The following is a 57671-nucleotide window of genomic DNA, read 5'->3' as shown; positions in this document are numbered from 1 at the left end:
CCCGGGTTCACCCGAACGGCGGCGCACCCGGCGTCGATCGCCGCATAGACGTAATTGGGTTGGAAGTGAATGTCCGCGATAACCGGGATCTGGCTCTTCTTCGCGATGATCGCCAGTGCTTCGGCGTCGTCGCGGGTGGGCACGGCAACACGCACGATGTCGCATCCGCTGGCCGTGAGCTCGGCGATCTGCTGCAGAGTGCCGTTGATGTTCGTCGTCTGCGTGGTCGTCATGGATTGCACGCTCACGCGAGCGTCACCACCGACAAGAACCTTGCCGACCTTGATCTGGCGAGACTTACGTCTCGGAGCGAGTATCTCGGGTGTTTTGGGCATTCCCAAATTGATTGCAGCCACGCGGTCAGCATACGCGATTGTGCCGGTGAGCAGCTGTGCGGCACCGTCGCAGGAACGTCAGTGCACCCAGAAACTCGGGTTTGAGCTGGCCACGATTTTATCGATGGTTCCGGACGGCGTATTCGAGCTCAGGGTGACCGCCATGGCGTTGGGGTAGCTGGAGTTCTCCCCCGGCGCCGAGGATAGCTCGGGCCCCACTTCGAAGTAAATCAGGTGGTCCATTGAGGCAAACGTCTCGTCCACGACGACGCCGCGTTCCGAAGCCTCGGCACGGATGTCGTCGCCGATCCGCGTACCCGCCGGGGTGACGAACGACACGTCGCCCTGTGACGAAACGGTGACACCCACCATGTAATTGGAGATGTCCGGAAAGAATCCAGGCTTGGGCTGCGCGTCCTGCAACCCAAACCCCGGCCACTCGTACTGGATATAGTCCGGGCTCTCCAGCCCGCCGTCCCCGGGCGTCACCGTGGGCTCCGAACCGAGCACGACCGTCAGGGCAGCCACAACACCGTCCACGGCGTCGTCGTAGGACAGCGCCATGACCGTCGTGCCGTCGGGGGCCACCAGGTCGAGAGATTCCGGTCCCACCTCAACGACGGTGACCGTCTCAAGCGGGTCGACGTCTGTTGCGGCCGGCGTCTCGGCCGGAGCGCTGGTCGATGAGGACGTCGGTGATGGTTCTGGTGCGGCGCTCCCCTGCCCCGTCGATTGGCAGCCCGTCAGGACGGCGACCAGAATGACGACGACGCTGCCGGCCCCCGAGAATCGTAACTGTGTCATGTGTTCTCCCCCATAGAGTGAGACCGACGTGGTCCCGAACACCAGCATGGCAGCCTGGGTAACGGAATACGCGATTCGGAGCGACGGCGATACAGTCGACTGGCAGGTGTCGATCACGTGCCCCGAGATAGTCCACCAGCTGATTGCACGGCTGTGTAACACATCGCCGTGTAGACGAAGGAGTCCTGATGACCACAGTTGACGTCGTTATTCTTGCCGGATCGCGCACCCCGCAGGGCCGCGTGAACGGCCAGCTTTCCTCTCTCACCGCCGTTGATCTGGGGGCGGCCGCCATCGCCGGGGCCATTGAGCGTGCGGGCGTGGCCGCCGATCAGGTGGACGTCGTTCTGATGGGCCAGGTGTTGCAGGCCGGCTGCGGCCAGAACCCGGCCCGCCAGAGCGCCATCGCTGCCGGCATCCCCTGGAATGTTCCCGCGATGACCGTCAACAAGGTGTGCTTGTCCGGACTAGCCGCCATTATTGACGCGGCCCGACTGATCCGTCTCGGTGAAGCGGATGTCGTGATCGCCGGCGGCCAGGAATCCATGTCGCGGGCACCGCATCTGCTTCCCGGATCGCGCCAGGGCTGGGCCTACGGCACGGTCTCGGCACTCGACCACGCGGCCCACGACGGGCTGACGGATGCCTTCGACGGCCTGTCCATGGGGCTCTCGACCGAGCTGGCCAACGAGAAGCTCGGCCTGAACCGCCTCCAGCAGGACGACGTCGCTGCCAAGTCTCACCAGCGCACGGCCGCCGCTGCCGCAGCCGGCGTCTTCGATGGTGAGATCACGCCCCTGAGCGTGGCGCAGCGTAAGGGCGAGCCGCTCATTCTGACCACGGACGAGGGCGTGCGTGCGGAGAGCACCACCGACACGCTCGGTAAGCTGCGCCCGGCCTTCACCGAGGACGGCACCATCACCGCGGGCAACGCGGCCCCCCTGAGCGACGGCGCGAGCGCCATCGTCGTGACGAGCCGCGCGTGGGCCGAGGAGCACGGGCTGAGCTGGCTCTGCGTGATCGAGGCATCCGGTCAGGTGGCCGGCCCCGACAACTCCCTGCACTCGCAGCCGGCCAACGCCATCACGAGCGCGCTGACGAAGCAGGGCTGGACCGCCGCGGACCTCGACGTGATCGAGATCAATGAGGCATTCGCATCCGTCGTCGTGCAGTCGTCGAAGGTACTGGGTGTCTCCGAAGACAAGGTCAACATCCACGGTGGCGGCATCGCCATCGGCCACCCGATCGGTGCCTCGGGTGCCCGGGTGGCCCTGCACGCGGCCCTTGAGCTGTCCCGCCTGGGCGGCGGCAAGGCCGCCGTGGCGCTCTGCGGCGGCGGCGGCCAGGGCGAGGCGCTGCTGCTCTCCCGCTAACGGCGCTCGACGACCGGAGAGTCCGCCGCGGTCCTCGCCGCCATGGCGGCGAGGACCGCGGCGCTGTCGATCTGCTCCGTGACCCACCGCCCGTCGCCGTCCGGCATCGGGATGTCGATCAGCACGACATCCGGATCACTCCGGGCCGCCGCTTGGGATATGCGCCTCGACGAGCATGCCACCCTGTTCGAGGCGCTGCACCCGCAATGTTCCGCCGAGCAACTCGGCGCGTTCCCGCATGCCGAGCAGCCCGCCGTTCGGCAGGATCGGTTCGGTCGGTGGCACGGTGTGCCCGTCGTCGCGAACGGTGAGCACGTAGCCGAACTCGTCGCGACCGAGGTAGACGGATGCGGCGCCGGCCCGCGCATGCCGCAACACGTTGGTCAGCGCCTCCTGACAGATCCGGTACAGGGCAAGCTGCCGGGCGGCCGCCGGCGGATCGGTGGCCAACTCCGCCTCCAGCTCATTCGTGACCTCAACGGTCAGCCCCTGGGCGCGAAACGACTCAACGAGATTCGGCAGCCCGGCGAGATCCGGTTCGGGGGCGAGCGGCGCGGCCCCCTCCTCGCCGCCCGAGCGCAGGATGCCGAGCACCATGCGCACCTCGTCGAGGGCGTTCTTGCTCGTGATCTTGATGCTGGCGAGGGCTTGAGCCGCCTTCTCCGGCTGCGCGTCGATGAGATGCAGGGCGACGCCGGCCTGAACGTTGATCTGCGACAGGGAGTGGGCGAGAACGTCGTGCAACTCGCGGGCAATGCGCACCCGCTCGCGCTGTTCGGCGTCCACGCGCCGGGCGGCGTTGGTCAACCGCAGCTGAGCGACGTGCTCCCGGCGCGACCGAATCACCTCGCCGGCCCCCATGAGCATCGCGAAGCCGAGGGTGCTGGCTGCCACGCGCAGCGGATGCAGCGAGACGCCCGCAACATTGGCGAGGGCGATCGTCGCGACCCAGCTCACGGCTACCGAGGTGTACACCCAGACGCGAGCGCCCCGCACGATTCCGAGCATGATCGCGAAGGCCAGAGCCACGGGGGGCACGCCGAGATCGGGCCGCACCAGCACCAGGGCACCGGCCGCGGCGGCCGTCACAGCCACCACGGGCCCAGGAAATCGGCGAGCGAAGACCAGGGCGACCGGACCGGCCGTCGCGAGCCCGACGGCGACCACCCAGCCACCGAGCGAAAGCCCCGGGTACCCGACGTCGACACCAAGCTCGGCTTCGTCGTGCATGCCACGCAGAAGGGCGCGTGCGGGCCACGCCAGCAGTGCAACGGCCGGAACCTGCACGACGAAGGACACGATCACCGGCAGCCAGAGCCGCAGAGCCGGCGGTGGCCCGCTCCGTTCGCTGGCCTGACCCCGCGACGCGTCGTACCACGCCGCGTCGGAATCCCAGTGTGGTGGCATGAATCGATGGTACGTCGGGAACTCGTGCGCGACATCCGCCCCTGGGACTACGTGCCCTCCCTCGCTGGCTACCCAGGAGGCTGACGTCCGAGCCGGCCGACTAGCCGAAGAGGTTGACGGGCTTCACGATGTCAGCGTAGATCAGCAGCAGGCTCATGCCGCCGAGGAGCACCACCACGGCGAGCGTGAGCGGCATCAGCTTGGCCATGTCGACCGGACCTGGTTCGGGTCGTTTGAACAGTTTCGCGAAGGCCCGACGGATGCCCTCCCACAGCGCCCCCGCGATGTGACCTCCGTCGAGGGGCAGGAGAGGCACGAGGTTGAACACGAAAAGCGCAATGTTGACCGAGCCGAGGATGCCGAGCAGGCTCGCGATCTTGGACTGCACCGGGATGGTGTCGATGCTTGCGATCTCGCCGGCGACGCGGCCGACACCGACCATGCTCAGCGGTCCGTTCGGGTCGCGCTCCCCCGGGCCGAATGCCGCGTTGGCGACATCGACGAGGCGCTGGGGAAGATGAACGATGATGCCCGCGGTCGCGGCGATGGTCTCGCCCACGGCCGGCATCACCGCGGTGATCGGCTGACGCACGAGCTCGCTGGCGGCGCCGATTCCGACGAAGCCCACCCTCTCGACCTGGCTGGTCACCTTGCCGTCGGACCCGATGACGAATCGTTCGGTGAGCTTCGGCGTGAGGGTCAGTGTCTGCATCGTGCCGTCGCGATCGACGACAACCTGCAGGGCCTGGCCCGGGGCCTCGCGGATCACCTGAGTGGACTGGGCCCAGCTCGTGATCGCCGTGCCGCCGATGCTGACGAGGCGGTCGCCGGGCTGGAGACCCGCTGCGGCACCCGGCGCGGCTTCGTCGCCGGGCTGGCAGGTTTGCCGGTCGCTCGTCGCCGGGAGCGCGCAGGCCGAGACACTGCCGACCGTGGTGCTGGTCTGCGTCGTACCGAAACCCATCAGCAGGATGGAGAACATCACGATGGCGATGAGCAGGTTCATGGTCGGGCCGCCGAGCATGATGATGATGCGCTTGTAGACGGGGAGCTTATAGAACGCGCGGTGGTCTTCGCCCTCTCCGATGGTGTCGGCGCTCGCCTGGCGGGCGTCGTCGACCATCGCGGACATCGCGCCCGGCCGTTTCTCCTCCGCACGAGTGTCGGGGGCGCCCTCCTGCACAAGGGTGTCGAAGAAACCGGTGCTCGCGGTGCGCACCGCACCGTCTTTCTTGGGCGGGAACATCCCGATCATGGAGATGTAACCGCCGAGGGGAAGAGCCTTGAATCCGTACTCGGTTTCGCCCTTCTTCTTCGACCAGAGGGTCGGTCCAAAGCCGATCATGTACTGCGTGACCTTGACGCCGAAGAGCTTGGCGGGCAGCAGATGGCCGATCTCGTGCAGGCCGATGGACAGTGCCAGGCCCACGAAGATGACGGCCACACCGAGTATGAAGAGCAGTACAGGTTCCACTGTCGTAGAGTAACTGTCCCAAGCTGCAAAGCGGCTGGTCGTTTACTGCGCGTCTCGCCGCACCGACCTTCGTATGGTTTGCTTAATGGCACCCACTGGAGGTTCATCTGTCTACGCAACACACCGTCGATCCGCTCGGAACACTGCTCGCCGACCGATTCCGGCTCGACCGCCTCGTTGGCACCGGAGGTATGGCTTCGGTGTACCAGGCCACCGACACCTCCCTCGGGCGCACCGTCGCCGTCAAGCTGTTCCGCTCAGACAGCATGGACGATGCCGGCCCCGAACGGCAGAGTGGCGAGATAGCCCTGCTCGCGAGCCTGAACCATTTCGGCCTGGTCACTCTCTTCGACGCCGGAACCGCCCAGATCAACGGCCTTCGGCGCACGTTCATTGTGATGGAGTTCGTCGACGGAGCCGACCTGCGCAGCCGCCTCGCCGACGGTCCGATCGATGCGGGTGACCTCGCCGACATGGGTGCAGACCTCGCGGAGGCGCTGCACTACGTGCATGCGCGGGGCATCATCCACCGCGACATCAAGCCGGCGAATGTGCTGCTGTCGCCCTCGGGCTTCCCCGGCCGGGCGATGCACGCCAAGCTCGCCGACTTCGGTATCGCGCGGCTGCTCGACGAAACGCGGCTCACCGCCACCGGCGCTACCCTCGGTACGGCGAGCTATCTGAGTCCCGAGCAGGCCCTCGGTACGGCGCTCGGGCCACCGACGGATGTCTATTCCCTCGGGCTGGTGCTGCTCGAATGCCTCACCGGCGAGCGTGCCTACCCCGGAACCGCGATCGAATCCGCGATGGCTCGCCTGCAGCGCCAGCCCGAAATCCCCTCGTCCGTCAGCGAGGGTTGGTCGGATCTGCTGACCGCCATGACCAGTCGCGAGGCAACCGACCGCCCCACCGCTTCGGCGGTGGCCGTCGTGCTGCGCGCCCTGGTGGCGGAGACCACCGGTGAGACCGTGCCGACCGCCGTGCTGATCGACGACCTCGCCGCCGAAACTGCCCTCGCCACCGCCCTGCAGACGATACAGACGGATGGCGCCACCCGTCTGATGCCCGCCGCACCACCGGCAGCGCCCCCAGCATCCTCCTCGAGCACCACGGTCCGGAACGATACGCCCTCGGACGACGTGGCCTCCGACGAGACGGCCGACGACGCCGCCACCTCCCTTCTCCCCCTCGGCGGATCGGAGCACCGTGTGGCCCCCGCACGCACGCCGCTCGCGCCGCGCACCAGAAAGGCTGTGCTGGCATCCGTTGTCGTCGCCGTCTCTCTCCTCGTGCTCGTGGTTGTTCTGGTCAACCGACCAAGCGTGCCCGAGGCGGTGCCGCCCACCTACCCCGCGGTCGACGGGCCCCTCGGCGAACACCTCCAGCAGCTTCAGGAAAGCGTAAACCCATGACCCGCATCCGCGCCCGGTTCGCTCTGGCTCTGGCCACCCTGAGCCTCACCGCGATCGCTCTCACGGCCTGCGCGGGGACCCCGGTGCAGTTGGAACAGTCGGCCGCGGAGCAGCTGCAGGCCGGGATCGCCGAGGTGACCACCTCGGCCGCGTCGGGCGACCTGAACAGCGCCCAGACCCAGCTCGACACGGTTCAGGACCAGCTGCGCACTCTGGCCGCCTCCGGGCAGATGACCGCGGAACGGGCCAGCGACATCCAGTCCGCGATCAGCCTCGTCTCCGGCGATTTGACGGAGGCCATCGACGCGGCCAACGCTGCCGCCGACGCTGCTGCGGCAGCCGACGCCCGAGCGGCCGCTGCCGCGCAGGCGAAAGCGGACGCACGCGCCGCCGCCGAGGCCGCCGCCGAGGCCGCGAAGAGGGATCAGGGTAAGGATTGCAAGGGGAAAGACTGCAACGACTAGCGCGAACAGCGCAGACCGGGCACACTGAGGCAGCCCCTTGCCCGCGTGTTCATGAAAGGATCCAGTGACCCAGCACCTCGTGGTCGGAGCCGGCTATATCGGCCGTCCCCTTGCAGAACGTCTTGCCCAGCGCGGCGACACCGTCACGATCGCCACCCGCTCGGGTTCGCCGGCCGCCGGGGCCAGCTCCCTCGTGCTCAATGCGAGCGACCCTGAGTCCTTCGCCCGGGCGGCAACCGGCGCCGACACGATCTTCCTGTGCACGAACCCGCCGTACACGGACTGGGCCGTTCAGTGGCCGCCGGTCTTCGATGCGGCCGTTCACGCGGCATCGGTGTCCGGCGCCGGACTCGTGGTGATGGGCAATCTGTATTCCTACGGTTCGCCGACCGGGCCGATGACGGAGCACTCCGCGGAGTTGACGACCGAGAAGAAGGGGCTGATTCGCCGCGACGGCTGGGCGACGGTCCGAGCAGCGAATGATCGCGGAGGGATCCGGGCCGTGGAGGTGCGCGCGAGCGACTACTTCGGGCCGAACGTGTCCGGGGCCGGTCACCTGGGCGAAACCTTCTTCCATGCCGTTCTCCGCTCGAAATCCGCCCACGTGGTCGGCAAACCGGGAGTGATCCACAGCTGGAGCTACCTGCCGGACATCGTTTCAGCGCTGATCCTCGCGGCCGACTACCCCGGAGACTGGGGCCGCGTGTGGCACGTGCCGAGCGCGTCGTTCAGTCGCGACCAGATCGTTGCACAGCTCAACGGACACTACGGCACCCACGGAACGATCGCCGCGTATCCGCAGTGGATGCTGCGCGGGGTCGGCGCCCTCAACCCGATGATGCGCGAGGTGCATGCGTCGAGTTATCAGTTCAGGGTGCCGTTCGTCATCGACTCCGCCGAAACAGAACGCCTGCTCGGAGCGGCGGCCACCCCGTGGGACGAGGCGCTGGTCACGACCGCAGACAGTTACCGCGACTGACTCCCGTGCTACCCGCCGATGAGTGCATCGGCGGCGGCCCGGGCCCAGGCCTCGGCTCCCGCGAGTGACTCACGGGTCAAGGGACCGTCCTGCTCATGGGCCTCCACAACGCGCAGCACGGTGTCGACGATGGCGAGGAAACTGATCGTGCCGGCGTGGAAGGCCGCGACGGCCTGTTCGTTCGCCGCGTTGAAGACGGCCGGATAGCTGCCCCCGGCCCGGCCCACACGCTTGGCGAGTTCGACAGCGGGGAATGCGGCGTCGTCGAGAGGCTCGAACGTCCAGGTGTGCGGCGTTGTCCAGTCGATCGGGGCGCCGACGGCGGCCACCCGGTTCGGCCAGTCGAGGCCGAGCGAGATGGGCAGGCGCATGTCCGGCGGCGAGGCCTGGGCGATGGTCGACCCGTCGATGAACTCCACCATCGAGTGCACGATCGACTGCGGATGTACGACCACGTCAATGCGGTCATACGGCACATCGAAGAGAAGGTGAGCTTCGATGATCTCGAGGCCCTTGTTCACGAGGGTTGCCGAATTGGTCGTGACCACGACTCCCATGTCCCAGGTGGGGTGGTTGAGCGCTTCCCGGGGAGTCACGGTCGTCAGCTGTTCGCGGGTCCGACCGCGGAACGGACCGCCGGATGCCGTGAGCACCAGGCGACGGACCTCGTCCGCAGTGCCGGCCCGGAGGGCCTGGGCGATCGCGGAGTGCTCCGAATCGACGGGCACGATCTGTCCCGGAGCCGCCAGGTTCTTCACGAGGTCGCCGCCCACGATGAGCGACTCCTTGTTGGCGAGGGCGAGGGTGCGTCCGGCCTTGAGCGCCGCCAGCGTCGGGCCGAGGCCGACCGAACCGGTGATGCCGTTGAGCACGACGTCGGCCTCGACGTCGCGCACGAGCTGCTCGGCCTCGTCAGCGCCGAGAGCGGTGTCGTCAACATGGAAGTCGGCGGCCTGTCGGTCAAGCAGTTCACGGTTGCGGCCGGCAGCCAGGCCGGCCACCTCAAACCTGGTCGGGTTGGCTTTAATCACGTCGAGGGCCTGCGTACCGATGGAACCGGTGGACCCGAGGATAATTACTCTGCGCACGCCTCCATGCTAGGTGCAGGCGCCGGGCAGAGTAAGGTCATCCAGTGACCGGTGCCGATGAAGAACCCCAGAACGACGCTGACGTCGTCTCCCCCCAACGAACCAAGCGTCCCGGATTCGTGTATTTCCTCGGCTACGGAATCATGGTTCCCATCGCCCGAATCGTGTTTCGTCCCACCATCACCGGGCGGGAGAACGTGCCCAAGACCGGCCCGGTCATCTACGCCAGCAACCACCTGTCGTTCATCGACAGCATCGTCATTCCGCTGATGTCGCCGCGTCGCGTGCAGTTTCTCGCCAAGTCCACGTATTTCACGGGCACCGGCTTCAAGGGCTGGGTCTCACGATCCTTCTTCACCTCGATCGGCGCCGTGGGTGTGGAACGCGGGGCCGGGCAGGCCGCACAGGTTGCCCTGGATGCCGGCCGCGGCATCCTTGAGGCCAACAGCGCTTTCGCGATCTATCCGGAAGGAACCCGGTCCTTGGACGGGCGCCTGTACCGGGGACGCACGGGCGTGGCCTGGCTGGCGCTCACCACCGGCGCCGTCGTCGTGCCGGTGGGCCTGATCGGCACCCAGGAAATCATGCCCGTGGGGTCGAAACGCCCCCGAATTCGCAAGATCACGGTGGCGTTCGGTGAACCGATCGACCTGAGCCCCCACGGTTCGGCGGACTCCGGCAAGGCCCGCCGGCAGGCCACCGACGAGATCATGGCGGCCATCCACGGTTTGTCCGGTCAGGAGCTGGCCAAGGCCTACAACGAATCGCCCCCCGCGGGAACGCTGCACCGGCTCGCCGACAAGGTCTTTCCGCGCGAGCGGATCTAGGCCCTTTCGAGGCTGTGCGCCGCGCTTCGGTCCTCGCACTCAGCCGAGCGTCCTAGGCTGGCTGGATGACTGCCTCCTATTCGGTCCCCCAGCACCGCAAACTCGTCACAGCACTCCCCGGCCCCAAGTCGGTCGAGCTGCAGAAGCGGCGAGAAGCAACCGTCGCCCGCGGCGCCGGCACCCTCGCCAATATTTACATGGACCACGGCGCCGGCGCGATTCTCGTCGACGTCGACGGCAACCAGATCATCGACCTGGGCTGCGGCATCGGTGTCACGACGATCGGCCACGCCCACCCGGATGTCGCTGAAGCAGCATCCGCCCAGGCGGCCAAGCTCACGCACACGCTGTTCACGGTGACGCCCTACGAGAACTACGTTCGCGTCGCGGAGAAGCTCGCCGAGATCACCCCCGGTGACTTCGAGAAGCGCTCGATCCTCGTGAACACCGGCGCGGAGGCGGTGGAGAACGCGGTGAAGATCGCTCGCAAGTTCACCGGCCGCCGCGCCATCGTGGCCCTGGACCACGCCTTCCACGGCCGCACCAACCTCACCATGGCCATGACCTACCGGCCCTGGCCGGAACGCGCCGGCATGGGACCGTTCCCGGGCGAGATCTACAGCGTGCCCACGAGCTACCCCTTCCGCGACGGACTCAGCGGCCTCGAGGCCGCCGAGAAGACCATCGACTACATCCAGACGCACATCGGCGCCACCGAGATCGCCGCGTTCTTCGTAGAGCCCATCCAGGGCGACGGCGGCATCGTCATTCCCGCGCCCGGCTACTTCGCGCGGATCCGCGAGTTCTGCACCGAGAACGGCATCGTGTTCGTTGCCGATGAGATCCAGGCCGGAATCGGCCGCACCGGGGTCTGGTACTCCATCGAACACCACGACGTGGTGCCCGACCTCGTGACCACAGCCAAGGGCATCGCCGGCGGCTTCCCGCTCGCCGCCGTGACCGGCCGCGCCGACATCATGGATTCCGTGCAGCCCGGCGGAGTGGGCGGAACCTTCGGCGGCAACCCGGTCTCGACCGCGGCGGCCCTCGCCGTGTTCAACCTCATCGAGCGCGACGACCTGCTCGGTGAAGCCAAGCGCGTGGAGAAGACCCTGCAGGCGCGAATCGGCGGCTGGGCGGAGAAGTTCTCCGTGGTCGGCGACGTGCGCGGCAAGGGAGCCATGTTCGGTGTGGAGCTCGTGCACCCCGGAACGAAGAAGCCCTACCCCGAGGCGCTCACGGCCGTGATCAAGCACGCCACCACGAACGGTGTCATCGTGCTCGACGCCGGGAGCTGGGACTCCGTGCTGCGCATCATGCCGTCGGTCGTCATCTCCGACGAGCTGATCGATGACGCCGCCACCGTGATCGAAGAGGCCCTGACCGCACTCGTGGCCGCCTACCCGGCCGTGCAGTAGGCGCCAAGCCCCGCCTCGGGTCGCCCAGCCGGGCGAATCGAGGCGGGGCTCTTTCGTGCAGATCTGCACGGGCCCCTGGCACGACCCAGGAGTAGAACAGCACCATGAAGAAGCTGCACTTCACCGTAGGCGTCGACGCGCCTGCCCGCCACCTGTGGGCCACGATGCTCGACGAGACCACGTATCGCGAGTGGACAGGAGCGTTCAATTCCAATTCCAACTCAGATTCGCACTTTGAGGGCACGTGGGAGGTGGGCGACACGATCCGCTTCGTCGGTCTCGACAGCAAGGGTTCCGTCGGTGGCATGATCGCCACGGTTGTCGACAACCGCCCCGGTGAATTCGTTTCGCTGGAGTACGTCGGCCAGGTGCTCGACGGCGTCGACGACACCACGAGCGAGTTTGCCCGGGCCATTACCGGAACGCACGAACTTTACTCGTTCACGGCGATCGAAGCCCTAGGGGGCGCGCTGGTCACGAGACGGGTCGAGCATCCCAACTCCCCGGGCTGGATCCAGGTCGGGTTACAGGCGGCGAACTCCACAGCACCGTCGGCACCGCGCACGCCCACGATGCACTGGCGCTCGCCCGGAACCCCGACGACCGCCAGGGAATCGTCACCCACGACATCCGTAGACCGCCGGCGCGAGCCGCTTTCGGGCGCCCGACCCGTCCCCCGTCATCCACGCCCCGCGAGCCAATCCTCGGACCGCGGGAGAGAGAATCAACTTCGAATGACTTATCCACAAGCGTGAGTATTTCTCGAATATGTCTGTGGTGCGTGGGAGAATTCTTCTATGGAGAACAACGATGATGTTCCTCCGCTGGAGGATGCCGCGGGTAGCAACCCGCCCGAACCAGTCGACCAGACCCTCGCCCTCTTGGCGGAGGAAAAGGCCGTCGCCGATGACACCCAAACCCTGCTCCTCGACGCCGTCCTCAGCTTCGACCGGATGGTCTGCTTCGCCCAAGCCGCCCGAGCCGAAGTCATCGACAAGCTCAGGCAATGGACCGACACCGCCGCCGAGGCCGGCCTCCCGGCCATTGCCAGGGCTCGACGTGACATCGCGTGGTCGCCGCAGAAAGCGGCCCACGAAGGCCTCGTCGCTGAGCTGGCCGCTCTGCTGAAACTGCCGGGCGGTGTCGCCCGCGACCTGATGTTCGAAAGCGACCTCCTCCAACACCGGCTCCCCGCCACCCGCGAGGCCCTGCGACGAGGAGACATCAGCTACCGCCACGCCCAGATCATCATCGAGAACGCTGTGTCTCTTCCTCCGGAGGCCTGGAAAGTTTTCGAAGACGAGGCCCTGCGAAACAGTGAAACGCTGACCGTTCCGCAACTGCGGAAGAAGGCCATCAAGGTCCGCGAACTCACTCACCCCGAGTCCATCGCTATCCGGCACCAGAAAGCCCTCGCCGACCGGAACTTCTGGGTCAGTCCCGGTCGCGACGGGATGGGATACCTGGAGATGACGCTCAGCAACGAAGACGCCACCGCCATCGCAAACCGCGTCGAAGCCCTCGCAAAGAATCTCAAGGTGAACGACGAGACTCGAACTCTCGCGCAGCTCCGCACCGATTGCGTCACCGATCTCCTGCTCCACGGAGTGACCGACACCGGGCTGGGTGCCGGAATACGCGCGAACGTGTTCGTCACCGTCCCGGTCCTCACCCTGATGGGCACGAGCGAGGAGCCGGGAACGCTGGAAGGGTTCGGGCCGATCGACCCGGAGACCGCCCGGCGCCTCGCCGGAACGGCCACCAGCTTCACCCGCATCCTCGTGCACCCCGAGACCGGAGCTGTCCTGTCCTTCGGACGCACGAAGTACAAGGTTCCGGAAGACCTCAGGAACTGGCTGCGACTACGCGACGGAACCTGCCGCGCCGTCGGATGCAACCGCCGAGCCACCGACTGCGACATTGATCACACGATCGCGTGGGAACACGGCGGAGAGACGGTCTTCTCAAACCTCTCGTCTCTCTGCCGCCCCAGCCACCGGGTGAAGCACGAAACAGGTTGGTCAGTGGTCCAGGGCGAAGACGGAACCCTCAACTGGACCAGCCCGGCTGGCAGACACTATGCCACTCACCCCGAAACCCGCATCCGACCGACCATCCCCCAGATGGAACTCGCGCTGACAAAGAAGCCACGGACCTACGTCGATCCGTGGACCCTGCCCGTCACCGAATCCAACGAATGCCCGCTCTAACGACCGGGAACTTGTGGGTGGCGCGCCCTCTCAACGCGAGGAGTCGTGCCCGACCTCGTGACCACGGCCAAGGGCATTGCCGGCGGTTTCCCGCTCGCCGCCGTCACGGGCCGTGCCGACATCATGGATTCCGTGCAGCCCGGCGGCGTCGGCGGCACCTTCGGCGGCAACCCCGTGTCGACCGCCGCGGCCCTCGCCGTCTTCAACCTCATCGAGCGCGATGACCTGCTCGGCGAGGCCAAACGCGTGGGAGAAGACCCTTCAGGCTCGCATCGGCGGCTGGGCGGAGAAGTTCTCCGTGGTCGGCGACGTGCGCGGAAAGGGCGCCATGTTCGGTGTGGAGCTCGTGCACCCCGGCACGAAGAAGCCCTATCCCGAGGCGCTCACTGCGGTCGTCAGCTACCCGCAGCGACCCAGTCGGTGATGTCGACGGACTGGGTCGGCGGAAGTTCGATGGCCGAGGGGCTGATGGTTTCCCGCACATCGGTGCCCGGGCGCATCATGGTCCGGACACCGGTGCAGGGGATTCCGTGGGCTCCGGCGTGACCGTCGGCGAGGACGGTGTGGGCGCGGGCGACGGTGTCGGCTCCCCCACCTCGGGCACCGCCACGAGCGGCTGCACCTGGGAGAACGGAAACGGTGCCGGTGCGGCATCCGCCTGGCGTGCCTGTCCGAGATAGTCGTAGGTGTAGTCGATGTCCTCTGACGCCACCAGACGCAATGGGAAGACATTCCAGCCGCTTCCGCCCGGCACCATCAGGCTCGGCACGACCATGTCCCGGTCGCCGTTCGCATCAGGCTGGGGCAGGTAGGGCGTGTTAGCCGGGTCGTTGACCACGTTGAGCGCGCGCCCGTCCTGATCGAACAACTGCACGTCCCTGAGCGGCTGACCGTCGGCGTCGTAGGCGAATACATTGGTCACGTCCTGGCCGTCCTGCATGAGCCCCGCCGAACGTGGCGGGACAGACCCGGAGTACTCGATGCTGTGCGCACCCGCCTGATTCGCCGTGAGGGCGAGCACGAGCGGCAGCGTGATGATCGTGCACACGCTGACCACGGTGCGAAACCCGGGCAGCCAGCGCCAGGGCAGCCACCGACCCCGCCCCCACTGCACGCTCAGGACGACGAAGGCCGCGAGTACGAGCCAGCGCACCGGGCCGGTGGGCACTGTGCTGATCGCACCGCCCACAAAGATCTCCGCGACCGCATAAACAACCCAGCCCCGCAGCACCCACCACAGCGGGCGCAACACGAGCAGAAAGTCCAGCAGCGCCGCACCGGTGGGGCTCGAGCGGATGCGTCGGGCAGCGTTCGCTCGCGCCCCGCCGACCCGGGAGCACAGCCCGCGCAGGGCCGACTGCCGAACCGTGGGCGCTGGTCCACGCACGGGGAACCCGGCGGCAGCGCGCAGCTCGTCGGCGTAAGCGACCGGATCACCGAACTCGTAGCCGGGCGCGCTGTCACCTGCCTGCAGATCGGAGGCCTGCGCGGTCAGGTCGGCCTCGAGCCCGTCGGCGAGGTCGTCGACATCATCGGCCGGCAGATCGCTGAGGGCCGCACGCACGGCCAGGGCGAACTCGCGAATGGATTGGGGGGTGATGGCGGTATCGCTCATGAGTTGTCACCGATCGTAGGTAGGTGGACGGTGGTTTGGGGTGTCACCTGAGGCTGCGGTTTCTGCAGCAGCTTCGTCAGGGTCTCGGCGAAGTCGGTCCAGTTCGATCGTTGTTCGGCGAGCATCGCGCGGCCGTGCGGGTTTATCCCGTAGTACTTTCGGTTCGGCCCGCCGTCCGACGGCACGACGTAGCTCGAGAGCGCACCCGCGCTGTAGAGGCGCCGCAGCGTGCCGTAGACGGAGGCGTCCCCGACCTCGTCGAGTCCGGCCGCCCGCAACCGACGCACGATGTCATAGCCGTAGCCGTCGTCATCAACGATCACGGCCAGCACGGCCATATCGAGCACCCCCTTGAGCAGCTGGGTCGTATCCATCGGCATCCCTTTCTTCGGCGCTGATCGTCGAGCGCGGTTCCTACGCACCCCACACTACTACGCAAACCGCACTACTGCGCGATGCATAATTTGTGCTGTACGCGCCGGGCACTGGCCGCACGCGCAATCAAGGAGTAGAACAGCAGCATGAAAAAGCTGCACTTCACCGTGGACATCGATGCGTCGCCCCACACGGTCTGGTCGACCATGCTCGGCGCGGCCACCTACCGGGAGTGGACGCGCGCGTTCAACTCCGATTCGCACGTCGAGGGTACCTGGGAGGTGGGCAGCACCATGCGGTTTCTCGGTCTGGACAGCAACGGTTCTGTCGGCGGAATGGTGGCCACGGTCATCGACAACCGGCCGGGCGAATTCGTCTCCCTGGAGTATGTGGGCCAGATCACCGACGACGCAGATGACACCACGAGCGACTTCGCGGTGTCGATAGCGGGAACGCACGAGGTCTACTCGTTCACCGCCACCGAATCCGGCACTCGGCTCACGGTTAACGCGGACAGCCTCGACGAGTTCGCCCCAATGTTCACGGAGCAGTGGCCGTTGGCACTCAACCAGCTGAAGCAGATAGCGGAGCGCACGGTTTAGTCGCTCCGGATCGGCTCGCGAGGTCTCGATCGCTCCTTCGTCGCGCCTCGACCAGCGAGACAGCCCGAACACCCCGAGCACCCCGAACGCTCCTCCGGCAAGCGGAAGTTCAGGCGACGGTGACCGGCTCGTGACCCACCGGGAAGTTGACGGACGCCGCGATGAAGCATTCGCGGGCGCCTCGGCGTGCAGCGACTGGGCGAACTCGACCTGAGCGGGGTCCGCGATGGTCACCCGCGGGCGCAGCGTGACGGACGTGAAGTGGCCACCACCCCCGGTGACCTGTTTCATCGTGCCGATCGGCGCATCCGTGTAGGCCGTCACGGTGACGCCGTTGCGCGCCGCCACGTGCAGGTACGACAGCAGATGACACTGGCTGAGCGCCGCGAGCAGCAACTCCTCAGGATTCCACCGATCGTTGTCGCCGTGGAATGTCGGGTCCGAGGAGCCGTTGATCGGCGTCTTGTCCGCGGATGCGCGACCCGCCGGCGAAATCACATGGTCACGCCCGTATGACTTGTAATGGCTTGTTCCCGTGCCGCGGTTGCCGGTCCACTCGACCCGCACCGCATAATCGTGCACCCCGTTCATGGTTCTCCCTTGCCTCTACAAGATTCTTGCAGCCGAACTCAGCTGCGGCCCACAATCGGTCGGTAAAGTGGAAACATCATGACTGACATCCTCACGCCTGCCTCCGTCTCTTCCGCCGCCCCGACCGCGTACACCGTTCCCCAGGAACGCAAGATCGTCACCGCGATCCCCGGTCCGAAGTCCGCCGAGCTGCACGCGCGACGCCAGGCCGTCGTGTCCAGCGGCGTGAACTCCATGCTCCCCGTGTACATCCAGAAGGCCAACGGCGCGATCGTCGTCGACGTGGACGGCAACCAGTTCATCGACCTCGGAGCCGGCATCGGCGTGACCACGATCGGCCACACCCAGTCGAGCGTCGTGGCCGCCGCTGTGGCACAGACCGAGGAATTCATCCACACCCTCTTCACCGTGACCCCGTACGAGGAGTACGTGCGCGTCGCGGAACTTCTTGCCGAGCACACCCCCGGTGACTTCCCGAAGAAGTCGGTGCTCATCAACTCCGGCGCCGAGGCCGTGGAGAACGGCGTGAAAATCGCCCGCAAGTACACCGGCCGTCGCGCCGTCGCCGTACTCGACCACGCATACCACGGACGCACCGTGCTCACCATGGCCATGAACTACAAGGCCGCCCCCTACGCCACCGGCTACGGTCCCCTCGCCAGCGACGTCTACCACGCACCGAGCTCCTACCCCTATCACGACGGCCTCAGCGGAGCGGATGCCGCAGCCCGCACCATCGCCTACCTCGAAAAGGTCATCGGCGCCTCCGATCTGGCCTGCCTCGTGGTGGAGCCCATCCAGGGCGAGGGCGGCTTCATGGTTCCGGCCGACGGCTTCCTGCCGGCACTCCAGGCCTGGTGCACCGCGAACGGCGTCGTCATGATCGCCGACGAGATCCAGAGCGGCATGGGCCGCACCGGGAAGTACTTCGCGAGCGAGCACTTTGGCTGGGTCCCCGACCTGGTGCTCTCGGCCAAGGGCATCGCCGGCGGCTTCCCGCTCGCCGCCGTCACCGGCCGCGCCGAGATTCTGGATGCTTCCCAGCCCGGTGGCCTCGGCGGCACCTTCGGCGGCAACCCTGTCTCCTGTGCCGCGGCCGTCGCCGTGTTCGAGGCCATCGAAGCGAACAACCTGCTCGCCGAGGGCGCACGCATCGGCGACACACTCATCGCCGGCCTCACCGTGTTGAAGAACAAGTACAACATTATCGGTGAAATCCGCGGCCGCGGTGCGATGATCGCCATCGAGCTCGTTCAGGCGGGAACCGGCGACACCACAAAGGCACCGAATGCCGCCGCCGTCTCCGCGATCTCGGCCTATGCCGCCGCCCACGGCGTGCTTCTGCTGACCGCCGGTACATACGGGAACGTGCTGCGCTTCCTGCCGAGCCTCGCGCTGACCGACGCGCTCATCGCCGACGCCCTCTCGGTGATCGACGACGCCATGGCGACGCTGTAGTTCTCGGCCCACCCGCCGCACAACCGCAGTCTGCCGCGAACGCACGTCACCCGCAGCAGTTCGCACCACGCAGTTCGCACCACGCAGTTCGCACCACTACGTACAGGGAGCACGACCGTGTCAGAGACCTTCACCACCACCGATGCGGTCGAGCTCGCTGTCGTTGAGCGCAGCGGATTCATTGAGTCCCGCCACGCCGGATCCGCCGTCGTGCTGGGTGCCAACGGCGAGGTGCTCCGTGCCCTGGGGGACATTGAAACCCCGATCTTCCCGCGCTCAGCCATGAAGCCCTTTCAGGCCATTGCCGTGATGTCCAGCGGCGTGACCCTGCGCGGCGAAGACGCGGCGATCGCCACGGCGAGCCACAGCGGCACCGAGAAGCACACCGACCTCGTGCGCGGACTGCTCGCGCGGGCCGGTATCACCGAGTCCGCCCTGGGCTGCCCGACCGCCTGGCCCATCGACTCCGCGTCGCGCGATGCGCTCGTGCGCCTCGGTGCCGGCAAATCCCAGGTGAACATGGAGTGCTCCGGCAAGCACGCCGCCATGTTGGTGGCGTGTGTGCAGAACGGCTGGGCACTGGACGGGTATCTCAACCCCGAACATCCGTTGCAGAAGCGCATTCTCGACGTCGTCGAACGCTTCACCGGTGAGCGCCCCACCGCCTCGGGCATCGACGGTTGCGGCGCCCCGGTTCACGCGCTGTCGCTGACCGGACTGGCCCGTGGCATCGCCCGCATCGCCACGTCCAAGTCGACCTCACCGTTCGCCATCTATCGCGAGGCCGGCTTCCTCGCCGAGGCCGTGCGGGAGAACGGCTGGGTCGTCGCCGGGCCCGGGCTCTCGGACAGCATCGTGATCGACCGGCTCGGCCTCTTCATGAAGGGCGGCGCCGAGGGCATCATGGTGGCCTCGGCCGACAACGGCATGACCGTGGCATTGAAGATCCTCGACGGCAACCTGCGTGCAGCCGCCGTCGTGGCACTCAGCCTTCTGGCGGATGCCGGTGCGATCGCTCGATCTGATCTCGACGCGCTGCTCCCCGAGCTCGGTCTCGTCGTCACCGGTGGCGGCCTGCCCGTGGGCTCGATCCGCCCGAGCTACACCTAGAGAACACCCCGGCCGCCCGGTCAGGTCAGGTCAGGTCAGGTCAGGTCAGGTCAGGTCAGGCGATCACGTTCAGTGCGCCCGGCAGCACCCGAACCGTCACGGGCAGCGCACCGATCCGATCGCCGTCGGCGTAGGCGGCGAGCGCGCCGACAGACGTGATCGTGACCTCTCGGGCGGTGGCCACGGTCACTTCCTTGAGCGTGACGTGGGACCCGCCATAGGCCATACGCAGAGCCTTCAGCAGGCGCAACCGCCCTGCCTCTCCGATGATCACAACGTTGAGCAGGCCGTCGTCGACGAGCGCTCCCGGTGCAACGTGCATGCCGGAACCGTAATATCCGGAGTTGGCGACGACGACCGTGTGAGCCCTGACGGTCTGTTCGGCGCCGTCGAGAGAGATCGTGTACGACGTCGAGCGATGCGTCGCGATGGCACGAATGGCAGCAAACGGGTACTGAAACCTGGCCGGAAGCCAGTGCGCCCGGTTGACGAGCTCCGACGTGAGCGAGTCGATTCCGGCGTAAACGCTGCCAACAGCGATGCGGCCGTCGACGTCGATCACATCCACCGGCCTCGCCCGCCCGTGCAGCAGGACCCTCGCAACGTCGCGCGGGTCGTGGGGAACGCCAAGCTGGCGAGCGAAGTCATTGCCACGGCCGATCGGCACCAGACCCAGCGTGCCCCGAGCACGAACGACCGTGCCCGCGAGGGAACCCACCGTGCCGTCTCCACCGACGGCCACGATCACGGCGCCGACGCTGGCGGCGTCTGCGGCCAGCTCACGAGCGTGAACGGCGTTGTCGGTGAGCCTGAGCGAGGCTTCGGCTCCCGCTTCCTGCAGCAGATGCAGGATTGCGGTGCCGGCTTCCGTGGCGGAGGAAGCACCCGCGGCCCGATTGACCAGAACGTGGAACGACCTCATACTCTGAGAATACCGGGAGCAGGGTTAGCCTTGTCTCAGGCAGGAACAGTGCTGTTCCACGGCGATGCCGGGCCCACAAGGAGCACCATGAAGGTCGCAATCCCCACCGAGGTCAAGAACAACGAGTTCCGGGTGGCCGTCACCCCCGCGGGCGTGCACGAACTCGTCTCGCAGGGCCACGAGGTACTCATTCAATCGGGTGCCGGAGTCGGGTCCACGATCCCCGACGTGGCCTACGCCGCCGCCGGAGCGACGATCATGCCGGATGCCGTGAGCACCTGGGCAGCCGCGGATCTGCTGCTCAAGGTCAAGGAGCCGGTTGAGAGCGAGTATGGCTATTTTCGCCCCGACCTCGTGCTGTTCACCTACCTGCATCTCGCCGCCGAACCCGAACTCACCCGGGCGCTGCTTGCCGCCGGCGTCACCGCAATCGCCTACGAGACCGTGCAGCTTCCGTCCCGGGCGCTTCCCCTGCTCGCCCCGATGAGCGAGGTCGCGGGTCGACTCGCGCCCATCGTAGGGGCGAATGTCATGCTCAAGCCCAACGGCGGCCCCGGACTCCTCGTGCCCGGGGTTCCCGGCACTCATCCCGCGCGCATCACCATCCTCGGCGGTGGCGTAGCCGGCACCGCCGCCATGCAGGTCTCACTCGGTCTCGGTGCCGACGTGACCGTGCTCGACACCAACCTGTTTCGCCTGCGCGAACTCGACGCCCTGCATTTCGGCAGGGTCAAGACCATTGCGTCCAACAGTTTCGAAATTGACAAGGCCGTCACGGAGGCAGACATGGTGATCGGCTCGGTGCTCATTCCCGGCGCCCGTGCACCCAAGCTCGTCAGCAACGAGCTTGTCTCGCGTATGCGGGCCGGCAGCGTGCTCGTCGACATCGCAGTGGACCAGGGCGGATGCTTCGCCGACTCCCACCCGACGACGCACGCCGATCCCACCTTCACCGTGCATCAGTCGGTGTTCTACTGCGTGGCGAACATGCCGGGCGCGGTGCCGAACACCTCCACCTACGCACTGACCAATGCCACCCTCCCGTACGTGCTGTCGATCGCCAACCTGGGTTGGAAACAGGCGCTCCGTGCGAACACCCCGCTGGCTCTCGGCCTCAACACCCACGCGGGCATGCTCGTTAACGCCCCTGTCGCGAGCGCCCATGGCCTCGACCATCGTGAGGTTGCTGACATCCTCGGGTGACTCAGGTCTCCCGTCCGGCGGGACGTGACGCCCTCGAGACCGTACCGTCGGGCTGCACCGCCCAGACGTGGCCGCGGCCGGCAGCGAGCGGGGGCGGAAGCTCCCGGCGGCGCGAGATGGCGCGGTAGTCCGCCAGGCTGCTGCCCTCGAAGACGAGCGTGGCACGGGTGCGCAGCACGGCCAGCAGTGCCCACTGGATCTGCCAGGCCTCGGCGTCTCCGATGATGATGGTCTCGTCCCCCGCCTCCGCTACCTCCAGTCGGTCGTCCCCCCGAGAGCGCGGCACGACCGGTGAGGTCGATGACCCGGGTCGGCCCTCCTCGCGCCGCACGCCATGGTGAGCCCGCACCGCCTGCCGAGCGAGTGACCACGAGCAACGGGCTCTCACGATCGAGGCACGGAGCGGTCGGATACAGCGCGCTCGGGACGTCGAGCGGGGCACCCACGTCCGGGCTGAGCAGCTGTACCCGCAGGCCCCGCCAGTGTCCGCCCCCCGGAGGCAGCGCGGGGTTGAAATGCGCAGACAGTCCCCCCGCCGCCTGATGCTCCGCAGCGTTCGATAACCGCAGGAGAAGCACATTTTGGCACGTGGACGTGAGGTTCTGCAGCACTCCGGCAAGCCGCTGCACGCAGACCACCACGGTCATCTGCGCGGCCGCCCCGTCACGCAGGAGGGATGCGAGCATGTCCAGAGCCTCGAGGCGATGCTCAGTGTCCCAGCGCGCACACACGGAGTCGACATCATCCAGAAGAAGAAGGTGGTGCTCACCCGGGGGGCGCCACGGGGCATCCAGCAGACGGCACGCCCGCGTCAACGCATCCCAGGTGCCCTCGACATCCGCCGGAACGAATTCGGACCACACTGCGATGGGTCTGGCCAGACCGATCTGGGCCGAACTACACTCGGCCGCACCGGACTGGGCCGCACCGGACTGGGCCGCACCGGACTGGGCTGCACCGGACTGGTTTCGCAGGGACCGGAGCAGGGTGGTCTTGCCGGTGCGGGCACCACCGACGACGAGCAGATTCCCCTCGGTGAGCGGGTCCCAGCGTCCCACCCGGTACCGCTGCTGGTCCGGTTCATCGAGCAGCCCGAGCACGAAGCCGTCGCCGTCGCCGTGCGGATCATCCGATCGGGCGTGCACGGCGGCCACATCGTTGCACGTCACCACGGGTGGGAGCGGGTCAAGCCAGGGGCGTCGTACGAATGCGCCGCCCCCGATGTGAGGACGGGACGCCGCATCCGCGACCGCGTGAATGTCGGCCTCGGTGGTGCTGGCCACCTGGCAGAGACGTGGCTGACCCGACGCGACCATGATCAGGCAGCGACCGGGCAGATCAGCCGTCAGCCCGGCCGCGGCATCCGTGCCGATCACGGCCTGGCTGTCCGCGGCATTGTTGACGCGCAGTGACACTCGAAGACTGCAGTTCGCCAGGAGCGCATCTCGCACGACACCAGCCGGACGTTGAGTGCACAGGATCAGGTGCACGCCCAGGGAACGCCCACGCGCGGCCACATCAACGAAGAGGGCATGCAGTTGAGGGAACGCGTTGAGCATCGTGGCGAATTCGTCGACCACGATGACCAGTCGAGGCAGCGGAGTCTCCCCGCGCACCACCCGGGCGTCGGCCACGTCGGCGGCCTGAGCCGCCGCCAGAATTCGCTCCCGGTAGTGCAACTCAGCGGAGAGGCTCGCGAGGGTGCGCTCGGCGGCGGAGGCGTCCAGGTCCGTGATCAGCCCGACACAATGCGGCAGGGTGCACAGGGGGCGAAAAGCGACGCCGCCCTTGAAATCAACCAGCAGAAACGTGACCTGGGCCGGCGAGTAGGTCCCGGCCAGCGATGTCACCCAGGTGACCAGCAACTCGCTCTTTCCGCTGCCGGTCGTGCCACCGACCACAGCGTGCGGCCCGTCCCGCACCAGATCGACGCCCAGCTCGCCGCTCTCGCCCCTGCCCACAATGCACGCCAGGCCCGCGGTCGCTCCCGCCGCATTCCCGCCAAAGACGGGGCGACGCAGTTCCGAGAAGGCGAGCGTGCGTGGCACCGGGCACCCCCGCGCGAGCAGCCCGGCAGCGGATGCCTGTTCCTGCGCCTCAGCGGCGAAGCGCGCGGCTTCTTCGGCTGAGACTAATTCGGGATGAAATTCGAGACCGCTTGAGTACACGGGTGAGGTGACAACGACGGCTCGATGCGGGCCCTCGACGCGAACAACCGTGGCCAAACCAGGGGGCAGGTCCTCCGGTCTTTCGGCGATCAGCACGCGCAGGTGAACCCCGCTGAACCCGGGTGAGGTTGTGGCTGCGGGGCCCGAGGGACGTCTGCACTCCGTGACCGTCAGGGCATGCGACCGGTGCGGCAGGGTGTGCGGTAGCCCCTCCGTCCATCCCCAGTCGCTCCCCGGCACCCCGTCAAGCATCAGCTCCGTGGGTGCCAGGGCAAAGCAGAGCTGCACGACCACACCGCGGCCGAGCGCACGGGTCAGGGCACCCTGACCGATGATTCCGATGCCGCCGCCCGCGTCCGCGAGGACAGGTGCGTCGGTGAGGCTGGCAGCCCACAAGCGGAGTTCACGATGCTCACCGATCTCTGCGGTTCCGCTCAGTCGCACGTCGCTGCTCACGACGCCGGTACCCAGACTCACGCTGGTGCCCTTCGTTCCTCGCCAGCGCCCCGCGCCGGTCGGTTCGGCCAGAATGCTCCTCACCGACGGCGTGCGCAGCCGTAACGTGCGCCGAAGTTCATCGTGCCGCTCGGTCACGCTTACCCGCAGAGCCCGAAGTCCCTCCTGATAGCCGTCGCGGTCCGCCGCGGCTCGTTTGCGTTGCGTCCGTCGGGCGTCCGCCATTCCGGCGACGGCGATGACCGGGCTCAACACCGCGAAGATCAGGGCGAAAGCGGAGCCCGTGACAAACCAGATCACGGCCGCCGCCGCGAGAGGAGCCACTGTCACCAGCACGGGAAAGGCGGCCGGCGGCTGAGGCGAGGGCCGGAGCGGGAGGACGAGGGGTTCGTCGGGGAGCATCACGCCACCAGCACATCACATGCGTGCGCGAACCTCGCGGGCATCGGGCCGAACGGTGCACAACCCCAGGCACCGGCAGCGGTGGAGGACGGATGAGATCAGTTGACGGTGAAGAACTGGTCGGCGATTTCAACGCGTGAGCGACGGGCCACCATGTAGCGCCGGCCGGGTTCGCACCGCACGGGCGCTTCATTCGGACGTCGAAGAACCGTGCCATTGCCCGAAAATCGGTCACTCACCCAGAATTCACCGTCGTGCTGGCCGAATTCGAGGTGGGTCTTGGACACGGACATGCCGACATCCGCGATGGCCAAGAGCTGGTCGAACGTTTCACCGGGTTGCGGCATAGGCCGCCGGCCGATGAGCCCGGTGCCTCGAACCGACACCGTCTCCCCCGTGCTGAACTGGAGCACGAAACCGGCCGCCGTGGTCGGCGGAACGCCCTGACTGGCGCGGGGACCATCACCATCAGGCACCTCGCTCGGGCCGGCGTGGCGATGGTGAGCGCCGGGACGCGGGTCAACCTCACGCGGCGTCGTCTCGACCGGAACGGAGATGACCGTGGGCCGGGGCAACAGCGGAGCGATGACGGTCGTGTCGCTGGGCCGCGGGTCCGGACGTTTGCGCGTGAGCGGGGTCGCGGTGCTGGAGCTGCCGCACTCGCCGCAGAACATGGCCCCGGTGGGAAGCATCGCCCCACAGATCTGGCATTTCACGAGCCCGCTCCCTCCTTCGTCCATCTGCTTCCAGAATACCGACCCCATGAACGCAGCGAGAGGAATGCCCTCAGCCGTTCCCTGCGAGTCTTCCCAGCCAGGAGCAAGCGACGGAGGTCGTCGACCCGGCTCCACGCCGCATCCGCGTGGAGCATGGAGGTCGTGTCCGGCGAGAAAATGGCGCGGTCCACGTCCACTGCCAACGTCCGGGCCTCAATCCCGCCGATGCTCGCACCGACGATGGCCGCCAGCTCCAAGCGGGTGGCACGATCCGGCATCGGAATACCGCTGTCGCCCGCCGCATCGATGAATTCATTCCAGCCGCCGCTGATCCGGGTCAGAGGAGTGGGGCGCTGACGCCGCAGGCGGCGGCGGCGTGCTTTCGCGGCGATCACGAAGAGGAACGGCGAGGCGACCAGCACGAGTCCGAGCAGCGTCCACCCGGCCACGGCGGCAACGGCGAGCAGCAGGGCGACCAGCGGGCTCAGTGGTGCGACGGGGTCGTCAACCGTGCGTTCTGCGGGTTCGGGATCGCGCTGCTGCGGGGTGTCGACGGCGGGCGGCGGCAGCACGGACTGTGGCCGCGACACGACGGTGGGCTCGTCCGGTTGATTCTCCGGTACGTCGCGAAGCTCCGGTGTGGGATCGATGGTGACCCAGGCACCATCGCTCGTCTGTACTTCGATCCATGCCGAGATGTCCGCACCGGTCACCTGCACCGTGCCCGCCGCGCTGGTGTCCGGCACGAACCCCACGACCACCCGAGCGGGAAAGCCGATCTGACGCGCCATGAGGGCCGCTGCCACGGCATATTGCTCCTGATCGCCGATCATCGGGACATCGGTGAAGAGCTGGGTGATGCGGTCGGCACCGTGGCCGGAGCGACTGACCGGTTCGTCCGCCCCGAGGCCGTGGCTGAGGTAACCGTCGCGGGCCAGGCCGTCGAGCGCCTCCTGCAGTTGGGCTCCCGGGGAACCGTCGGCGTGCACGTAACCGTCGAGGGCCTGCACCAGACGCTCGGGCACCACCCCGAGCGGCGGCTGCACGGCCGAGCCTGGGCGCACAGGGGTGAGGTCGGTGACGGTGGGCGGGGTGACCGATTCGCTCACGTAGCGATCCCCCCGCTGGAGTCCGGAGATGACGGCAGCGGATGCCGCGTTGTCGTTGTAGTAGAAGGAATCGGACCGGGCGACGGCGGTGGACCCGCCGAAGGCAATCTGCTCGAGCTGTCCGGCTCCCGGCACCCACACGCCCGAATAGCCCTCGACCGTCACCGAAAGCGTGGTCTGCTCGCCCGCGACCGCACTCTGATCGAGCCGGTACGGTAACCGGCTGAACGCTCCTGATGGACTCCGGGTGGCGGAATCACCCACGGAGTAGACGATTCCGTCATAGGTGTCGAGAGCGGCAAGTCGCAGGCGACCGCCGCTGGGCAGCCCCTCCACGGCGAACAGGGGCTCATCCGCGAGCGCCGGCTGCAGAAAACTCCGGAATTGGCTCAGCGGACTGGAGTAGTCGCGCGGGTCAAACGGCTGTTGCACCCGTGCGCGAAGAACATCGCGCTCCACCTGCGACGGCACCGCGATGGCGGCGACGGTACCGACCGAGGCGGCCACGACGAGAATGGCGGTCGCACTCAGCAGGGCACGCACCGTGGCGTGCCGTGTGTCCCTGCGCCCGTGACGGTCGGGGCGTACGGCCCGGCCAACGGCCTCGGTGGCCAGACCGACGGCGACGGCCCTCCGCACCCGGCGCATCCACAGCAGCCAGACCATCACGGTGACGAAGAAGCCCAGTCCACTCAGGATGGGCGAGAAATCGGCGGCGGGGCCGAGCGCGATGCCGGCAATGAAGAACAGACCGGGGGCGATGACCGCGAGCTCAGGAACCCGCGCGCGCAGGGCGGTCGACAGGCCGATCACGGTGGAAGACAACACGAGGATGAGAGCCGGCACCAGCAGCGTCTGGTACGAGCCGACCGGGAGCACGATCGTGACCAGTTGCTTCCAGCTCAGGGCACTCGCGGCCAGCAGATCGACCAGCCCGGGGACCGACGGCCACAGACCGTCGATGGCCCGGCCGGGAACGGCCAGGGGTACCCCGACGAGCAGGAACCCTGCGAGGGTGACCAGGATGACGAGCCAGGCCGGCCACCGGAAGAGGGCTCCGCAGATGGCGATCACCGCGCCGACGAAGAAGGCCGCGAGCACCAGCACGATGTATTCGCGACTCTGGTACACCGGCCACAGGGTGACGGACGCCGCAATTGTGGCGATGAGGAGCGCGACCGTGTGCCCCGCGACTAGGGGAAATCGCGGGCGAGAACGGGCTTTGGTCACCCGCCGTTTCTGCGGTGCCTCGCTCATGCCGCCTTCGATCGTGCGAGGCTCTTCTGCAGATCCTCGAGAAAACCGACCGTGAGCACGCTGAGCGTACCGACCCGTCGCAGGCTCGGCGCGGCCTCTGGCTCGCAGATGACGGCAACGACCTCTACCCCGGCGGAGAACCGGCTCGCGGCAGCGCGGAGCTCGCGTGCGGTCAGCGCCGATCCGCAGATGAGGAAGGCGACGGAGATTCCCGTCACGCTGTCGGAAGCGAGCCCGGCCAGGTCCGGAAGGGGAAGTGCCGACCCGACCGGTTCAATCCGGCTCAGGTCGTCGAGCAGACGGGGGCGGGTCACGGTGTTCAGGGATCGCAGCGCCGGCACCCGGCGCCGGGCGAACGGCGGCGTGAGCGCGCTCACCACGACGGAAACCGTGCGGCCATCGCGAATGGCCCGCACCCCGAGGGAACCCGCAACGCTCACCGCCAACTCGAATTCGTCGTCTGTTTCGTAGTCCCGCTCCGACAGGCTCACGACCACCATAAGGTGGCTGCGGCGGGTCTCTTCGAACTGTCGCACCATGAGGGTGCCCGTCTTGGCCGTGCTCTTCCAGTGGATGCTTCGACGCTCGTCGCCCGGAACATACTCGCGCAGAGAGTTGAAAGATACGTCGTTTGTGGCCAGATCCCGCGTGGGATTGCCTTCGAGATCTCGGATGAGTCCGGTGCTCATGCTCGGGATGGAGATGGTGCGCGGGTGTACGAAAAGCTCTGTCCTGTCGGCCCAGACGCGCTCCTTGCGCACGAGGCCGATGGGATCGCCACGGACCGTTCGCACCGGCCCGACGACCACGACGCCACGCCGGATGGTCGGCACTGCGAAATCGTCGGCGAACCCGGCCGAGCGGCGGAGCGCCGGCATGTCGAACACAACGAGCCCGTCGCCGACCGGTACCTCGACGCTGACGCCGGGCAGCCGGCGTCGGGAGGAATTGAGCACGCTCACCGTGCCGGTCGCGTTCTCACCGACGACGACGCGGTCGACCGTCATCTCGAGGGCGATCGAATACGGCGCCCGACCGATCAGGTACGCCAGCGCCGCACCGAGGAGCACGACGCCGGCCCAGGCAATGGCCACAAGTTCGGTCCACCCACCGCGATAACCCAGCACAAAGGAGACGAGCACGGTTGTCGCCAGACTCCACCCCAGCGGGGTGACGACAGCGCCGAGGATGCGGAATCCTCCGAGGAGGCGTACGCGAACGGCGCGGGATCGCTCCAGAACCACGCCGACGACCACCGCCATCCGGCCCTCCGGCAGCGGGTCGGAGACGACCCCGCGTGTTCGCGTGACGGTATCAGACATGCGCGGGCTCAGACATGCGAGGGGTCCGGCGAATGCTGCCGCTCACTCGGCGGCGCCGTTTCGACCAGGATCTGTGCGATCACCTGCGACGGCGTGACACCATCGAATTCGCTCTCCGGGTCGAGCAGGAGGCGGTGGGCGAGCACGGGTTCCGCGAGCACCTTCACGTCGTCGGGAATCACGTAGTATCGCCCGTTCGCGGCGGCGAGGGTCTTGGCCGTTCGGATCAACGCGAGGGCGCCGCGCACGCTCACGCCCAGACGCACTTCGGGGGCCGTGCGCGTCGCGTCCACCAGCCGAGAGACGTAGTCGGTGATGCTCGCGTCCACGAAAACGGTGCGTGCGAGGGCCGCCAACTCGACGACCGTTTCGGCCGAGAGCACCGGAGCCACGGTCACGTCGTGCGCGCGATGGCCGGCACCATCCAGAATGCGGATCATCGAGGCATGATCCGGGTAGCCGATCGACGACTTCATGATGAAGCGGTCAAGCTGTGCTTCGGGCAGGCGGTACGTTCCGGCCTGTTCGATGGGATTCTGCGTGGCGATGACCATGAACGGTGTGCCCACCTGGTGGGTGACGCCATCCGTTGTCACCTGTCCCTCTTCCATCACCTCCAGCAGTGCGGACTGCGTCTTGGGACTGGCCCGGTTGATCTCGTCGGCCAGCACGATGTTGGCGAAGATCGGTCCGCGGTGAAACTCAAACGTGCCGTGGCGCTGGTCATAGATGCTCACACCCGTGATGTCGCCGGGGAGCAGGTCGGGCGTGAACTGCACGCGGTTGCTCGTGCCGCGCACACTCTGGGCGATGGCGCGCGCGAGAGACGTCTTGCCGGTGCCCGGCACGTCTTCGAGCAGCAGGTGCCCTTCGCTGAGCAGTGCGGTGAACGCCAGGCGGATGACGTGGTTCTTGCCGAGAACCACCTGCTCGACCCCGCGCACGAGGCGCTCAAAGGCGTCGGCGAACTGGGTGGCCTGCTCGGGTGTCAGAGTCATTGCGTTGTCTCTCTCGTTCACTTGTCGTAGTCGTAGCTGTGGGTGTTCACTCCGGTGTCGACGGAGGCCGTCAAACGAACCGTGCCTGCCGGTGGGGCATCGGGTAGCGTGCAGGAGCTCGGCGAATCGGCGGCTGTGGCGGCCACCACAGTATCCCGGACCTCACAGGTGTAGCTCACGGCCAGCCCGTTGTTGGCCGGATCGCTGGTCCAGGAGAAGTGGCCGAGGGTCGGGTCATACACAACCCCGCCGACGGCGAGAGAAACGGATGCCTCCGCTGCTGTCGCCGGCGCCGACCACGGCCCGCATCCACCCCACTGGTTGCAGCCACGAACCTGCACGGAGACCGCGGAGCCGAAGGCAACACCGAGCAGCTCACGCGGCCAACCGGTGCCGGCGAAAGCCAGGCCTGGGTCGGCGGCGCCCGTGGCCTTGAGCTCGAATCGGTCGGCGCCGGGAACCGCGCTCACGTTCGTGATCTGGTAGTCCCAGGCATCCCCGCGCCAACCCATCGAACCCTGCACGATCGGCGCGGTGGCCGGATCGACGCGCAGGCTCGCGGACTCGACATCGGTCGCCACGCAGCCGGCCCTGTTGTAACCCCAGACCACGAATGAGTAGCGCCCGTTTGTGGAGCCCAGATTCTCGAAGGTCGCGCTCGTAGCCGTCGTGTTCTGCTGTGCGGAAACGATCCCGCCCGGCGCCGGAGCCACCACGAGGCCGGGGGCCGGCGACAGCACCGAGCAGGCCTGAGGGCCCGTCGGTGTCTGGTTGCGATCGAGCTGCTGAGCGTAATAGCCGAGGATGGGGTCCCCGGAATCCGCGAACGCCGTCCAGGAAACCGTCACCGAGCCGTTCGCATCACTGCCGCTCGCACTGATTCCCCCGGCGACCGGCGCACCGTAGGGTGTCCCGTCTGAACGCGACACGGCCCAGCTCGACAGCTCGGGCAAGGCATCATTGCGGGCACTGACCGTGTATGTCACGTTCGCACCGTTCGTGAGACCGAAGACGTCCAGGCTGCAGCGCCCCGCGGAACAGGCCGCGCCGTTCGCACTCACCTCGGTCTGCGCCTGTCCGTTGGCGGTGACGACGTAGCCGCGAACGGCGGTGCCGCCGCCGCCCGAGGCGACAACGGCCCAACTAATGTGTAGTCCGCCGTCGAGGGGGCGGGACGCCAGACCGGTGGGCGCGGCGGGCACGACGTCCGACCACACGGTCCCCCGCAGGGTCGTGGCGTCGGCTGACCCGATCGCGTTCTGCGCGACGACGGACACACGCACGGCATTGCCTCGGCCGTTGCCGCTGGTCGAGACCTCGCAGGACGTTGCCTCGCAGACCGATGTCCCGACGACGGCGCTCGTCCCGGCGTCGCGAAGGGTGATTTCATAACCCGTGATCGCTGAGTTGTTGGCGGCACCCGCGTTGAAGGCCACGGCCAGGGAGCCGTCCCCAAAGCCACCGACCGTGAGATTGGTCACCGGCGCCGGAACGTCCTGCACGGAGATGCGCACGGTTCCCCAGGCGTACCGATCGGGATCCCCCGTGGCATCCGCCACCTGGTACTGCAGGTTGGTGTCGACCGGTGCCGCGTCCTGGCTCACCCGGATGCTCAGCCGACTCGAATCGGCGCTTGGTGTGATGGTGACCCCCGCCGGCACCGTGCCGCCGTCGAGTCCGCGCACGGCGACCACACGCAGCGGAACGGTGGGGAACGGGTTGGCGGCCTCGTCGTTGGCGAGCACGTCCACCACGGTCGTCTGTCCCCGCGGCGCGATGGCGGCATCCGTCGCCGGAATGGCGCGCGGCCGGGTCGACGCGACGACGCGCATGTCAATTCTGCCGGCCTGCCCCTGGGCGAGGCTGTCGCGCACGCCGATCGTGATCGGGCTCGACGTGCCCTTCAGGGTGGAGTTCTGGGCAGTCAACGACAGCACGTGACCGTTCAGCGACCAGGTGAAGCCGGTGGGCTGCGGATCGAGGACCGTGAATACGAGTTCGTCGACATCGGCGGGGTACGGGTAGGAGGTGAGCTTGGTCAGGTCGATGACCTTGGTCTGTTCCGGCTCAAAGTCGATCACGGCGCCGTCGAACGTCGGCGGCTGGTTGTCGCGCGGCGTCACGGTGATAGGCAGCACGATGGTGTTCTTGCGCCCCTCTGGGTCGCTCGCGCTCGTCCCGTCGGTCACCTCGAAGGAGATCGAGGCCGGCCCGTAGTACTGGTCTGCACTGGTGAACGCCAGTCGCGTGTCGCTCGTCGCGAGGGGTGCTCCGTCCGCGTGCGTGGCCCGCACCGTTCCGGTGTCGGTGAGGCGTACGGTCTTGCCGCCCACGGCGACGACGTAGTCGTTGAGATCGACGACGAGGGTCGATTCGCTGGCCACGGTGAGAGCCGGAGCGGATGCCCGCACCTGCGGCAGAGCGTCGCGGAATCCCGGCACCCAGAGGAAGGCGAACGACACGATACCGGCGTCGTCGGGGTGCGTGACGGAGAACGGGATGATCTGACTGCGATCCTGGACCGTCACCGTGATGTGCTGGTTAGTGGTGACCCGCGCCGTGTCCGTATAGCCGGGAAGAACGGCGAGGGTGAGGTCCGTGGAGGGACCGTCGGCGAAAAAGACCTGCGCGAGAACGTCCACGTCGACCGTGCTGCGATCGAGGATATCGCCGAGGGTGAGCCTGGTGTCGCGGGCGATCGGGACCGATCTGGGCGCGTCCTTGCTCACCACCACGGTGAGGAAGTTCGAGCTGGTGCCGCCGCGCTCGTTCTGGATCTCGTAGATGTAGCCGTACCGTCCCTCGGCCTGCGGCGCCGTCACGTCAACGACGAGGTCGGAGATCACGGCCGAACCGGAATCGATGCCGGGATTGCTCGGCGCGACGCTGACCAGGCTGAGGGCACCACCGTCGGGATCGGAGTCGTTGCCGAGAACCTGAACGGAGACGGTCCGTCCCGGACGCACCACGACCTCATCCGGCGCGGCAATCGGGTTGCGTGCGCCGTCGAGGCGCGCGCTGATGCCCACGCGTACGGTTCCGGTGGCCCGGGCACCCAGAGCGTCGACAACCGAATAGGTGAAACTGTCCGTGCCGGCCGAGTATGCGCCGGCGACGTACTCGAAGGAATCCGAGTCGTTGCCGGTCACGGCTCCTTTCTCCGGGTTGGTCTCCTGGCCGAGCAACTGCACCGAGTCGCCGTCGGGGTCGATCCCATTGAGGGGAATCGGAATGCGCACCGTGCCGCCGGCCAGCACTCGCGCTGTGACGGTCTCGGGTTTTGGCGCGTTGTTCGTGGCGGCATCCGCTTCACGAACGAGGATGCGCACCTCTGCGTTGGCGAACTGGCCGTCCGGGGCCGTGACTCGGTACACGGCGGTGTAGTTTCCGGCGGTGGCCGGCGCGAGGTAGCGCAGCGTGTTGCCGGCGGCGAAGAGCAGCCCGGCACCGGGCTTCAGACCGGTCGTCAGCACAGGGTCCAAGGTGAGTGGGTCGCCGTCGGGGTGCTCGTCGTTGGCGAGAACCGGGATATCGATGGCATCGCCGACCCGCACGGATGCAGTGTCCGGCAACGCCCGCGGCGCCTGCTTCTGCGAGACGGCCGGCAACTCGATCACCGTCACACTGCCGTCCGTCTCGAACAGGCCGTTGCTGACCCGGTAGCCGAACGACACCGATCCGGTGGCGAGAGGTTCCGTCAGCGTGACCCGCAACAGCCTCTGCTCGAGGATTTCCACGCGGAGGCCACTCTGGACAGGAACCGTCACACCGGTCACGAGCAGCACACCGCCGGCCGGGTCAAAGTCCGTGGCGAGCACATCGACCAGCGACGGTTGACTCCCGCGGATGAAAGCCGTGTGCGGAACGGTGACCGGCCTGCTGTCCACGTCGGCGGCCGCCGCAACCTCGATCCTCACCTGGCCGGTGGCCGACTGAGCGCCATCGGTCACGGCGTACTCCAGGTAATGGGTGCCGACTTCGTCGCTGGAGAAACGAAAACTGCCGTCGTCCCAATTCGGAGTGATGGTCACGTTCGGCTTGGCGGGCACGCTGCTGAGCCGCAAGACACCGGATCCGCCGCGCGCGTGCTCGAGCGGCAGAACGGTGACCTCCGCGCCGGCCGTGGCCAATACCGAGAAGGAATCGGTCAGGATCGGCACCGTGCCGGCGGCACGCACAAAGACGGACAGTGTGCCGGTGCCGAGTCCCCGCCCGTCCGAAACGGACAGGGCCACCTCACGACGCTCGTCATTGCCCGCAATCGAGCTCGCGGCCCCGGTGCCGGAATCCGTGAAGGTCACGGCCCCCGCCGGCGTGAACCCGACGTGGTCTGGCTCGGACGTCGTCGCCGATGCGAGATAGAACGGGTCGCCGTCCGGGTCCATCCAGTCCCCCAGGGTCTGGCTGGTGACCTGTCCGGATGCCTCAGCCGTTGCCCGGGTGGCGCGCACCTGCACGGGAGGGGAATTCTCGTCGTCGCGGCGCACCGTGACCGTGACCGTGGCGGATGCCGTGCCGCCCCGCCCGTCCGTGATCGAGTAGCCGAAGACGATCGGGCCGGAGGTCGCGGCCGCGTCGCCGGGCAACGTGAGCTGCACCTGCTGATTGTCGGCGATGAGCTCCAGCCGACCCTGCGCGGCAGGCAGGGGGTCGAGTTCGGAGATCATGAGCACGTCGTCGTTGGCGTCGTAGTCGTTCAGCAGGAGCGGCAGCACCGTGGCGCGCCCCGGTCGCGCACCGAACACATCGTCAACGGCGACCGGCGCAACCTGCGTCTGCTCGAACGTGGGCGGAGTGTCCTGGGTGTTGTCTTCGACCTGCTGCTCAGTCTGCACGGTGTCGATGAGGTCGGCCCAGTTGTCGATGAGCTCGTTGCCCCGCTGCACTGCCCAGGCCGCGCCGTTGTGCGCATCATTGAGCACCACCCCGGTTCCGTTCACGCGAAATTCCATCCGCGCGGAGGCCGCGACGCCCTCAAGCGTCACCTCGCCTGAGGTCGGGGCGCTCCCCGTCTGCCGCTCGGAACCGGCCCCACCGCAGTCCCGCCACGCGGTTCCATCCGCCCATGCGGCGTAGGAGCAGGAGCCGACGGATGCCGGTGCCGCGGCCGGTGAGTTCCGTCCGGTCACGAGGTATTCCGGCGATCCGCCGGCGAGGGGGACCGCGAGAAGTCCGGAGTCTGCCGCCACGAGCACCCGGTCACCCACCACGGAGGTCTGCTGCAGCACAGGGTTGACCAGATCGGCCGGGCCGACGCCGTTCAGGTCCTCGTCCCGCCCGGTGAGGAACAGATGACCGGTCGTCGCGTTCAAGAGCGCCCAGTGGCCCGCCACACTGGCCAGCTGATACGCATCGTCTGCGGCGCCGACACCGGCATCCGCGCCATTGACGGCACCCGTGCCCTGGTTTCGAGGCGGGGTCGTGCCGAGCGATACCGTCGACCCCACCGCGGTGCCCGCGTGCGTGTCGAACTGCATGAGGTCCCCCGTACCGGGAGTGAACGCGGTCAACAGGCCGGATTCATCGAGGGACACTACCGTGCCGGCGCCAAATGATACTGTCGGCGCCGAGAGAGCATCAAAGCGCTCCAGCTCGCCCGTCGGCACGCTCCACACATCACCCTGGGACTCCACAACAGCCCGGTCACCGCTGAGCAGGACGGTCGGCGAGTCGGGGGGCAGGGGCACACTTCCGGCAATGTCCGCGTTCGCCGGGTCCACGATATCGAGGGCGCTGTTTCCGCGGTCGACAATGAGAACGGTGGCGTCCTGCTGCACCACGTCGAGACTGCTGCTGCCAGCGGCCACCACGGTGTTCAGCTCCATCACGGCGGTGTTGGCGCGACCGACGGACTGGCGAGTCTCGTTGGTCACCCAGACCGCCGCGTCGCCGAGGTTCAGACGCTGGGCGGTGTAGCCGCCGGACACGATCGCAACGGTCGCAACGAGTGCCGCGATCACCGTCGTGCTGGTCAGAGCGGCGAGGAGGGAACGGTGGGCACGAATCCAGATTCTCATCCGGTCACCGTGGGATCGACACATTTTTCGCCGCTCGGTTGACCGCTGGCGCCGGAGCGGTTGACCGTCACCGTCACGCAGACGGTCCCGCTGCCGTCGGGGTCAACGCCGAATTCCGTGCCGCGCTGGATGCTTTTCTCCCCGTTTCGCAGCTGTACGACGTAGGTGTCGCTCGACTCCACTCCCGGGTCCGCCCAGCGGAACACGATTGTGCCGCCCTCGTTTGCGCCCACGATATCGCTGACGCGCGGAATCCCCGTGGAATCGTTGTTCACGAGCAGCGTCACGGCGGTGGCGCCCATGGCCACCACCAGCACGAGCGCGGCCACGAAAGCCATGATCAGTGCTCTCGGCCGACGAGCCGCGCCGAGGCCGGAACGGAGGCTGCCGGTGAGGGACGTCTGTGTCCGGCTGCGACGAGTTCGGCTGAGATCCCGAGTTCGAGTCGACGACACGGCACCCGCGGAAGCGTGCGCGTGTGCGGTTGCACGGCGCCGTACGGGCTGCCGAACCGCCACCGATACCCCGGTGATCCGGGTCTTATCGCTCTCGTCGGCGGGCGTGGCCTGTGCCCAGTCATCGACCGACACCTCAAGCGGTGTCTGCGTGAGCCCCAACTCGGCTTCGACGGACTGCAGCTCCCGGATGAGTTCGAGCACGCTGTGCTGGCGATGGTCAGGCCGACGACTCATGGCCCTCGCCAGAATTTCTTCGAGCCGGGCTGGCACATCGGCGCGGTCGATGTGTGGAACCTTGGCGCGGCTGATTCGCGCAATGAGCGCAGCGGATTCGTTGTCGCCCCCCGGCACCTCGAAGGGCGATCGTCCGGCGAGCAGGGAATACAGGGTGGCTCCGAGCGCCCAGACTTCGGTGGCGATGGATCCCGCCACGTCACCGTGGAGAACCTCGGGGGCCGACCACGGAATCGACATGCCCACCCCGGCGGAAGCGGAGCCATCCACCGCGCCTTCGCCCGCCGCATCAGCGAGCGTCGCCGCGATCCCGAAGTCGGAGAGCACCGGATGCCCATAGGCCGTGATCAGGATGTTCGACGGCTTGATGTCGCGATGGAGCACCCCGGTGCGGTGGGCGCTTTCGACGGCCCCGGCAATCTTGATGCCGATTCGCAGCACCTCAGGCACGGCGAGTGGCTCAGAACGATAGCGCTGGCTGAGGGTGGCCGAGCAATATTCCATCACCAGATAGGGTCGGCCGTCGGCGGAGACGCTGGATTGGAAGACCGTCAGAATGGACGGATGCGAACCCAGTTGCGCCATCACGTTCGCCTCGGCGCGAAACAGCTGGCGCACCTCGTCTGTGACGACACCGGCGAGGAGCACCTTGATCGCGACCGGGCGTCGCGGCAGATTCTGTTCGAACAGAAAGACGTCAGCGAACCCACCGGACCCGAGGGCACGCACGTAGGTGAATCCGGGCAGGGAAGGCGCTGTCGACGGTAGACGTCGTGACATGATCGCCTCCGTGCTGTTCCTGTGGGCCAGTCACGCGTCACCGGCCCCGCACCGCAGAAATAACGGCTACGTTACCTTCATTGTAAGCAGACGAATGCTCCGTTTACGCCGGTAAAGCTTAGTTTTTGTCGGCGTCCGCGTTCGCGGGAACGTCGGCGGTCTCGGGTGCGGCGGTCACACCGAGCACATCCACGACGATGACCGTGACGTTGTCGCGGCCCCCGTTGTCGAGCGCGGCATCGACGAGCGCTTCAGCGGCGTCGGCGGCCTTGGGGTTGGACATGAGGAAGTGCCGGATGCCATACGAGGTGATTTCCTTGGACAATCCATCCGAGCACACCAGGATGCGCATTCCCGGCTGCAGGGGCAGGATCAGGTAGTCGGGAATGGGCGGTTCATGAAAGCCGACCGCGCGCGTGATGATGTTGCCCTGGGGGTGTACCTCGGCCTCTTCGCGAGTGATGCGCCCGGCAGTGAAGAGTTCCTGAACCACGGAATGGTCGGTGGTGACCTGCTCGAGAACGCCGGCGTTGAGTTGGTAGACGCGGGAGTCCCCGATGTTAAAGGCAATCCAGCTGGGGTTACCCGACACCACGGCGAGCGCGACGCCCGTGACGGTCGTGCCGGTTCCCTGATCGGTCACGCCGGGAGCAGATTTCATGTCGATAACGGCCTGGCTGAGCGCTGCATCAATGGATTGCGCGTCGAGCACGGGCTTTCCGCTGTGCTCGGCGAGGCGGGTGACCACGGCATCACTGGCCACATCCCCGGCGGAGTGGCCCCCCATACCATCGGCGACCGCGAAGATCGGGGGTGAGGCCAGCAAGCTGTCTTCGTTGACCTCACGGCGGTGTCCGACATCCGTCAGCGCGGCCCAGGCGAGGGTGACGTTCGTTCGCGTGGAGGGCAGCTCAACCGTGAATTCGGTTGAGCTTTGACCAATCTGGGTCACGGGTGATGCCTTCCAACGTCGAATCTGCGGAGAATGAGCGGTACTCCAGGTTCATCGGAGGACTTCGATGATATTACCGTCCCCGATGTCGACCCTCGTACCGGGGCGCACGGCGAGGGATTGCCCCGCGCGCAGACGTTGTCGACGTCCGCGCGGGGGAAAGACCGTTGTGCCGTTGGTCGAGCCTACGTCAGTGACCACGACGGAATCCCCGTCTTGTCGAATTTCGATGTGCGTTGCCGAGACGGCGGAGGTCTCGGACGAGATGGTGATCAACCGCGCCGGTCGCCCGTCCCCGACCCGTGAGGGCAGCGGCCGTCGTCCCAGGCGATAGACGGCGTCCAGGCGCCGTTCCGACCCGTCCGGAAGGCGGAACCCGTATCGCGGGATGGGTGTCGGCTCCTCCTCGGGGGTGGCCTGCGCCCGAGGCGAGCGAGAGCGCACGGGGGTGCGGAGCACGGTGTCGCCGTCCTGCTGCCCCGCCCGAGCGGTCAGCGATGGACGGGGCGCGAGCGGCGGGCGCAGGATCGTGTCACCGAACCCGACATCGGATGCCGCCCCTCGAGCAGCGACCGGTGCCGGCTGGCCGGCTGCACTCCAGTCGGGTGCACTCGAGTCGGGTGCACTCGAGTCGGGGGCGGTCGCGTCGGGGGCGGTCGCGTCGGGGGCGGTCGCAACCGATGCGGGCACCGGCAGAGGGCCGGCCGCTTCGTCTGAACCATACGGCGACTCTGCCCGAAACGATGCCGACCACAACAGGGCGCTTCCGGATATAGCGCCGAGGCCGATGGCCTGGCCTGACCGAAGCTCGGCGGGATTCACCCGGTCCGCCAGCGGGGAACCGATGACCACACCGGTGACGGCCAGGAAGTCCGCACGGAGCCCGTCTTCCCTACCGCCGTCTGAGATCCGGCGGGATCCTCCGATCGAGAAGACGTCGACGACGATCGGGCCCCGCACATACACGGCCACCGGGACACCGTCCGCGTCGGTCGCCTCACCCGGAACCGCCACGACGAGGCTCGCGACGGACTCCTGCGATGAAAGCCGCGCCAATACATCCTCACGGGACACGGCGGCCGATTGTTCGTCGAGATCCCGCAGGGATTCCAACACGTGCGCGCTCGTCGAGACCGGCACCGCCGCCAGAAAGTCCCGTCCGACCACGAAGGTCCAGTCGGGTGCGACGCCTGGCCGGAGGGCACATCCCACGCGGCCGGCGGTTCTGCTTCTCGGGGAGTGTGCCGTCATTCGAGCCGCCTCGTCTTCGTCGGAGACCGAACCCGGTCACCTCTCCAGTATGTGCTCCCCTGGCCGAGAACACCGGTCCACTCGTCCGACGGGCGATCCCGTCGCCAGATCGGCCTCGTCCCTTGCCGCCTGGCGTGCGGCTTGCCAGACTCGTGGCATGACAACTGCCGCGAGCGTGCACTCGGACCAGCCCCTGCACCTGGACACACTGTCGCGCCACATCATCGAGCAGTTGCAGGCAGACGGTCGCCGGTCCTACGCCGAGATCGGGAAGGCGGTCGGACTGAGCGAGGCGGCCGTGCGGCAGCGCGTGCAGAAGCTCACCGACGCGCGGGTGGTGCAGGTGGTCGCCGTGATCAATCCCGACCAGCTCGGCTTCGACCGCCGCGCTCTGATCGGGATAACGGCGAGCGGCGATACTCGGGTGATTGCCGACCAGCTTGCCCGACTCGCCGCCGTCGGTGCCGTCGTGCTGACCGCGGGGTCATTCGACATTCTCGTCGAGGTCATTTGCACCGACGATTCAGCACTTCTCGAGGTGCTCAACTCGCAGATCCGCACGCTGCCGGGTGTCGTGTCGACAGAAACGTTCGTTTATCTCACGATGCGTTCGCAGTTCCACGACTGGGCGCTGGGCGAGCAGTAGCTCAACTGGCCGCCTCGTCGGGCGGCACCGCGTAGGCCCACTCCGGCAACATGCCCGAGCACACCACCGTGTTGAGCAGCAACGCCATCCCGTATGTCGGATCGATGGTCAGCGCCAGCTCGACGAAGATACCGGCGACGGAACCACGTCCCAGCGTCCACGACAACCAGGCGAGCATGCAGAGCGGCGCGGGTCGACACCGCCGCGGGGCGCTCGCGACAACCGTCTTGAGCAGGGTGATCGCCGCCTCGGTCCGGCCGTGATTCGGTCTGTCGGCACATTGCCCGAGCATGAGGTCGCCGAGTCTCCCGGCCTCCGGCGGTGCATCACCCTCCACCTCCGCGGCGACGATGTCATCGAGGCTTCGACCCGTCGCTCGCTGGAGGGCGAGGTAGGCCTGGTTCATCCGCCACGCCTGAACACCCGTCTCCCGCCCAAAGGCGAATTGCACCATGATCTGGTCCCGGTGCGCCGGGCTCTGCACCACGTAGAGTAACCGAGCCACGTCATCGGGTCCGGGAGCAGTCCAGGTCAGCGCGGCCTCGGCGATGTCGACGGGATCGAGAATGTCGCCCACCGCCGGAATTAGTTCCGGCTGCGGCGCTCCCGGCGGGTCCAAGCGCTGGTACCGACGGTAGGCCTGAAGCACACGGTCTCGCACGGTGGGCGTGATGCGCGGGAGCTCCGCCCCACTGTGCAGGGTTCCCAGCGTTCGGCGCTCCGACGCCGGAATCGCCTCATGAATCTGCGAAGCGGATATCTCCCCGAGCGGCGCCCGCTCGCCGGACAGTTCGGGTCACAGTAGGACCCCCACGCATCCGCTGCCACGCACAGGGCATCACGAACAAGAAAGCCGCTCATCTCCGCCCGCTTCATCAGACACCCCAGAAAATCTTCCTGGGGCATTCCCCCTACCGCGGCGAAGCAGTCGCCCGTGTAGACAACGGGAACGACCGCATCGACGCCGGGTATCTTGCACAGGGTCCCCACCAGGGTCGTGGCAATCCGCTTGTGCACTTTCAGAGGGGCGTCGGTGTCGGGCAGGTTGAATCGGAGCGCACCGCAGGTGCGGTTGCCCCGAAAGGCAACGAGAACCAGGCTCTGCTCGGGGAGGAACCCGACGAGCTGGGGAACGAGTGCCAGGAAGTCAGACGCTTTCCTGGTCTTGACGATGGTCGGCTGCATGCCAACACTGTGCCCGTCCGACACCGGTTCAGGGATGCCAGACGGTCAATGTGTGCAGAACGTGAGCCCCGTCGTGTCTGTGGAGGTGGAGCGAACGCGGCGCGCCGTGCCTCCTGAGGCGTTACACCTCGTCCGACACGGGAGCGGCAAACTGCGCGGCGTAAAGCGCGTGATAGGCGCCGCCGGCCGCCAGCAGGGCGGCGTGGGTGCCCTGTTCCACGATGCGGCCCGAATCCATCACGAGGATGAGGTCGGCGTCGCGAATCGTCGAGAGCCGGTGCGCGATCACGAAACTCGTGCGCTCGGCGCGCAGGGCGCTCATCGCCTTCTGCACGAGCACCTCCGTGCGGGTGTCGACGGAGCTGGTGGCCTCGTCGAGGATAAGCACACTCGGCTTGGCGAGGAACGCCCGAGCGATCGTGAGCAGCTGCATCTCCCCCGCGCTCACATTGCTGCCGTCGTCGTCGAGCACGGTGTCGTAGCCGTCCGGCAGCATATGAACGAAGCGGTCGACGTAGGTTGCCGTGGCCGCTGCCATGATCTGCTCCTCGGTGGCATCCGGACGACCGTAGGCGATGTTCTCCCGAATGGTCCCGCCGAACAGCCACGTGTCCTGAAGCACCATGCCCATCCGACCGCGCAGGTCATCGCGGGTCATCCGAGCCACGTCGACGCCATCGAGCAGAATCCGGCCAGACTCGATCTCATAAAAGCGCATCATCAGGTTGACGAGTGTGGTCTTGCCGGCACCCGTCGGTCCCACGATTGCCACGGTCTGACCCGGTTCCGCCACCAGGCTGAGATTCTGGATGAGCGGCTTGTCCTCGGTGTAGCGAAACGAGACGTCCTCGAAGACGAGACGCCCGTGCACGTCGGTCGGCGACTCGGCCGGGTCAGGATCGGGACTTTGTTCGTCGGCGTCGAGCAGTTCAAAGACCCGCTCGGCGGAGGCGACACCCGACTGCAGCAGGTTCGCCATCGAGCCGAGCTGGGCGAGCGGTTGCGTGAACTGCCGTGAGTATTGGATGAAGGCCTGCACGTCACCGAGTTGCATGGCACCGGATGCCACCTGAAGCCCGCCCACAACGGCGATGGCCACGTACACGAGGTTGCCGACAAATGTCATCGCCGGCATGATCAGGCCGCTGACGAACTGGGCGCCGAAACTCGCTCCATAAAGCTCCTCGTTCTTGGCTGAGAAGCGTTGCTCCACCTCGCGCTGGCGACCGAACACCTTCACGAGGGCATGTCCCGTGAAGGTTTCCTCGATCTGACCGTTGAGTTCGCCGGTGTGCTTCCACTGCGCGACGAACAAATTCTGCGATCGCTTGGCGATGACCATCGTGATCACGAGGGTCAGGGGCACGGTGACGAGGGCGATCAGCGCAAGCAGCGGCGACAGCAGCAACATCATCACGATGACGCCCACAACCGTCAGCAGGCTCGTGACCGCCTGACTCAGCGTCTGCTGCATGCTCTGCGAGATGTTGTCGACGTCGTTCGTTACCCGACTGAGCAGGTCACCGCGCTGCCGCGAATCAAAGTAGTTGAGCGGCAGCCGGTTGATCTTCGCTTCGATCTCTTCACGCAGGCGGTAGATGGTGCGCTGCACGACTCCGTTCAGCACGAAGGCCTGGAGCCAGCTGAACACCGAAGACATCACGTAGAGCGCCAGGGCCCAGAACAGCACGGTCGAGAGCATCGCGAAATCGATCCCGACCCCGGGGGTCAGGGTCATGCCGCTGAGCATGTCGGCCTGGCTGGTCTTGCCGGCGGCCTGCAGCTGGGCGATCACCTGCGCCTGAGTCTCCCCCGCCGGCAGGGACTTCGACACCACGCCGGAGAAGATCAGGTTGGTTCCTTCACCGAGCAATCGGGGGCCGAGAACAGCGAAGGTGACGCTGACGACAGCGAGCGCGAATACCAGACCGAGCCAGAGCCGCTCCGGACGGAGCTTACCGAGGAGTCGTTTGCCCGACGCCGAGAAGTTCTGCGACTTTTCGGCGGGAAGATTCATCCCGCCGAATGGGCCGTGCCCGCGCGGTGGGCGGGGCGGCGGCGCGTCTTTTGTCGTCGACTCGCTCATGCTGCTTCCTCCGCCGTGAGCTGGGACGCAACGATTTCCTGATAAGTGGTATTCGTTTCAAGCAGCTCCGGATGCGTGCCGCTACCGACGATTCGTCCGCCCTCCAGCACGAGGATCTGGTCCGCGTCGATGATGCTCGAGACGCGTTGGGCGACAATGATCATGGTTGCTCCGCTGATGTCGTGTTTGAGGGCGAGGCGCAGGCGGGCATCCGTTGCGAGGTCCAGTGCGGACAATGAGTCGTCGAAAATGTAGAGCTGGGGACGTTTCACCAGAGCCCTGGCGATGGCGAGTCGCTGTCGCTGGCCGCCCGACACATTGGTGCCGCCCTGAGAAATGGGTGCCTCGAGCCCGCCGTCCATCTCGCGGACGAAATCCGCGGCCTGAGCCGTCGTCAGCGCCTGCCAGATCTCGGCCTCGGTCGCGTCCGGCTTGCCGTACTGAAGATTACTGCGCACAGTGCCGGAAAACAGATACGGCTTCTGCGGCACGAGACCGACATGGCCCCACAGGAGATCGGGGTTGAGATCGCGTACGTTGACACCGTCCACCAGCACCGAGCCGCTGGTGACATCGAAGAGCCGCGGCAGCAGGTTCACGAGCGTCGTTTTTCCCGACCCGGTGCTGCCGATGATCGCGGTCGTGTGCCCCGCCCTGGCGATGAAGCTCACATTGCTGAGCACCGGCTGCTCGGCCCCGGGGTAGGAGAAACTCACGTCGAGCAACTCGATTTCCCCGCGCCCCGTCGTCTCGTTCACGGGATTCGAGGGCGGGACGACGCTGGAGTGGGTGTCCAGAACTTCGCTGATCCGGTCGCCCGACACGGACGCGCGCGGAATCATGATCGCCATGAACGTGGCCATCATGACGGCCATGAGAATCTGCATGAGGTAGCTGAGGAAGGCGATCAGGGTCCCAACCTGCATCGACCCGTCCTGGATACGGAAGGCTCCGAACCAGATCACCGCCACGCTCGATACATTGAGGACGAGCATCACGATCGGGAACATCAGCGCCATCAGGCGCCCGGAGCTCAGGGCGACGTCCGTCACCTCCTGGTTGGCCACACCGAAGCGTGCGCTCTCCACGTCTTCCCGCACGAACGCCCGCACGACCCGGATGCCCGTCAGCTGCTCACGGAGCACGCGGTTGACGGTATCGATGCGGGTCTGCATCTTGCGGAAGAGCGGGATCATCCGAATGATGATCAGACCGACGGCCACGAGCAGGATGGGTACGCTCACCGCGATGAGCCAGGACAGCTCCACATCCTGTCGAATGGCCATGATTACGCCGCCGACGCACAGAATCGGTGCCGAAACGAGCATGGTGCACGTCGTGAGCACCAGCATCTGCACCTGTTGCACGTCGTTCGTGGAACGAGTGATGAGCGACGGCGCTCCGAATCGGGTCACTTCCTGTTCGGAGAATTCGCCCACGCGCATGAAGACGGCGCCACGAAGGTCACGGCCGACCTTCATGGCCACCTTGGCGCCGAAGTAGACGGCCGCAACGGCACACAGGATTTGCGCGAATGTGATGAGGAGCATGACGCCGCCGACACGGAGAATATAGGCCGTGTCACCCGTCGCGACTCCCTTGTCGATGATGTCGGCGTTGAGGGTCGGCAGGAAGAGGGACGCGATCGACTGGGCAAGCTGAAAGACGATGACGGCCAGCAGCAGCCGCCCGTACGGTCGAAGGTACTGCACCAGCAATTTCCACAACATGTGGTCTCCTAGGCTCTGACAGGGGCGTGCGTGACAGGGGCGTGCGTGACAGGGGCGTGCGTGACAGGGGCGTGCGTGATGCTGTCGTCGGGGCGAGAATCCGCGCCGCCGACCAATCCGTACAACAACAGGCTGGTCAGCTCGTCGGCATCGAAGGCGGCCCCCACCCGGATCTGGGGGATGGATGCCGCGAGCGCGACCATGCGGATGATCTGGGCGGCACGGTCCGGGGTGACATTGAGACGTTCCAGGTCGGGCGCCAGTGCGCGACCGAGAATCTCAGTGAAGTCTTGGCGCGGGTCGTGGCGGTGCGGCGGTCCCATCCGGCCCAGGGCTGTCATGAGGGTGAAAACGGTCGTGAAGCGCTCGCGCATCAGGACGACGATGGCGCGGACCTTCTCCTCGAGCGGCTGGGATGGGTCGATAGCGCGCAGTGTGACCCGAAAAGGCTCGGGGTCGAGCTGGCGGTCGACGGCAGCCTGAATCAGCTCGTCCTTGCTGCCGAAGGCCCGAAAGATAGTGCCCTCGGCCACGCCGGCGCACTCAGCGATCTGCCGGGTCGTCACCGACTGACCGTGCTCGGCCAGCAGCGGTGTCACGGCGTCGATCAGCATGGACTGGCGATCTTCAACCGACAGTGCCGGCGCGCGCAGGGGTTTCTCACTCACCCGCGTATTCTAACTGAGTGAGCGCTCACTCACAAGCGTCTGGAGGACTAGGCGTCGAAGAGTTCCGAGATGAACGCGACCTCGTCGGGCGAGGGCTGCCAGCTCGTGGCCGCGGTCGCATTCTGTTCGATTTGTTCCGGCCGGGTCGCGCCGGCGATCACACTCGTCAGCCCCGGCTGGGCGAGGAGCCACGCGAGCGTGGCCGCCAACATGGTCACCCCCCGTTCATCGCACCAGGCCTGGAAGCGCTCGATTGTGTCCCAGGGCGCAGTCTCCACGAGGTGCGGTCGGATCATCATGATGCGGCTGTCGGCCGGACCTCCCTGACGCGAGAACTTACCCGTGAAGAGGCCGTTGTAGAGCGGAAAGAACGGCAGGAAGCCGAGCCCGTAGGCGTTGACGGCGGGCAATACCTCGTCTTCGGCGTCTCGAACGAGCAGACTGTATTCGTTCTGGCTGGAGATGAAATGAGGATGTCCGTTCAGCTGGGCCGTGAACTCGGCCTCGGCGATCTGCCAGCCCGCCAGATTGGAGTGTCCGATATAGCGGATCTTGCCCTCGGTGATCAGGTCGTCGAGGGTCGAGAGAGTCTCTTCGATCGGAGTCGACGGGTCGGGAGTATGGAGCTGGTACAGGTCGATCCAGTCGGTTTGCAGGCGGCGCAACGATGACTCGACGGCCAGTCTGATGTACCGACGCGAACCGCGCGCACCCCAGTCGGGACCGTTTCGGCCGTTCATGTCCATGCCGAACTTGGTGGCCAGCACGATCTGGTCCCGCTTGCCCTGAAGCGCGTGGCCCATCAGAGCCTCGCTTTGTCCCCGCTCGGCGCCGTAGATGTCCGCGGTGTCGAAGAGGGTCACACCCGCCTCGATTGCCGCGTCGATGACCGCGTTGGTGCCCTCCTGCGTCTCCGTGACCGTTCCCGCGCGTCCGAAGTTGTTGCATCCGAGACCGATCGTGGAGACGGTGAGTCCGGAGGTGCCGAGTCTGCGATATTCGATCTGAGCCATGCCTACACCCTAGGCGGGTCGGCGGATCGGGCCGGTCCATGTGGTAAACAGGATGCGTGCCAGTCGGGTGCAGGAGATGGGGAATCGCGGATGCGTTTCACGCTGGGAGTGATGGCACGGTCGGGCAAGCCGGACGAGCGTCGGTTGCCGATACATCCGCTGCATATCGAGCGTATTCCCGCCGAGACGAGGTCGGGCATCTTCCTGGAGCACGGTTACGGTGAGTCGTTCGGCGTTGCTGACGACGTGCTGGCCGCGCTCGTGGGCGGGCTGCGCACGCGCGACGAACTCATTGCCGAGTGCGACGTCATCCTGCTGGCCAAGCCGCTGCTCGCCGACGTGGAAAAACTTCGTCACGGGCAGGTCTTGTGGGGCTGGCCGCACTGTGTTCAAGACCCCGCCCTCACCCAGGTCGCCATCGACAAGAAACTCACCGTGATCGCCTTTGAAGCGATGAATCACTGGACCGCCTCCGGCGAATACGACCTGCACGTGTTCCACCAGAACAACGAACTCGCCGGCTATTCGTCGATCCTGCACTCGTTCTAGCTCATGGGCATCACCGGTGACTACGGGCGCCGCCTCAGTGCGGTCGTGATTGGGTTCGGCGCGACCGCGCGCGGTGCTGTCACTGCCCTGAACGCGCAGGGTGTGCACGACGTGAGTGTCTTGACCAACCGCGACGTGGCGGCCGTCAGCTCGCCCATCCATTCGGCGCGGATCGTACAGGTCGCGCGGATCGAACACGATGCCGTCAACCCGGGTCGCAGCTCCGTGCTGACCGATTCCGGGATGATGCCGCTCGCTCCCTTCCTCGCCGAGCGCGATATCGTCGTCAACTGTGTGCTGCAGGATCCCAACGAGCCTCTCACCTACCTTGATGAGCAGGACGTTTCCCACCTTCGGTCCGGATCTCTCATCGTGGATGTCTCGTGCGACGAGGGCATGGGTTTCAGCTGGGCGCGGCCCACGACGTTTGCGAACCCGACCTTCACCGTGGGTGACAACGTGACCTATTACGCCGTCGACCACAGCCCGTCCTACCTCTGGAACTCGGCTACGTGGGTGATCAGCGAAGCCCTGCTGCCGTATCTCGAGGACGTTCTCAATGGACCCCAGTCCTGGACGGCCAACGAAACGGTGCGCCGGGCCATTGAGATACAGGACGGTGTCATCCGGAACGCCGCGATTCTGACATTCCAAGACCGTTCGGCCGACTACCCGCACACCGTCACGTAGGGCGCACACTCCTCCACAGCCAGGACACCGTCGGCCACGGCACCGATGTCCGAATTCCGCCAGTGACGTTCGGGAGTCGCGGCTACAGTCGAAATATGACCACTCCAGAGACCTCGCTGATCCGCCTGGCCAGCCCCATCGGCCAGTTGGAAATCACCGCCGATGCCGCCGGTATCCTGTCGCTGTCTATCGAGAACAACGGCCGCCTCCCGTATGAGTCCGTGCCCGAGAATCCGTCTCCGCTGCTGCACACGGCCGCCACCCAGCTCGATGAGTATTTCTCCGGCACGCGCAGGGCGTTTGACCTGCCCGTACACCTCTCGGGAGGAACGTCTTTCCAGCAGAGTGTCTGGCACGGCCTTGAAGGGCTCGCCTTCGGCGAGGTCATCTCCTATGGCGACCTGGGGGCTTCGATCGGGCGGCCGGGATCCGGCCGGGCCATCGGCGGCGCGGTCGGTGCGAACCCGGTGCCCATCATCGTGGGCTGTCACCGGGTCCTCGCCACGAACGGACGCATCACCGGCTACAGCGGCGGGGCGGGCATTCCCACGAAGGTCTGGCTGCTCGATCACGAGGGAATCGAGCACGTCGTATGAACCCGTCTCTCGTACTCGACAACGACGGTGTGGCGCGCTGCGCCTGGGTGGGCACCGATCCCGACTACGTGCGCTATCACGACGAGGAATGGGGGCGTCCGCTCCGTGACGAGGAGCGCCTCTTCGAGAAGGTGTGCTTGGAGGGCTTCCAGGCGGGCCTCTCCTGGATCACCATCCTGCGTCGCCGCCCCGTCTTCCGCGAGGTGTTCCACGGGTTCGACGTGAACCGGGTGGCCGACATGACCGACGCAGATGTCGATCGTCTCCTCACCGACGCGCGCATCATTCGTCACCGGGGCAAGATTGAGGCGACACGCGGCAACGCCCGGGCGACGCGCACCCTTCACCTGCAGGGCGAGAGCCTCGCCGAGCTGATCTGGAACTTCGCGCCCGCTCAGGCGCGATTCGGCCCGCCGCAAACGTACGCCGACATCCCGGCGATCACGACGGAGTCCACGGCGTTGAGCGCGGAACTCAAGCGGCGTGGCTACCGGTTCGTTGGCCCCACGACGATGTACGCGCTCATGCAATCCGCCGGACTGGTCGACGACCACCTCGCGGGATGCCACCGGGCGGCAGCACCCGAGCCTAGAGCGAGGGGATGAGCCCCAGGGCACGCACCGCGTCCCGCTCCTCGACCAGTTCGGCGACAGAGGCGTCAATGCGTGCCCGGGAGAACGGGTCGATCTCGAGCCCCTCGACGATTCGCCACTCACCCTCGACAGACCGCACAGGAAATGAGCACACCAGGCCGTCCGGCACTCCGTATGATCCGTCTGACATCACGCCCGCACTCGTCCAGGAGCTGCCTGTGCCGTTCACCCAATCGAACACATGGTCCAGCGCGGCATTCGCGGCCGACGCCACCGATGAGCCGCCGCGCACCCGCAGAATCTCGGAGCCCCGGTTCGCCACCCGCGGAATGAAGGTGTCCGTGAGCCACGTCGTGGCAACGAGGTCGCGAGCGGGCTCCCCGTCGATGGTGGCGTGGAACACGTCCGGATACTGAGTAGCGGAGTGATTGCCCCAGATCGTCAAACCGGCCACGGCACCCACCGGCACCTCCACGTGAGCCGCTAACTGGGCCACACCGCGGTTATGGTCGAGCCGTGTCATCGCGGTGAACCGTTCCCGCGGCACGTCCGGGGCATGAGCGGCCGCGATGAGGGCATTCGTGTTGGCGGGGTTGCCGACCACGAGCACCCGCACGTCACGTGCCGCGCCCGCGTTGATGGCGCGTCCCTGCGGTCCGAAGATGCGTCCGTTCGCTTCGAGGAGATCCGCTCGCTCCATGCCGGGACCACGCGGGCGTGAGCCGACGAGCAGGGCGACGTTCACGCCGTCGAAGGCGCGTGTCGCGTCATCGGTCACCTGCACGGAACGCAGGAGGGGGAAGGCACCGTCATGCAGTTCGAGCGCCGCGCCTTCGGCCGCGTTGAGCCCCTGCGGTATTTCCAGCAGCCTGAGGTTGATCGGAACGTCGGGGCCGAGCAGCTGACCGGACGCGATCCGAAACAGCAAGGCGTAGCCGATCTGTCCGCCGGCGCCGGTCACGATGACGTTTCTTGCTTCTGTGGGCACGCTCACACCCTAGCGACATTGACGTCTCCGTGGTAAGCAACCGGCGTTACTCTCAGGCAGACACCGGCAGGTCGTTGCGCGTCATGATCGTGAATTGCGGCGCGGGACCGCTCGCGTCCACCACAAGTTCGAGTTCCCCCTGCGCCCGGGCGCAGGATGATCCCGGCAGACGGCGCCCACGCGAGAAGCTCGGCAGCGGTGGCGAAGATGTGGCCGTGCTGCACGAGGGCACGCACGAACTGTCCCTTCGCCTTTTTGTTGAAGTGATTCAGGGCACGCGTGCTCCCGCCGACGTCCGTCACTACCCGCAGGAAGACGGAGTCCTCACGGCACGGCGCAGCACCCAGCGCAACGTAGGCCTCGGATCGCAGGTCGATGACCAACCCCGACGTCTTCGCCAGGGCGGCACCGATCGAGGTCATCCAGTGTTTTTTGAGGGCCAGCTCGGGAATACGGGAATCGTGAGAGAGGCGGTAGGCAGGAATCGCGTCGAGGGCCGCAAGGGGGCCGAAGAGCGCGGAATGTATGGCCACGTGCTCGTGCGCAAAAAAGCGTTCGGTCTGCGACAGGGACGCGGCGTCGAGGGCGTCGTAGACCACACCGGTGTACCGGTCGATGGCCGGCATAGTTTCCGACGTGAGCAGCACCCGATTGCGCTCGATCTCGGCCGTTTGCGTCCGGCCCAGTTTGAGCGTTGCCATGGCCGCCTCCGGCTGCCTGCTCAGAGCAACAAGGGCGCGGGAAAGCGTGCGTCGGGCAGGAGTGAGTGCCGGGAACGCGAGGCTCTTCCAGTCCAGGGATACAGCTTCGCCGCCGGAGCGTTTCGTCTCCGACGGCGGAAGCAGTACCAGCATCTGAACTATGAACTAAACGAGTGCCGCCTGGCGGGCGACGATGGTGACGATGTCGTTGTCAACGGACAGGAATCCGTCGGCAGCTTCGGCCACAATCTTGGACCCGTCAGCCAGGGTGACGCGAACCTCACCCGCGGCCAGAATCGCCAGCATGGGCTCGTGGCCGGCCAGAATACCGATCTGGCCTTCCACGGTGCGTGCAACGACCATGGTCGCCTCGCCGGTCCAGACCTGCTGGTCGGCCGAGACGACGCTGACGCTCAGCGGAGACGCCATGCTTAGCCGTTCTCCTTCTGGATCTGAGCCCACTTCTCTTCGACGTCGCCGATGCCACCGACGTTGAAGAAGGCCTGCTCGGCCACGTGGTCGAAGTCACCGTTGGAGATCGCGGTGAACGCCTCGATGGTGTCCTTGAGCGGAACAGTCGAGCCCTCAACACCGGTGAACTTCTTCGCCATGTAGGTGTTCTGGGACAGGAACTGCTGGATGCGACGGGCACGGGAAACCGTGACCTTGTCCTCTTCAGAGAGCTCGTCAACACCGAGGATCGCGATGATCTCCTGGAGTTCCTTGTTCTTCTGCAGAATCGCCTTGACGCGAACGGCCGTGTTGTAGTGATCGGCACCCAAGTAGCGGGGGTCGAGGATACGGCTCGTCGAGGTGAGCGGGTCGACGGCCGGGTACAGGCCCTTCGATGCGATCTCACGCGACAGCTCGGTTGTTGCATCGAGGTGGGCGAAGGTGGTCGCCGGTGCCGGGTCGGTGTAGTCGTCGGCGGGCACGTAGATCGCCTGAAGCGAGGTGATCGAGTGGCCACGGGTCGACGTGATGCGCTCCTGGAGGATACCCATCTCGTCGGCGAGGTTGGGCTGGTATCCCACGGCGGACGGCATACGGCCGAGCAGCGTCGAGACCTCGGATCCGGCCTGCGTGAAGCGGAAGATGTTGTCGATGAAGAGCAACACGTCCTGCTTCTCGACGTCGCGGAAGTACTCCGCCATCGTCAGGGCGGACAGGGCGACACGGAGACGCGTTCCCGGCGGCTCATCCATCTGGCCGAAGACAAGCGCCGTCTTATCGAAGACACCGGCTTCTTCCATTTCGGCGATGAGGTCGTTACCCTCACGGGTACGCTCACCGACTCCGGCGAACACCGATACTCCACCGTGGTCCTGCGCAACGCGCTGGATCATTTCCTGGATCAGAACGGTCTTGCCGACTCCGGCTCCTCCGAAGAGGCCGATCTTTCCACCGAGAACATACGGCGTCAGAAGGTCGATGACCTTGATGCCGGTCTCGAAGAGCTGGGTCTTGGACTCCAGCTGGTCGAAGGGCGGCGGCTTGCGGTGGATGGGCCAACGCTCCGTGATCTCGATCTTCTCGCCGGGAGCGGCGTTGAGCACATCTCCGATGACGTTGAAGACCTTGCCCTTGGTGACGTTTCCGACCGGAACCGTGATCGGGGTGCCGGTGTCGCGAACTTCCTGGCCGCGAACGAGTCCGTCGGTCGGGTTCAGGGCGATCGCGCGGATCAGGTCGTCGCCGAGGTGCAGTGCGACCTCGAGGGTGATCTCGCTGGTCACACCACCGATGGTGACCGTGGTCTTCAGGGCGTTGTACATGCCGGGGATCGAGTCGTGCGGAAACTCGATGTCGACCACGGGGCCGGTAACGCGGGCGATACGGCCAACAGAGCCGGCCGTATCCTCCGCGCGGACTGGCGCGGTTGCGGTGTCAGTCATTGCTCTCTCTTCTCTGGTTACTTCTTGGCGGATGAGAGCGCATCGGCTCCACCCACGATCTCGGAAATCTGCTGGGTGATCTCAGACTGGCGCGCGTTGTTGGACAGACGCGTGTAGTCCGTGATGAGCTTGTCGGCGTTGTCGCTGGCCGACTTCATGGCCTTCTGACGACTGGCGTGCTCTGAGGCGGCCGACTGCAACATGGCGTTGAACAGACGGCTCTCGATGTACACCGGCAGGAGGCTGTCCAGCACGGTTTCGACATCGGGCTCGAACTCGTACAGGGGCAGAACCGTGTTGTTTCCCGGCTCTTCCACGCCCTCCACGACCTCGAGGGGAAGCAGGCGAACAACCTCGGGAACCTGGGTGACCATGCTCACGAAGCGGTTGTAGACAATGTGGATCTCGTCGACGCCACCATCGCTGTAGTCGCGCAGGAAGGTCTCGAGCAGTGCTTCGCCGATCTCCTTTGCGGTTTCAAACTGCGGCTGGTCGGTTCCCCCGGTCCACACGCGCTCGGAAGCACGGTTGCGGAACGCGAAGTAGGCAATCGCCTTACGACCAATGAGGAAGTAGGAGACGTCCTTGCCCTGGGAGCGCAGCAGTTCGCTCAGCGACTCCGCCTCGCGCAAAACCTGGGAGCTGAACGCACCGGCCAGGCCACGGTCAGAGGCGAAGATGACGACCGCAGCGCGCTCGATCTTCTCCGGTTCGGTGGTGAGTACGTGCTCAACGTTCGAGTACGTAGCCACCGCGGATACGGCGCGGGTGACCGCGCGCGAATACGGGGTTGACGCAGCGACCCGCGCCTGCGCCTTTTGAATGCGCGAGGCGGAGATCAGCTCCATGGCCCGAGTGATCTTCTTAGTCGTCTGGGCAGACTTGATTTTCTGCCGGTAGACGCGAAGTTGCGCTCCCATGTGTCTCAGCTTTCCTTTCGGTGATCGTGTCTCGACGGGCTCAACATTTAGGGTCGAGCCCGTCGACTAATCGGGCGGCGCGCTTTAGCGGCGGTGCTTGACGATCTTTTCCTGGGTGACTTCTTCGACGCCGATGGCCTCGAACTTTTCGACGCCCACGGATGCGAGCGGCTTGCCCTCGCCCGTCTGGAATTCCAGCTTGAACTTGTCGATTCCACTCGACATGCTCGCGACTGTCTCGTCGGTGAGCAGGTTCGTCTCGCGCAGCGTGGACAGCACACTCGTGTTCCGACCGAGGAAGTCGAGCAGTTCGCGTTCGAAACGCAGCACGTCGGGGATCGGAACCTCGTCGAGCTTGCCGTTGATGCCGGCCCAGATCGAGACAACCTGGTCTTCGACCGGGTAGGGCGAGTACTGCGGCTGACGAAGCAGTTCCGTCAGGCGTGCGCCACGAGCCAGCTGGCGACGGCTGGTGGCGTCGAGGTCGGATGCGAACATCGCGAAGGCCTCAAGCGAACGGTACTGCGCGAGCTCGAGCTTGAGGGTTCCGGAAACCTTCTTGATCGACTTGACCTGAGCGTCTCCACCGACTCGCGAGACCGAGATTCCCACGTCGACAGCGGGGCGCTGGTTGGCGTTGAAGAGGTCGGACTGCAGGAAGATCTGGCCGTCGGTGATCGAGATCACGTTGGTCGGAATGTACGCGGCAACGTCGTTGGCCTTGGTCTCGATGATCGGAAGACCGGTCATCGATCCGGCACCGAGGGCGTCGGAGAGCTTGGCACAACGCTCGAGGAGCCGGGAGTGCAGGTAGAACACGTCGCCGGGGTATGCTTCGCGCCCCGGCGGACGGCGAAGAAGCAGTGAAACGGCGCGATAGGCCTCGGCCTGCTTGGACAGGTCATCGAAGATGATGAGTACGTGCTTGCCGGCATACATCCAGTGCTGGCCGATGGCCGAACCGGTGTAGGGAGCGAGGTACTTGAAGCCGGCCGGGTCGGAGGCAGGAGCGGCGACGATGGTGGTGTATTCCATCGCTCCGGCGTCCTCAAGCGCACCCTTCACACCAGCAATGGTGGAGCCCTTTTGGCCGATGGCGACATAGATGCAGCGAACCTGCTTGTTCGTGTCGCCGGACTCCCAGTTGGCCTTCTGGTTGATGATGGTGTCGATCGCAATGGCCGTCTTACCGGTCTGGCGGTCCCCAATGATGAGCTGACGCTGACCGCGACCGATCGGGATCATGGCGTCAATGGCCTTGATTCCGGTCTGCATCGGCTCGTGGACGCTCTTACGGTCCATGACGCCGGGAGCCTGCAGCTCGAGGGCGCGGCGGCCCTCGGTCGCAATCTCGCCGAGACCGTCGATGGGCGCGCCGAGCGGGTCGACGACACGGCCGAGGTAACCGTCTCCAACGGGAACGGAGAGAACCTCGCCCGTGCGGTGCACCTCCATGCCCTCAACGATGCCGGCGAACTCGCCGAGCACGACGACGCCGATCTCGTCTTCGTCGAGGTTCTGGGCGAGGCCCAGGGTGCCGTCGGCGAACTTGATGAGTTCGTTGGCCATCACGCCGGGCAGTCCCTCAACGTGGGCGATGCCATCGCCTGCGGTGGTGACGTAGCCGACCTCGGTGGTGGAGGTCTTGTTCGGCTCATAGGACTTGACGAAGTCCTGGAGAGCGTCGCGGATCTCATCGGGCTGATCGTTAGTTCTGCCATCATCTTCCCTTTTCTGTACTGGTTGTACAGGTGTTAGCTGTGCGAAACGCTGCCGTCTCGAGGTTTAAGTGGTGCCGACCTGATGGTCAGCGTGCGAGCTGGAGTCTCAGGTCCGCGAGACGGGTGGCGATGCTGCCGTCAATGACGTCATCACCGATCTGTACACGCACGCCACCGACCAGAGCCGGGTCAATGACCAGGTTGATGCTCAGTTGGCGTCCGTACCGCGCGGACAGGCTCGTGGTGAGCCGGTCGAGCTGAGCCGGTGCCAGTGCACCGGCGGACGTAATGGTGGCGATCGACGTTCCGGCCTGATCCGCGACAACCGCCGCGGCGTGCCGCAGAAGCTCACCGATCCGGCGGCCGCGAGGCTGCTGAACGAGGTGACGGACGATCGTGAGCGTCTGAGGCGACACCTTGCCGGCCAGCAACTTCTCGACCAGTCCGGCTTTGGCCGTCGGGAGGCCCAGCTTGCTGGCCAGGGCCAGCTCCAGCTCGGCATCCGACGAGACCGCGGTACCGAAAGCGAACAGCTCGGCTTCAATGGACACATCAGACGGAGCGGAAATTGCAGTTGCCCGCAGCCCCAGGTCTTCAATGCCGGCGAGGAGGTCACCGTGGTTCGACCACCGCTCGGCGACGACGGACCCGAGAAGGTCCAGTGCCTGCGATGTCGTCGTTGCGCTGAAGACGGCCTTGACCAGCGTGACCTTGGCCGCAGGGGATGCGGATGGGTCAGCCAGTGCGGACAACAGCTGCGACGAGGCACCCACGACTCGACCGGCCTTGAACAGGCTCTCGCCCGTCGCCAGATCGATCGTGCCTATCGAGCCGGCCAAAGCCGTTCTCGATGATGCCAATGCTTCTCTGGTGGCGCTTCCCATCGACTACTTCTTCCCTGCCTGTGCAGCAGCGATTTCAGAGGCCTCAAGTTCAGCCAGGAAGCGATCAACGATCGCGCCAGCCTTGGCGTCGTCGGTCAGGCTTTCGCCGATGACTCCCGATGCCAGGTCGATGGCGAGCGTGCCAACCTCGCTGCGAAGCGACACGACGGCTGCCTGGCGTTCGGCCTCAATCTGTGCCTTGGCACTCGCGGTAACGCGAGCGGCCTCAGACACGGCCTGGTCTTTGTGCTCAGCGACAATGCGCTGGCCGTCAGAGCGAGCCTGCTCGCGGATGTTTCCAGCCTCTGCGCGGGCGTCAGCAAGCTGAGCCGTGTACTGCTCGAGAGCAGCCTCGGCCTTGCGCTGGGCGTCGTCTGCCTTGGCGATGTTGCCCTCGATGGCCTCTGCACGGTCGTCAAGAAGCGTCTGCATCCTCGGAAGTGCGTACTTCCAGAAGAAGAACAAAATCACGACAAAGCAGACCGCTGACCAGATGATGTCGTAGACAGCCGGGATGAGCGGGTTATGCGTCTCCCCCGCGGCGGCGGCTGCAATTACTGCGTGAAGCATCATGCCTCCTAACTCAGGTAGTAAAGAGGACTAAACGAAGATGAAGTAGGTTGCGATACCGATGAAGGCGAGCGCCTCGGTGAAGGCGATACCGATGTACATCAGAACCTGGAGGCGGCCGGCCAGCTCAGGCTGACGAGCGACACCCTCGATGGTCTTTCCGACGACGATACCCACGCCGATTGCCGGGCCGATGGCTGCGAGGCCATAACCGACAGTCGCGATGTTGCCGTTGATTTCCGCGAGAACGGTAGTTGCGTCCACGTTTGTTTCCTTCCGTAGGGGTGAATGCGGCGAGTGCCGGATTCGATGTCTAGTGTTCCTCAGCCAGCGCGAGCTGGATGTAGACGGCGGTAAGTAGGGCAAAAATGTAGGCCTGCAGAATCGCGATCAGAATCTCGAAGAGGGTGAACGCGAAACCGAAGACGAGGGTTCCGGCTCCAAAGAGC

The 57671-nt window shown here is 66.4% G+C and carries 48 protein-coding genes and 4 pseudogenes (1 of these 52 running past the window's edge); 17 read left to right on the top strand and 35 right to left on the bottom strand.

Annotated features, from left to right (window positions below; all coding sequences use genetic code 11):
• Both ispG and JF66_RS01350 read right to left on the bottom strand, forming a co-directional pair.
• Positions 1-356, bottom strand: partial view of a flavodoxin-dependent (E)-4-hydroxy-3-methylbut-2-enyl-diphosphate synthase gene (gene ispG / locus JF66_RS01355; protein WP_197059281.1) — the beginning only. 805 nt of this gene lie to the left of the window's left edge; only the first 356 of its 1161 coding nucleotides appear in the window; it begins with the start codon at positions 354-356; its stop codon lies off the left edge, out of view.
• 57 nt (positions 357-413) lie between these two features.
• A complete protein-coding gene (locus tag JF66_RS01350) occupies positions 414-1139 on the bottom strand; it encodes a hypothetical protein (RefSeq protein ID WP_156109603.1) in 726 nt (241 codons plus the stop codon).
• Between the two features lie 188 nt (positions 1140-1327).
• Between JF66_RS01350 and JF66_RS01345 the strand changes: the two genes are divergently transcribed.
• On the top strand, positions 1328-2512 hold the full coding sequence (locus tag JF66_RS01345) for an acetyl-CoA C-acetyltransferase (protein WP_035874058.1): 1185 nt from the start codon (positions 1328-1330) through the stop codon (positions 2510-2512).
• Here JF66_RS01345 and JF66_RS24915 read toward each other — a convergent pair.
• From JF66_RS24915 to JF66_RS01335, 3 genes are all read right to left on the bottom strand, one after another.
• Complete coding sequence (locus JF66_RS24915; protein WP_255351495.1) at positions 2509-2637, bottom strand: hypothetical protein; 129 nt, start codon at positions 2635-2637, stop codon at positions 2509-2511. The genes JF66_RS01345 and JF66_RS24915 overlap by 4 nt on opposite strands.
• 10 nt (positions 2638-2647) lie before the next feature.
• Positions 2648-3919 carry a sensor histidine kinase gene (locus JF66_RS01340; protein WP_051972972.1) on the bottom strand — a complete coding sequence of 424 codons (1272 nt, stop codon included), beginning with the start codon at positions 3917-3919 and terminating at the stop codon, positions 2648-2650.
• 100 nt (positions 3920-4019) lie between these two features.
• A complete protein-coding gene (locus JF66_RS01335; RefSeq protein ID WP_035874057.1) occupies positions 4020-5393 on the bottom strand; it encodes an RIP metalloprotease in 1374 nt (457 codons plus the stop codon).
• Between the two features lie 95 nt (positions 5394-5488).
• Here JF66_RS01335 and JF66_RS01330 point away from each other — a divergent pair, with 95 nt between their 5' ends.
• The 3 genes from JF66_RS01330 to JF66_RS01320 all read left to right on the top strand — a co-directional run bounded on the left by JF66_RS01330 (position 5489) and on the right by JF66_RS01320 (position 8248).
• On the top strand, positions 5489-6805 hold the full coding sequence (locus JF66_RS01330) for a serine/threonine-protein kinase (protein WP_369797930.1): 1317 nt from the start codon (positions 5489-5491) through the stop codon (positions 6803-6805).
• Complete coding sequence (locus JF66_RS01325) at positions 6802-7269, top strand: hypothetical protein (protein WP_051972970.1); 468 nt, start codon at positions 6802-6804, stop codon at positions 7267-7269. Before JF66_RS01330 ends, JF66_RS01325 begins: the two co-directional genes overlap by 4 nt.
• Before the next feature lie 64 nt (positions 7270-7333).
• Entirely contained in the window at positions 7334-8248 is a 915-nt protein-coding gene (locus JF66_RS01320) for an NAD-dependent epimerase/dehydratase family protein (RefSeq protein WP_035874053.1), read from the top strand.
• A gap of 8 nt (positions 8249-8256) precedes the next feature.
• Here the strand turns inward: JF66_RS01320 and dxr are convergent, their stop codons facing one another.
• Positions 8257-9336 carry a 1-deoxy-D-xylulose-5-phosphate reductoisomerase gene (dxr, locus tag JF66_RS01315; protein WP_035874052.1) on the bottom strand — a complete coding sequence of 360 codons (1080 nt, stop codon included), beginning with the start codon at positions 9334-9336 and terminating at the stop codon, positions 8257-8259.
• A gap of 44 nt (positions 9337-9380) precedes the next feature.
• Here dxr and JF66_RS01310 point away from each other — a divergent pair, with 44 nt between their 5' ends.
• From JF66_RS01310 to JF66_RS01290, 5 genes are all read left to right on the top strand, one after another.
• The gene (locus JF66_RS01310) at positions 9381-10163 is read left to right on the top strand and encodes a lysophospholipid acyltransferase family protein (RefSeq protein ID WP_035874051.1); all 783 of its coding nucleotides are present in this window, start codon (positions 9381-9383) and stop codon (positions 10161-10163) included.
• A gap of 65 nt (positions 10164-10228) precedes the next feature.
• Positions 10229-11581, top strand: a complete 1353-nt coding sequence (locus tag JF66_RS01305; RefSeq protein WP_035874050.1) for an aminotransferase class III-fold pyridoxal phosphate-dependent enzyme — start codon at positions 10229-10231, stop codon at positions 11579-11581.
• A 104-nt stretch (positions 11582-11685) separates the two neighbouring features.
• Complete coding sequence (locus tag JF66_RS21500; RefSeq protein ID WP_051972969.1) at positions 11686-12336, top strand: hypothetical protein; 651 nt, start codon at positions 11686-11688, stop codon at positions 12334-12336.
• A 42-nt stretch (positions 12337-12378) separates the two neighbouring features.
• A complete protein-coding gene (locus tag JF66_RS01295) occupies positions 12379-13791 on the top strand; it encodes an HNH endonuclease signature motif containing protein (RefSeq protein WP_051972968.1) in 1413 nt (470 codons plus the stop codon).
• A 45-nt stretch (positions 13792-13836) separates the two neighbouring features.
• A complete protein-coding gene (locus tag JF66_RS01290) occupies positions 13837-14337 on the top strand; it encodes an aminotransferase class III-fold pyridoxal phosphate-dependent enzyme (protein WP_035874049.1) in 501 nt (166 codons plus the stop codon).
• On the opposite strand, the gene JF66_RS01285 is transcribed toward JF66_RS01290, so the two are convergent.
• Entirely contained in the window at positions 14291-15406 is a 1116-nt protein-coding gene (locus JF66_RS01285) for a hypothetical protein (RefSeq protein ID WP_051972967.1), read from the bottom strand. The genes JF66_RS01290 and JF66_RS01285 overlap by 47 nt on opposite strands.
• Entirely contained in the window at positions 15403-15780 is a 378-nt protein-coding gene (locus JF66_RS01280) for a PadR family transcriptional regulator (RefSeq protein WP_051972966.1), read from the bottom strand. The genes JF66_RS01285 and JF66_RS01280 overlap by 4 nt, the downstream gene beginning before the upstream one ends.
• A gap of 147 nt (positions 15781-15927) precedes the next feature.
• Between JF66_RS01280 and JF66_RS01275 the strand changes: the two genes are divergently transcribed.
• Positions 15928-16383 carry an SRPBCC domain-containing protein gene (locus JF66_RS01275; RefSeq protein WP_035874047.1) on the top strand — a complete coding sequence of 152 codons (456 nt, stop codon included), beginning with the start codon at positions 15928-15930 and terminating at the stop codon, positions 16381-16383.
• 109 nt (positions 16384-16492) lie between these two features.
• On the opposite strand, the pseudogene JF66_RS22080 reads toward JF66_RS01275, so the two are convergent.
• A pseudogene (locus JF66_RS22080) lies at positions 16493-16974 on the bottom strand (OsmC family protein).
• 78 nt (positions 16975-17052) lie between these two features.
• On the opposite strand from JF66_RS22080, the gene gabT reads away from it, so the two are divergent.
• Complete coding sequence (gabT, locus tag JF66_RS01270; protein WP_035874045.1) at positions 17053-18432, top strand: 4-aminobutyrate--2-oxoglutarate transaminase; 1380 nt, start codon at positions 17053-17055, stop codon at positions 18430-18432.
• Positions 18433-18549: 117 nt separating this feature from the next.
• Positions 18550-19542, top strand: coding sequence for an asparaginase (locus JF66_RS01265; RefSeq protein WP_035874042.1), 993 nt, complete (start codon positions 18550-18552; stop codon positions 19540-19542).
• Positions 19543-19597: 55 nt separating this feature from the next.
• Here the strand turns inward: JF66_RS01265 and JF66_RS01260 are convergent, their stop codons facing one another.
• Positions 19598-20464 (bottom strand): diacylglycerol kinase family protein, encoded by an 867-nt coding sequence (locus JF66_RS01260; protein ID WP_035874041.1) that lies wholly within the window; start codon positions 20462-20464, stop codon positions 19598-19600.
• An 87-nt stretch (positions 20465-20551) separates the two neighbouring features.
• Here JF66_RS01260 and ald point away from each other — a divergent pair, with 87 nt between their 5' ends.
• Complete coding sequence (ald, locus tag JF66_RS01255) at positions 20552-21667, top strand: alanine dehydrogenase (protein WP_035874038.1); 1116 nt, start codon at positions 20552-20554, stop codon at positions 21665-21667.
• A gap of 1469 nt (positions 21668-23136) precedes the next feature.
• Here the strand turns inward: ald and JF66_RS24125 are convergent.
• From JF66_RS24125 to JF66_RS21490, 9 genes and pseudogenes are all read right to left on the bottom strand, one after another.
• A pseudogene (locus tag JF66_RS24125) lies at positions 23137-24087 on the bottom strand (FtsK/SpoIIIE domain-containing protein); the annotation flags it as partial.
• Between the two features lie 704 nt (positions 24088-24791).
• Positions 24792-25409 (bottom strand): hypothetical protein, encoded by a 618-nt coding sequence (locus tag JF66_RS21495; RefSeq protein ID WP_156109601.1) that lies wholly within the window; start codon positions 25407-25409, stop codon positions 24792-24794.
• Entirely contained in the window at positions 25406-27775 is a 2370-nt protein-coding gene (locus JF66_RS01245) for a transglutaminase domain-containing protein (protein ID WP_051972964.1), read from the bottom strand. The genes JF66_RS21495 and JF66_RS01245 overlap by 4 nt, the downstream gene beginning before the upstream one ends.
• Positions 27772-29097: a DUF58 domain-containing protein gene (locus JF66_RS01240; protein WP_081882062.1), complete on the bottom strand. Its 1326-nt coding sequence runs from the start codon at positions 29095-29097 to the stop codon at positions 27772-27774. Before JF66_RS01240 ends, JF66_RS01245 begins: the two co-directional genes overlap by 4 nt.
• An 8-nt stretch (positions 29098-29105) precedes the next feature.
• Positions 29106-30095 (bottom strand): MoxR family ATPase, encoded by a 990-nt coding sequence (locus JF66_RS01235; protein ID WP_035874035.1) that lies wholly within the window; start codon positions 30093-30095, stop codon positions 29106-29108.
• Positions 30096-30112: 17 nt separating this feature from the next.
• Positions 30113-36112 (bottom strand): Ig-like domain-containing protein, encoded by a 6000-nt coding sequence (locus JF66_RS01230; RefSeq protein WP_051972963.1) that lies wholly within the window; start codon positions 36110-36112, stop codon positions 30113-30115.
• Positions 36109-37584, bottom strand: coding sequence for a serine/threonine-protein kinase (locus tag JF66_RS01225; protein ID WP_035874030.1), 1476 nt, complete (start codon positions 37582-37584; stop codon positions 36109-36111). The genes JF66_RS01230 and JF66_RS01225 overlap by 4 nt, the downstream gene beginning before the upstream one ends.
• 118 nt (positions 37585-37702) lie before the next feature.
• Entirely contained in the window at positions 37703-38536 is an 834-nt protein-coding gene (locus JF66_RS01220) for a PP2C family serine/threonine-protein phosphatase (RefSeq protein ID WP_035874027.1), read from the bottom strand.
• Between the two features lie 51 nt (positions 38537-38587).
• Positions 38588-39787, bottom strand: a complete 1200-nt coding sequence (locus JF66_RS21490; protein ID WP_081882061.1) for an FHA domain-containing protein — start codon at positions 39785-39787, stop codon at positions 38588-38590.
• A 157-nt stretch (positions 39788-39944) separates the two neighbouring features.
• Here JF66_RS21490 and JF66_RS01210 point away from each other — a divergent pair, with 157 nt between their 5' ends.
• Complete coding sequence (locus JF66_RS01210; protein WP_035874026.1) at positions 39945-40433, top strand: Lrp/AsnC family transcriptional regulator; 489 nt, start codon at positions 39945-39947, stop codon at positions 40431-40433.
• A gap of 1 nt (position 40434) precedes the next feature.
• Here JF66_RS01210 and JF66_RS01205 read toward each other — a convergent pair whose 3' ends face one another.
• The 6 genes from JF66_RS01205 to JF66_RS01180 all read right to left on the bottom strand — a co-directional run bounded on the left by JF66_RS01205 (position 40435) and on the right by JF66_RS01180 (position 47115).
• Entirely contained in the window at positions 40435-41094 is a 660-nt protein-coding gene (locus JF66_RS01205) for a DUF4192 family protein (protein WP_197059280.1), read from the bottom strand.
• Positions 41019-41618 carry a DUF4192 family protein gene (locus JF66_RS25190; protein WP_035874024.1) on the bottom strand — a complete coding sequence of 200 codons (600 nt, stop codon included), beginning with the start codon at positions 41616-41618 and terminating at the stop codon, positions 41019-41021. The genes JF66_RS01205 and JF66_RS25190 overlap by 76 nt, the downstream gene beginning before the upstream one ends.
• A gap of 121 nt (positions 41619-41739) precedes the next feature.
• On the bottom strand, positions 41740-43704 hold the full coding sequence (locus tag JF66_RS01195) for an ABC transporter ATP-binding protein (RefSeq protein WP_035874023.1): 1965 nt from the start codon (positions 43702-43704) through the stop codon (positions 41740-41742).
• Positions 43701-45434, bottom strand: a complete 1734-nt coding sequence (locus tag JF66_RS01190; RefSeq protein WP_035874021.1) for an ABC transporter ATP-binding protein — start codon at positions 45432-45434, stop codon at positions 43701-43703. Before JF66_RS01190 ends, JF66_RS01195 begins: the two co-directional genes overlap by 4 nt.
• 8 nt (positions 45435-45442) lie before the next feature.
• A complete protein-coding gene (locus tag JF66_RS01185; protein ID WP_051972961.1) occupies positions 45443-46102 on the bottom strand; it encodes a TetR/AcrR family transcriptional regulator in 660 nt (219 codons plus the stop codon).
• 47 nt (positions 46103-46149) lie between these two features.
• Positions 46150-47115: an aldo/keto reductase gene (locus JF66_RS01180; protein ID WP_035874020.1), complete on the bottom strand. Its 966-nt coding sequence runs from the start codon at positions 47113-47115 to the stop codon at positions 46150-46152.
• 90 nt (positions 47116-47205) lie between these two features.
• Between JF66_RS01180 and JF66_RS01175 the strand changes: the two are divergent.
• From JF66_RS01175 to JF66_RS01165, 3 genes and pseudogenes are all read left to right on the top strand, one after another.
• Positions 47206-48354 (top strand): annotated as a pseudogene (locus JF66_RS01175) (N(5)-(carboxyethyl)ornithine synthase).
• A 95-nt stretch (positions 48355-48449) separates the two neighbouring features.
• On the top strand, positions 48450-48950 hold the full coding sequence (locus JF66_RS01170) for a methylated-DNA--[protein]-cysteine S-methyltransferase (RefSeq protein WP_035874019.1): 501 nt from the start codon (positions 48450-48452) through the stop codon (positions 48948-48950).
• A complete protein-coding gene (locus JF66_RS01165) occupies positions 48947-49555 on the top strand; it encodes a DNA-3-methyladenine glycosylase I (RefSeq protein WP_035874018.1) in 609 nt (202 codons plus the stop codon). The genes JF66_RS01170 and JF66_RS01165 overlap by 4 nt, the downstream gene beginning before the upstream one ends.
• On the opposite strand, the gene JF66_RS01160 is transcribed toward JF66_RS01165, so the two are convergent.
• From JF66_RS01160 to JF66_RS01115, 10 genes and pseudogenes are all read right to left on the bottom strand, one after another.
• Positions 49539-50531: a malate dehydrogenase gene (locus tag JF66_RS01160; protein WP_035874065.1), complete on the bottom strand. Its 993-nt coding sequence runs from the start codon at positions 50529-50531 to the stop codon at positions 49539-49541. The genes JF66_RS01165 and JF66_RS01160 overlap by 17 nt on opposite strands.
• A gap of 2 nt (positions 50532-50533) precedes the next feature.
• Positions 50534-51385, bottom strand: a complete 852-nt coding sequence (locus JF66_RS01155; protein ID WP_231556251.1) for a YaaA family protein — start codon at positions 51383-51385, stop codon at positions 50534-50536.
• A 12-nt stretch (positions 51386-51397) separates the two neighbouring features.
• Positions 51398-51661, bottom strand: a complete 264-nt coding sequence (locus tag JF66_RS01150; RefSeq protein WP_035874016.1) for a F0F1 ATP synthase subunit epsilon — start codon at positions 51659-51661, stop codon at positions 51398-51400.
• 2 nt (positions 51662-51663) lie between these two features.
• Positions 51664-53127, bottom strand: coding sequence for a F0F1 ATP synthase subunit beta (atpD, locus tag JF66_RS01145; protein WP_035874015.1), 1464 nt, complete (start codon positions 53125-53127; stop codon positions 51664-51666).
• Positions 53128-53144: 17 nt separating this feature from the next.
• On the bottom strand, positions 53145-54047 hold the full coding sequence (locus JF66_RS01140) for a F0F1 ATP synthase subunit gamma (RefSeq protein ID WP_035874013.1): 903 nt from the start codon (positions 54045-54047) through the stop codon (positions 53145-53147).
• Between the two features lie 84 nt (positions 54048-54131).
• A pseudogene (gene atpA, locus JF66_RS01135) lies at positions 54132-55768 on the bottom strand (F0F1 ATP synthase subunit alpha).
• A gap of 86 nt (positions 55769-55854) precedes the next feature.
• Complete coding sequence (locus JF66_RS01130) at positions 55855-56652, bottom strand: F0F1 ATP synthase subunit delta (RefSeq protein WP_035874011.1); 798 nt, start codon at positions 56650-56652, stop codon at positions 55855-55857.
• A gap of 3 nt (positions 56653-56655) precedes the next feature.
• On the bottom strand, positions 56656-57222 hold the full coding sequence (locus JF66_RS01125; protein ID WP_035874064.1) for a F0F1 ATP synthase subunit B: 567 nt from the start codon (positions 57220-57222) through the stop codon (positions 56656-56658).
• Between the two features lie 30 nt (positions 57223-57252).
• Positions 57253-57486 (bottom strand): ATP synthase F0 subunit C, encoded by a 234-nt coding sequence (gene atpE / locus JF66_RS01120; protein WP_035837596.1) that lies wholly within the window; start codon positions 57484-57486, stop codon positions 57253-57255.
• Positions 57487-57535: 49 nt separating this feature from the next.
• A partial coding sequence (locus JF66_RS01115; protein ID WP_035874010.1) for a F0F1 ATP synthase subunit A occupies positions 57536-57671 on the bottom strand: 136 nt, incomplete at its 5' end.

The sequence above is a fragment of the Cryobacterium sp. MLB-32 genome (assembly GCF_000738085.1).
Lineage (GTDB): Bacteria > Actinomycetota > Actinomycetes > Actinomycetales > Microbacteriaceae > Cryobacterium.
The sequence above is the reverse complement of the archived record's forward strand: the minus strand, read 5'-3'. Positions and strand labels throughout refer to the sequence as shown.

Excerpts from the sequence above, each read along its gene's own strand:
- JF66_RS01275 (WP_035874047.1), top strand. The coding sequence starts at position 15,928 with ATGAAAAAGCTGCACTTCACCGTGGACATCGATGCGTCGCCCCACACG.
- JF66_RS01340 (WP_051972972.1), bottom strand. The coding sequence starts at position 3,919 with ATGCCACCACACTGGGATTCCGACGCGGCGTGGTACGACGCGTCGCGG.
- JF66_RS01225 (WP_035874030.1), bottom strand. The coding sequence starts at position 37,584 with ATGTCACGACGTCTACCGTCGACAGCGCCTTCCCTGCCCGGATTCACC.
- JF66_RS01260 (WP_035874041.1), bottom strand. The coding sequence starts at position 20,464 with ATGAGGTCGTTCCACGTTCTGGTCAATCGGGCCGCGGGTGCTTCCTCC.
- JF66_RS01170 (WP_035874019.1), top strand. The coding sequence starts at position 48,450 with ATGACCACTCCAGAGACCTCGCTGATCCGCCTGGCCAGCCCCATCGGC.
- JF66_RS01190 (WP_035874021.1), bottom strand. The coding sequence starts at position 45,434 with ATGTTGTGGAAATTGCTGGTGCAGTACCTTCGACCGTACGGGCGGCTG.
- JF66_RS01180 (WP_035874020.1), bottom strand. The coding sequence starts at position 47,115 with ATGGCTCAGATCGAATATCGCAGACTCGGCACCTCCGGACTCACCGTC.
- JF66_RS01210 (WP_035874026.1), top strand. The coding sequence starts at position 39,945 with ATGACAACTGCCGCGAGCGTGCACTCGGACCAGCCCCTGCACCTGGAC.
- JF66_RS21500 (WP_051972969.1), top strand. The coding sequence starts at position 11,686 with ATGAAGAAGCTGCACTTCACCGTAGGCGTCGACGCGCCTGCCCGCCAC.
- JF66_RS01125 (WP_035874064.1), bottom strand. The coding sequence starts at position 57,222 with ATGCTTCACGCAGTAATTGCAGCCGCCGCCGCGGGGGAGACGCATAAC.
- JF66_RS01285 (WP_051972967.1), bottom strand. The coding sequence starts at position 15,406 with ATGAGCGATACCGCCATCACCCCCCAATCCATTCGCGAGTTCGCCCTG.
- JF66_RS01235 (WP_035874035.1), bottom strand. The coding sequence starts at position 30,095 with ATGACTCTGACACCCGAGCAGGCCACCCAGTTCGCCGACGCCTTTGAG.
- JF66_RS01325 (WP_051972970.1), top strand. The coding sequence starts at position 6,802 with ATGACCCGCATCCGCGCCCGGTTCGCTCTGGCTCTGGCCACCCTGAGC.
- JF66_RS01140 (WP_035874013.1), bottom strand. The coding sequence starts at position 54,047 with ATGGGAGCGCAACTTCGCGTCTACCGGCAGAAAATCAAGTCTGCCCAG.
- JF66_RS01280 (WP_051972966.1), bottom strand. The coding sequence starts at position 15,780 with ATGGATACGACCCAGCTGCTCAAGGGGGTGCTCGATATGGCCGTGCTG.
- JF66_RS01350 (WP_156109603.1), bottom strand. The coding sequence starts at position 1,139 with ATGACACAGTTACGATTCTCGGGGGCCGGCAGCGTCGTCGTCATTCTG.
- JF66_RS01240 (WP_081882062.1), bottom strand. The coding sequence starts at position 29,097 with ATGTCTGATACCGTCACGCGAACACGCGGGGTCGTCTCCGACCCGCTG.
- JF66_RS01295 (WP_051972968.1), top strand. The coding sequence starts at position 12,379 with ATGGAGAACAACGATGATGTTCCTCCGCTGGAGGATGCCGCGGGTAGC.
- JF66_RS25190 (WP_035874024.1), bottom strand. The coding sequence starts at position 41,618 with ATGCAGCCGACCATCGTCAAGACCAGGAAAGCGTCTGACTTCCTGGCA.
- JF66_RS01155 (WP_231556251.1), bottom strand. The coding sequence starts at position 51,385 with ATGCTGGTACTGCTTCCGCCGTCGGAGACGAAACGCTCCGGCGGCGAA.
- gabT (WP_035874045.1), top strand. The coding sequence starts at position 17,053 with ATGACTGACATCCTCACGCCTGCCTCCGTCTCTTCCGCCGCCCCGACC.
- JF66_RS01345 (WP_035874058.1), top strand. The coding sequence starts at position 1,328 with ATGACCACAGTTGACGTCGTTATTCTTGCCGGATCGCGCACCCCGCAG.
- ald (WP_035874038.1), top strand. The coding sequence starts at position 20,552 with ATGAAGGTCGCAATCCCCACCGAGGTCAAGAACAACGAGTTCCGGGTG.
- atpD (WP_035874015.1), bottom strand. The coding sequence starts at position 53,127 with ATGACTGACACCGCAACCGCGCCAGTCCGCGCGGAGGATACGGCCGGC.
- JF66_RS01245 (WP_051972964.1), bottom strand. The coding sequence starts at position 27,775 with ATGAGCGAGGCACCGCAGAAACGGCGGGTGACCAAAGCCCGTTCTCGC.
- JF66_RS01305 (WP_035874050.1), top strand. The coding sequence starts at position 10,229 with ATGACTGCCTCCTATTCGGTCCCCCAGCACCGCAAACTCGTCACAGCA.
- JF66_RS21490 (WP_081882061.1), bottom strand. The coding sequence starts at position 39,787 with ATGACGGCACACTCCCCGAGAAGCAGAACCGCCGGCCGCGTGGGATGT.
- JF66_RS01230 (WP_051972963.1), bottom strand. The coding sequence starts at position 36,112 with ATGAGAATCTGGATTCGTGCCCACCGTTCCCTCCTCGCCGCTCTGACC.
- JF66_RS01165 (WP_035874018.1), top strand. The coding sequence starts at position 48,947 with ATGAACCCGTCTCTCGTACTCGACAACGACGGTGTGGCGCGCTGCGCC.
- JF66_RS01195 (WP_035874023.1), bottom strand. The coding sequence starts at position 43,704 with ATGAGCGAGTCGACGACAAAAGACGCGCCGCCGCCCCGCCCACCGCGC.
- JF66_RS01130 (WP_035874011.1), bottom strand. The coding sequence starts at position 56,652 with ATGGGAAGCGCCACCAGAGAAGCATTGGCATCATCGAGAACGGCTTTG.
- JF66_RS01150 (WP_035874016.1), bottom strand. The coding sequence starts at position 51,661 with ATGGCGTCTCCGCTGAGCGTCAGCGTCGTCTCGGCCGACCAGCAGGTC.